General features: G+C 55.8%; 54 protein-coding genes and 1 pseudogene (2 of these 55 running past the window's edge). 39 read left to right on the plus strand and 16 right to left on the minus strand.

What is annotated here, in order from left to right; all coding sequences use genetic code 11:
- The 3 genes from GRAN_RS21315 to GRAN_RS21325 form a co-directional block, all read left to right on the plus strand.
- A protein-coding gene (locus GRAN_RS21315) for an SDR family NAD(P)-dependent oxidoreductase (RefSeq protein ID WP_206662816.1) crosses the window boundary here: on the plus strand, nt 1-246 show its end. The gene continues 555 nt to the left of window position 1, outside the view; the window shows 246 of its 801 coding nt (coding positions 556-801); its start codon lies off the left edge, out of view; it ends in the stop codon at nt 244-246.
- Between the two features lie 355 nt (nt 247-601).
- Complete coding sequence (locus GRAN_RS21320) at nt 602-1,786, plus strand: TolC family protein (protein WP_161571088.1); 1,185 nt, start codon at nt 602-604, stop codon at nt 1,784-1,786.
- Complete coding sequence (locus tag GRAN_RS21325; RefSeq protein ID WP_128915020.1) at nt 1,786-2,976, plus strand: HlyD family secretion protein; 1,191 nt, start codon at nt 1,786-1,788, stop codon at nt 2,974-2,976. The genes GRAN_RS21320 and GRAN_RS21325 overlap by 1 nt, the downstream gene beginning before the upstream one ends.
- A 9-nt stretch (nt 2,977-2,985) precedes the next feature.
- On the opposite strand, the gene GRAN_RS21330 is transcribed toward GRAN_RS21325, so the two are convergent.
- Nucleotides 2,986-3,654, minus strand: coding sequence for a winged helix-turn-helix transcriptional regulator (locus tag GRAN_RS21330; RefSeq protein ID WP_128915021.1), 669 nt, complete (start codon nt 3,652-3,654; stop codon nt 2,986-2,988).
- 514 nt (nt 3,655-4,168) lie between these two features.
- On the opposite strand from GRAN_RS21330, the gene GRAN_RS27125 reads away from it, so the two are divergent.
- The 4 genes from GRAN_RS27125 to GRAN_RS27130 all read left to right on the plus strand — a co-directional run bounded on the left by GRAN_RS27125 (nt 4,169) and on the right by GRAN_RS27130 (nt 8,099).
- A complete protein-coding gene (locus GRAN_RS27125; RefSeq protein WP_421800870.1) occupies nt 4,169-4,399 on the plus strand; it encodes a winged helix-turn-helix transcriptional regulator in 231 nt (76 codons plus the stop codon).
- Nucleotides 4,400-4,588: 189 nt separating this feature from the next.
- Nucleotides 4,589-5,968 (plus strand): NAD-dependent succinate-semialdehyde dehydrogenase, encoded by a 1,380-nt coding sequence (locus GRAN_RS21340; protein WP_241655055.1) that lies wholly within the window; start codon nt 4,589-4,591, stop codon nt 5,966-5,968.
- Between the two features lie 63 nt (nt 5,969-6,031).
- Nucleotides 6,032-7,663, plus strand: a complete 1,632-nt coding sequence (locus GRAN_RS21345) for an FAD-dependent oxidoreductase (protein ID WP_128915022.1) — start codon at nt 6,032-6,034, stop codon at nt 7,661-7,663.
- 88 nt (nt 7,664-7,751) lie between these two features.
- Nucleotides 7,752-8,099: a helix-turn-helix transcriptional regulator gene (locus GRAN_RS27130; RefSeq protein ID WP_128915023.1), complete on the plus strand. Its 348-nt coding sequence runs from the start codon at nt 7,752-7,754 to the stop codon at nt 8,097-8,099.
- Nucleotides 8,100-8,147: 48 nt separating this feature from the next.
- Here GRAN_RS27130 and GRAN_RS21355 read toward each other — a convergent pair whose 3' ends face one another.
- The 3 genes from GRAN_RS21355 to GRAN_RS21365 form a co-directional block, all read right to left on the minus strand.
- Complete coding sequence (locus GRAN_RS21355) at nt 8,148-9,014, minus strand: NAD(P)H-dependent oxidoreductase (protein WP_128915024.1); 867 nt, start codon at nt 9,012-9,014, stop codon at nt 8,148-8,150.
- Nucleotides 9,015-9,119: 105 nt separating this feature from the next.
- The gene (locus GRAN_RS21360; protein WP_161571091.1) at nt 9,120-9,809 is read right to left on the minus strand and encodes a type 1 glutamine amidotransferase domain-containing protein; all 690 of its coding nucleotides are present in this window, start codon (nt 9,807-9,809) and stop codon (nt 9,120-9,122) included.
- A gap of 341 nt (nt 9,810-10,150) precedes the next feature.
- Complete coding sequence (locus tag GRAN_RS21365) at nt 10,151-10,897, minus strand: SDR family NAD(P)-dependent oxidoreductase (protein WP_128915026.1); 747 nt, start codon at nt 10,895-10,897, stop codon at nt 10,151-10,153.
- 214 nt (nt 10,898-11,111) lie between these two features.
- On the opposite strand from GRAN_RS21365, the gene GRAN_RS21370 reads away from it, so the two are divergent.
- The 4 genes from GRAN_RS21370 to GRAN_RS21385 all read left to right on the plus strand — a co-directional run bounded on the left by GRAN_RS21370 (nt 11,112) and on the right by GRAN_RS21385 (nt 15,934).
- Nucleotides 11,112-11,798, plus strand: coding sequence for a type 1 glutamine amidotransferase domain-containing protein (locus tag GRAN_RS21370; RefSeq protein ID WP_161571092.1), 687 nt, complete (start codon nt 11,112-11,114; stop codon nt 11,796-11,798).
- Nucleotides 11,799-11,949: 151 nt separating this feature from the next.
- Nucleotides 11,950-14,520, plus strand: a complete 2,571-nt coding sequence (locus GRAN_RS21375; protein ID WP_241655056.1) for an FdhF/YdeP family oxidoreductase — start codon at nt 11,950-11,952, stop codon at nt 14,518-14,520.
- Entirely contained in the window at nt 14,517-15,509 is a 993-nt protein-coding gene (locus GRAN_RS21380) for an NADPH:quinone reductase (RefSeq protein ID WP_128915028.1), read from the plus strand. Before GRAN_RS21375 ends, GRAN_RS21380 begins: the two co-directional genes overlap by 4 nt.
- A gap of 56 nt (nt 15,510-15,565) precedes the next feature.
- Nucleotides 15,566-15,934 (plus strand): hypothetical protein, encoded by a 369-nt coding sequence (locus GRAN_RS21385; protein ID WP_128915029.1) that lies wholly within the window; start codon nt 15,566-15,568, stop codon nt 15,932-15,934.
- A 593-nt stretch (nt 15,935-16,527) separates the two neighbouring features.
- Here GRAN_RS21385 and GRAN_RS27135 read toward each other — a convergent pair.
- Nucleotides 16,528-16,728, minus strand: coding sequence for a helix-turn-helix domain-containing protein (locus GRAN_RS27135; RefSeq protein WP_421800871.1), 201 nt, complete (start codon nt 16,726-16,728; stop codon nt 16,528-16,530).
- Here GRAN_RS27135 and GRAN_RS26445 point away from each other — a divergent pair.
- The 4 genes from GRAN_RS26445 to GRAN_RS21405 all read left to right on the plus strand — a co-directional run bounded on the left by GRAN_RS26445 (nt 16,669) and on the right by GRAN_RS21405 (nt 19,232).
- A complete protein-coding gene (locus GRAN_RS26445; protein ID WP_241655057.1) occupies nt 16,669-16,935 on the plus strand; it encodes a hypothetical protein in 267 nt (88 codons plus the stop codon). The two genes, GRAN_RS27135 and GRAN_RS26445, sit on opposite strands and share 60 nt — an antisense overlap.
- A gap of 235 nt (nt 16,936-17,170) precedes the next feature.
- On the plus strand, nt 17,171-17,911 hold the full coding sequence (locus GRAN_RS21395; RefSeq protein WP_128915031.1) for a DUF6088 family protein: 741 nt from the start codon (nt 17,171-17,173) through the stop codon (nt 17,909-17,911).
- Nucleotides 17,908-18,870 carry a nucleotidyl transferase AbiEii/AbiGii toxin family protein gene (locus GRAN_RS21400; RefSeq protein ID WP_128915032.1) on the plus strand — a complete coding sequence of 321 codons (963 nt, stop codon included), beginning with the start codon at nt 17,908-17,910 and terminating at the stop codon, nt 18,868-18,870. Before GRAN_RS21395 ends, GRAN_RS21400 begins: the two co-directional genes overlap by 4 nt.
- Nucleotides 18,871-18,896: 26 nt before the next feature.
- A complete protein-coding gene (locus GRAN_RS21405) occupies nt 18,897-19,232 on the plus strand; it encodes a hypothetical protein (RefSeq protein ID WP_128915033.1) in 336 nt (111 codons plus the stop codon).
- Nucleotides 19,233-19,253: 21 nt separating this feature from the next.
- On the opposite strand, the gene GRAN_RS21410 is transcribed toward GRAN_RS21405, so the two are convergent.
- The 6 genes from GRAN_RS21410 to GRAN_RS21435 form a co-directional block, all read right to left on the minus strand.
- Nucleotides 19,254-20,207: a toll/interleukin-1 receptor domain-containing protein gene (locus GRAN_RS21410; RefSeq protein ID WP_128915034.1), complete on the minus strand. Its 954-nt coding sequence runs from the start codon at nt 20,205-20,207 to the stop codon at nt 19,254-19,256.
- A gap of 87 nt (nt 20,208-20,294) precedes the next feature.
- A complete protein-coding gene (locus GRAN_RS21415; protein WP_128915035.1) occupies nt 20,295-21,266 on the minus strand; it encodes a tyrosine-type recombinase/integrase in 972 nt (323 codons plus the stop codon).
- Nucleotides 21,263-22,504 carry a tyrosine-type recombinase/integrase gene (locus GRAN_RS21420; protein ID WP_128915036.1) on the minus strand — a complete coding sequence of 414 codons (1,242 nt, stop codon included), beginning with the start codon at nt 22,502-22,504 and terminating at the stop codon, nt 21,263-21,265. Before GRAN_RS21420 ends, GRAN_RS21415 begins: the two co-directional genes overlap by 4 nt.
- Nucleotides 22,497-23,441 (minus strand): tyrosine-type recombinase/integrase, encoded by a 945-nt coding sequence (locus tag GRAN_RS21425; RefSeq protein WP_161571093.1) that lies wholly within the window; start codon nt 23,439-23,441, stop codon nt 22,497-22,499. The genes GRAN_RS21420 and GRAN_RS21425 overlap by 8 nt, the downstream gene beginning before the upstream one ends.
- Before the next feature lie 80 nt (nt 23,442-23,521).
- Nucleotides 23,522-24,769, minus strand: coding sequence for a site-specific integrase (locus GRAN_RS21430; RefSeq protein WP_128915038.1), 1,248 nt, complete (start codon nt 24,767-24,769; stop codon nt 23,522-23,524).
- A gap of 280 nt (nt 24,770-25,049) precedes the next feature.
- Nucleotides 25,050-25,793, minus strand: coding sequence for a hypothetical protein (locus GRAN_RS21435; protein WP_128915039.1), 744 nt, complete (start codon nt 25,791-25,793; stop codon nt 25,050-25,052).
- A 136-nt stretch (nt 25,794-25,929) separates the two neighbouring features.
- Between GRAN_RS21435 and GRAN_RS21440 the strand changes: the two genes are divergently transcribed.
- The 4 genes from GRAN_RS21440 (at nt 25,930) to GRAN_RS21455 (ending at nt 31,149) form a co-directional block, all read left to right on the plus strand.
- The gene (locus GRAN_RS21440; RefSeq protein ID WP_128915040.1) at nt 25,930-26,466 is read left to right on the plus strand and encodes a hypothetical protein; all 537 of its coding nucleotides are present in this window, start codon (nt 25,930-25,932) and stop codon (nt 26,464-26,466) included.
- Complete coding sequence (locus tag GRAN_RS21445) at nt 26,441-29,242, plus strand: hypothetical protein (RefSeq protein ID WP_128915041.1); 2,802 nt, start codon at nt 26,441-26,443, stop codon at nt 29,240-29,242. The genes GRAN_RS21440 and GRAN_RS21445 overlap by 26 nt, the downstream gene beginning before the upstream one ends.
- A gap of 64 nt (nt 29,243-29,306) precedes the next feature.
- Nucleotides 29,307-30,500, plus strand: a complete 1,194-nt coding sequence (locus GRAN_RS21450) for a YecA family protein (protein WP_161571094.1) — start codon at nt 29,307-29,309, stop codon at nt 30,498-30,500.
- Nucleotides 30,501-30,681: 181 nt separating this feature from the next.
- Nucleotides 30,682-31,149, plus strand: coding sequence for a hypothetical protein (locus GRAN_RS21455; RefSeq protein ID WP_150133275.1), 468 nt, complete (start codon nt 30,682-30,684; stop codon nt 31,147-31,149).
- A gap of 176 nt (nt 31,150-31,325) precedes the next feature.
- On the opposite strand, the gene GRAN_RS21460 is transcribed toward GRAN_RS21455, so the two are convergent.
- Both GRAN_RS21460 and GRAN_RS21465 read right to left on the minus strand, forming a co-directional pair.
- Nucleotides 31,326-32,297 carry a hypothetical protein gene (locus GRAN_RS21460; RefSeq protein ID WP_128915044.1) on the minus strand — a complete coding sequence of 324 codons (972 nt, stop codon included), beginning with the start codon at nt 32,295-32,297 and terminating at the stop codon, nt 31,326-31,328.
- Between the two features lie 276 nt (nt 32,298-32,573).
- A complete protein-coding gene (locus tag GRAN_RS21465; protein WP_206662817.1) occupies nt 32,574-32,840 on the minus strand; it encodes a helix-turn-helix domain-containing protein in 267 nt (88 codons plus the stop codon).
- Nucleotides 32,841-32,922: 82 nt separating this feature from the next.
- Between GRAN_RS21465 and GRAN_RS21470 the strand changes: the two genes are divergently transcribed.
- The 19 genes from GRAN_RS21470 to GRAN_RS21560 all read left to right on the plus strand — a co-directional run bounded on the left by GRAN_RS21470 (nt 32,923) and on the right by GRAN_RS21560 (nt 54,002).
- Nucleotides 32,923-33,144 carry a hypothetical protein gene (locus tag GRAN_RS21470; RefSeq protein WP_128915045.1) on the plus strand — a complete coding sequence of 74 codons (222 nt, stop codon included), beginning with the start codon at nt 32,923-32,925 and terminating at the stop codon, nt 33,142-33,144.
- A 142-nt stretch (nt 33,145-33,286) separates the two neighbouring features.
- Nucleotides 33,287-33,613 carry a TrbC/VirB2 family protein gene (locus GRAN_RS21475; RefSeq protein WP_128915046.1) on the plus strand — a complete coding sequence of 109 codons (327 nt, stop codon included), beginning with the start codon at nt 33,287-33,289 and terminating at the stop codon, nt 33,611-33,613.
- A 51-nt stretch (nt 33,614-33,664) separates the two neighbouring features.
- Entirely contained in the window at nt 33,665-33,961 is a 297-nt protein-coding gene (locus tag GRAN_RS21480) for a VirB3 family type IV secretion system protein (protein WP_089407898.1), read from the plus strand.
- Complete coding sequence (locus GRAN_RS21485) at nt 33,961-36,480, plus strand: VirB4 family type IV secretion system protein (protein WP_128915047.1); 2,520 nt, start codon at nt 33,961-33,963, stop codon at nt 36,478-36,480. Before GRAN_RS21480 ends, GRAN_RS21485 begins: the two co-directional genes overlap by 1 nt.
- Nucleotides 36,477-37,253, plus strand: a complete 777-nt coding sequence (locus tag GRAN_RS21490; protein WP_128915048.1) for a TrbG/VirB9 family P-type conjugative transfer protein — start codon at nt 36,477-36,479, stop codon at nt 37,251-37,253. Before GRAN_RS21485 ends, GRAN_RS21490 begins: the two co-directional genes overlap by 4 nt.
- Nucleotides 37,254-37,257: 4 nt before the next feature.
- Complete coding sequence (locus tag GRAN_RS21495; protein WP_128915049.1) at nt 37,258-38,538, plus strand: TraB/TrbI/VirB10 family type IV secretion system protein; 1,281 nt, start codon at nt 37,258-37,260, stop codon at nt 38,536-38,538.
- A gap of 8 nt (nt 38,539-38,546) precedes the next feature.
- On the plus strand, nt 38,547-38,840 hold the full coding sequence (locus GRAN_RS21500) for a hypothetical protein (RefSeq protein ID WP_128915050.1): 294 nt from the start codon (nt 38,547-38,549) through the stop codon (nt 38,838-38,840).
- Between the two features lie 26 nt (nt 38,841-38,866).
- A complete protein-coding gene (locus GRAN_RS21505) occupies nt 38,867-39,670 on the plus strand; it encodes a hypothetical protein (RefSeq protein WP_128915051.1) in 804 nt (267 codons plus the stop codon).
- Nucleotides 39,671-39,700: 30 nt separating this feature from the next.
- On the plus strand, nt 39,701-40,552 hold the full coding sequence (locus GRAN_RS21510) for a type IV secretion system protein (protein ID WP_128915052.1): 852 nt from the start codon (nt 39,701-39,703) through the stop codon (nt 40,550-40,552).
- An 11-nt stretch (nt 40,553-40,563) separates the two neighbouring features.
- On the plus strand, nt 40,564-41,253 hold the full coding sequence (locus tag GRAN_RS21515) for a VirB8/TrbF family protein (protein WP_128915053.1): 690 nt from the start codon (nt 40,564-40,566) through the stop codon (nt 41,251-41,253).
- A gap of 456 nt (nt 41,254-41,709) precedes the next feature.
- On the plus strand, nt 41,710-42,102 hold the full coding sequence (locus GRAN_RS21520) for a single-stranded DNA-binding protein (protein ID WP_128915054.1): 393 nt from the start codon (nt 41,710-41,712) through the stop codon (nt 42,100-42,102).
- A gap of 66 nt (nt 42,103-42,168) precedes the next feature.
- Complete coding sequence (locus GRAN_RS21525; protein WP_128915055.1) at nt 42,169-43,209, plus strand: TadA family conjugal transfer-associated ATPase; 1,041 nt, start codon at nt 42,169-42,171, stop codon at nt 43,207-43,209.
- A gap of 12 nt (nt 43,210-43,221) precedes the next feature.
- On the plus strand, nt 43,222-43,542 hold the full coding sequence (locus tag GRAN_RS21530) for a hypothetical protein (RefSeq protein ID WP_128915056.1): 321 nt from the start codon (nt 43,222-43,224) through the stop codon (nt 43,540-43,542).
- 197 nt (nt 43,543-43,739) lie between these two features.
- Entirely contained in the window at nt 43,740-44,117 is a 378-nt protein-coding gene (locus GRAN_RS21535) for a hypothetical protein (protein ID WP_128915057.1), read from the plus strand.
- On the plus strand, nt 44,114-46,189 hold the full coding sequence (locus GRAN_RS21540; RefSeq protein ID WP_241655058.1) for a type IV secretion system DNA-binding domain-containing protein: 2,076 nt from the start codon (nt 44,114-44,116) through the stop codon (nt 46,187-46,189). Before GRAN_RS21535 ends, GRAN_RS21540 begins: the two co-directional genes overlap by 4 nt.
- Nucleotides 46,190-46,197: 8 nt before the next feature.
- Nucleotides 46,198-49,314, plus strand: a complete 3,117-nt coding sequence (gene mobF, locus GRAN_RS21545; RefSeq protein ID WP_128915058.1) for a MobF family relaxase — start codon at nt 46,198-46,200, stop codon at nt 49,312-49,314.
- Between the two features lie 431 nt (nt 49,315-49,745).
- Nucleotides 49,746-51,014, plus strand: coding sequence for an AAA family ATPase (locus tag GRAN_RS21550; RefSeq protein WP_128915059.1), 1,269 nt, complete (start codon nt 49,746-49,748; stop codon nt 51,012-51,014).
- Complete coding sequence (locus tag GRAN_RS21555; RefSeq protein ID WP_128915060.1) at nt 51,007-53,577, plus strand: S8 family peptidase; 2,571 nt, start codon at nt 51,007-51,009, stop codon at nt 53,575-53,577. The genes GRAN_RS21550 and GRAN_RS21555 overlap by 8 nt, the downstream gene beginning before the upstream one ends.
- A 32-nt stretch (nt 53,578-53,609) precedes the next feature.
- Entirely contained in the window at nt 53,610-54,002 is a 393-nt protein-coding gene (locus GRAN_RS21560; RefSeq protein ID WP_128915061.1) for an eL43 family ribosomal protein, read from the plus strand.
- A 40-nt stretch (nt 54,003-54,042) separates the two neighbouring features.
- Here GRAN_RS21560 and GRAN_RS26850 read toward each other — a convergent pair.
- Together GRAN_RS26850 and GRAN_RS21570 are read right to left on the minus strand one after the other, a co-directional pair.
- Nucleotides 54,043-54,335, minus strand: a pseudogene (locus GRAN_RS26850) (Y-family DNA polymerase).
- Entirely contained in the window at nt 54,308-55,216 is a 909-nt protein-coding gene (locus GRAN_RS21570) for an FRG domain-containing protein (protein ID WP_128915062.1), read from the minus strand. The pseudogene GRAN_RS26850 and the gene GRAN_RS21570 overlap by 28 nt, the downstream one beginning before the upstream one ends.
- Nucleotides 55,217-55,629: 413 nt before the next feature.
- Between GRAN_RS21570 and GRAN_RS21575 the strand changes: the two genes are divergently transcribed.
- Entirely contained in the window at nt 55,630-55,920 is a 291-nt protein-coding gene (locus tag GRAN_RS21575) for a hypothetical protein (protein ID WP_128915063.1), read from the plus strand.
- A 67-nt stretch (nt 55,921-55,987) separates the two neighbouring features.
- Here GRAN_RS21575 and GRAN_RS21580 read toward each other — a convergent pair whose 3' ends face one another.
- A protein-coding gene (locus GRAN_RS21580) for a hypothetical protein (protein WP_128915064.1) crosses the window boundary here: on the minus strand, nt 55,988-57,671 show its 3' portion. It continues 2,069 nt past the right edge of the window; 1,684 of the gene's 3,753 nt are visible here — the last part of the coding sequence; its start codon lies beyond the right edge, outside the window; its stop codon occupies nt 55,988-55,990.

Raw genomic sequence — 57,671 nt, forward strand, 5'->3', positions numbered from 1 at the left:
ACCGATATTTGGGATATTTCAGGAGTTCCTCTATCCAACCTCGATCCCGACACGGTCATGACCGCTGGCGATTGCGTAGACGCGTCGATGGCGGGACTGGCTCTAGGGGAGTCGGTTACGTTGACTTCCGTCGAGGATATTCAGCTATTTTCCGACTACGAGACCGCAAGGCTTAAATTGCTTTCCGCGTCACAGACCAGCCGTCCTGCCTCCCGCTATAACCTCTCCAAGCAAGGGACCGCATAAACAAGTCAAAATGGCCGAGCCTCCTATCCGATCAGTAAATTGGCGACGCGACCCTTGGATACAGCCCTCACAGATGAAGCAAAATATCAAAACGCGGAGCATTTGCCTCTGTTGCGCGCTCTCGCTCGCGGCTGTGGTAGGGCGGGCACAGAGTCAAGGAACGGCCGGGGGGGCGAACTCGATCAATACCCCTCGACCCTTTGACCCAGGATCCAATACTACAAATCCGAGTGCGTTAGCGGTGCAAGCGCAGAACCCCTATCTAGGAAGTGTTCCCACCGGTCCAGTCGTTCCTGGGATTCTCCCGTTGGGGCTTCATGATTCAGTTTTGCGCGCCCTTAGAGCGAATCTTGGTTTGATCGACACAGAGAAGGATCACGCTCAAGCCCGGGCGGCGCGCATGCGAGCTCTCTCTTCGCTATTACCTCAACTGACTGCTGACTCTGCCCAGACGTATCAGAATCTTGTTGAGAACTCCATTGGACTGAACGTCACAACTCCCGCCTACAACTTCCAAACGGCTCATGTAAACATTAGTCAGCGCCTACTGGATGTGCCTGCATCGCACGAGGTTGCCGCGGCCAGGAAGAATGTAGAAGCGAGTTCGGCAGAATTCGCGGATGCTCGCAACATCGTTGTCCTCGCCGCGACCAGCTCTTACCTGCTGGTGGCGGCGGGACAAGTACGATTGGACACCGCAAGGGCACAGCTTGCAACCGCAGTGGCGACTGAACATCTTGTGCGTGATCGGGTGACCCACCAAGTCTCACCCCAGATCGAAGGCATACGAGCGGAGGTTGTTCGACGCTCTGCGGAACAGCGGTTGGCCATCGCTGTCGCTAATTATGAAAAAGACAAGCTAGCGCTTACACGAATCATTGGTCTTCCGCTCGCTCAAGAATTCCGCTTGACAGATGGGCTCACCTACACCCCTGCGCCGGATCAGTCGCTTGATGATTTGACGGCAGTCGTAGAGAACCAGCGTCAAGATATCAGAGCCGCTATTGCGAGAGTGGGCGAGGCGGTTCAGAACGTTAAAGCACAGTCTGCGGAACGGTTACCCACTGTCGATATCAGAGCGAGTGCTGGCGAGACTGGGTTCAACTACTCCCGCAGCATTGCGGATTACCAGGTCGGAGCCCGCATCTCGGTGCCTCTGTTTACAGGCAGGAGAATCGAGTCGGATGTCCTTACCGCTAAGGCGGCTCTAGAGCGGCGAGAAGCCGAACTCGCGGATATTCAAGCACGCGCAATCTACGATGTACGCACCGCGATGTTGGATCTAAAGGCGTCTGAGACGAGTGTCGAAGTTGCTGTCGATAACGTGACACTTGCTCAAGAAGGCCTGAGACAAGCCAGGGACCGTTTTGAAAATGGCGTCACAAACAGCGTCGAACTCGTTCAGGCACAACAGGACGTTGCTGAAGCGGAAGATAACCGCATCGCGAGTATTTATTCGCACTCCTTGGCAAAACTGATGCTCATCCGGGCGACTGGGACCGCCGAAGCTAACTATCTCACGTACCTTGGAGTTCGGTAATGGCCGCTCAGGACTCACCCAACCAAACGTCGCTTCCTCGCCGTCTCATCGTCGGCAGCCTTGTCGCAATCGCAATTCTGGCCCTCGCCGTGTGGTTCATCGCGCCCGGTAGTGTCAGCACCAATGATGCGCAGATCGATGGCCATATCCATCCGTTGAACGCCCGTGTGTCGGGAACAATCGTATGGGTGAATCCGATCGTGGATGATACTCATTTCGTCAAAGCAGGTACAGTTCTGGCGAGACTTGACTCAAATGACTACGAACCCACGGTCGACCGACTTCAAGGCGATGTCCAGTCGACAGAAGCCCAGTTGAGTTCGGCCAAGCTGAACGTTGACATCTCAGAAGCGACCTCGGTCAGCCGGCTCTCTGTTGCAAAGGCGGCTGTCGACGAAGCGCAGGCCGAAAAAGACACCGCCGAGGCGCAATCTCTAGCTGCTGCAGCTGCAGTAACGCAAAGCAATGCTGTGTTCAAAAGGGCAGAGGACGACCGCAAACGATACCTCGCGTTGTTTGAGAGCCACGAGATCTCCCAATCCGAATACGATCAGAGGGCGACCGAGGCGGCGACGGCCGAAGCCCAGTTAAGGGCTGCGGAGGCTAATCTGTCGGCCGCCCGCCAGCATATCGCTTCGGCAGCCCAACGCATTACGGAGAGAAAAAGTGATGTTTTGGCGGCGCAGACTGCGCCGCAACAGATTGCATCCGCTCGGGCAAACGTGTTGCGCGTCAACGGAGATCTCAGAAAGACGAAGGCGTCGTTGAAGGATGCGGTGCTCAATTTGAGCTATACCGAGATTGTCGCGCCCGTCGACGGAGTGATCGGACGTAAACAAATAGAGGTCGGCCAGAGGATCTCGGCCGGCAGTCTTATTCTCACCCTCACACCCCCCGATGAGATCTGGGCGATCGCAAATTTCAAAGAGACGCAGCTTCAACGTATGAAAATAGGGCAGACTGCAACAATCCACATCGACTCATCTGGTGAAGACTTGTCCGGAACCGTAGAAAGTCTTGGGGGAGCGACTGGGGCCAAATACGCCTTGCTCCCGCCGGAAAATGCCACGGGCAACTACGTAAAAGTTGTGCAGCGAGTGCCGGTGCGGGTCCGAATATCGAGTGGGAGGCAGCGAACCTCGTTAGTTCCCGGAATGTCCATTGAAGTTCGCGTGGATACCCGTCTTTGAACGACCAAGTCAGGCGCTTCGCTTGGCCTTTGAGGACTTTTTGGTGGCGGCCTTTCGAGCAGCGATCGTGGACGTCGCGACCTTACGGCTGGCCGATTTCTTGCTTACGGTCTTGGAGGTTGGCACCTTTTTCGCGGATTTAGCCGTAGCCGCGGATTTGGCGAGGCGTGCCGGCGAAAGCTTCTTCGCAGCGTAAAACGCAGCAGCGTTGGCTTCCCGCTCGGCCCTCCATGCTTCACTCATCACCGACGTCGTGTTCGCGAAGCTGAAGGATTCGCCGGTCGGGTTATGCCATGTTCCGTCAATCGCCTTCCCGGTCCTCTTATCCGTTATCGCGACGGCTGCCGCCCCCTTGCCGTCGGACCCCCCCCAACGCAGATCCCAATTGCGAAGAGAGAGGATGACGGCGTCCAGATCTCTTCCTTTATCCGTCGCGAAGTATTCATGTCGAAGCGGCCGAGCGCTGTAGACCCTTCGCTCAATGATCTTGTCTTCTTCAAGGCGCTTGAGGCGGTTGGCGAGAAGGTGAGATGACATTCCCGTCTGCGCCTGGATCTCTTCGAACCGACGCACCTTAAGGCTAATTTCCCGCATGATAAGCAACGTCCAACGGTCTCCAACTACGGAGAGAGAACGCGCTATGTTGCAAAAACTCTCGGAAGTGCTTCCCCAGCTCATTGATAGCCCTCTGTTGGGAAGCTTGCGCGGACGAGCATCTTCCTTTTAAGCAGTTCCCTCCTTTTAGTATACTTCCGCCCCCTCTTTCGGGGGGGCGAAGGCTTTTCGAAGGCAAGGATTGGCACCGGATAGTGCAGGCTGCACGGAGGCGACTTGGCTAACAGAAGGAAGGGGTTCAGGTATTCATTGCGTATGAAAGATTGCCGTAATGCGGCAGGATCATTTAAATTGCGCTCCGGCATACGGCAAGCGCATCCTCTATAGTGTGACTGTGCCTTCCAAAAAAAGAGACACTAAGAAAGCCAAGTTAGGAGAGTCTTCGGCAACCTCGAAGGACCACTTGGAAGCGAGGCGTTTTGCAAATAGCCTCCGACAGATCATCGACAGGCACGCTCTGCTGATCATGCGGGAACTGAGCATGAATGTAAGGCGATTCCAGGATATCGATGCCCAAACTAAAATCGGGTCTCCTCTACTCAGTTCACGATTGAGGCGACTTTAACGCGATGGCATTATCGAGCGTCGCTTGTACAGTGAGCACCCCCTGCGCTACGAATATTTTGCAACAGCAAAGGGAAGGGACCTCGACGCTGTCCTTTTTGCAGCCGGGAACTGGAACATCAAGTGGGGTGATCTGGTGGACCCATCTTTCACTATCTATCAGAAGACATCGGGGAAAAGACTCAGCGCATATCCGCGCAACAACAACGCCCTTCCGAAGAGCTCTGAAGAGTCTGACAGATAAAAAGACGCTTTGCGGCACTTTTGGGCAGATTAGCGCCCCCCCGAAAGAAGGTTGACGCCGGTTACGCGAAAACTTCATAATTTGAAGTAACAGTAGCCGAGCGTTGCGGCGAGATGCACAACAGCAGCCATCATCTCGGATTTTGGCGTTCTCCCTTGGATCGTCTGGTTAAATTCACCTAGACCGCCCTTGAAAGATGTTCATATGACGTATCAATCGATCAACCCCAGCACCGAAGAGATCCTCGCCACCTTTGATAGCCACACAGACCATGAACTCGAGGCAATCATAACCACAGCCCACGAGACTTATCATGTCTGGCGGTCAAAGCCGATTGCGGAACGGGCCTCATTGATCTCTCGGGCCGCCGAGATCCTGCGACAAGATAGGGAGCTATTTGCCTCGTTTGCCACACAAGAGATGGGCAAGCTTCATGGCGAAGCTCTTGTTGAGGTTGACCTCTGCGCGGATATTTTGGATTACTACGCGACGAATGCTGTGTCCTTTCTCTCTCCTAAGAAGATTGAAGTTGCCAATGTAGAGGCGATCGTGGAGACGGAGCCGCTGGGTGTTCTGTTTTGCGTTGAGCCCTGGAACTTTCCCTACTACCAGCTAGCCCGCGTCGCAGGTCCGAATTTGATGGCGGGAAACACCCTGATCGTCAAACATTCGCCGAACGTTCCCCAATGCGCGCTCGCCTTCGAAAAACTATTCATTGACGCAGGCGCTCCTCTTGGTACTTATTCGAATGTTTTCCTGTCGAACGAACAGGCCGCCTCGGCGATCTCAGATGCACGCGTGCGAGGGGTGGCTCTCACGGGCAGTGAGCGGGCGGGTTCCGCAGTCGCTGCCGAAGCCGGGAAGGCGCTCAAGAAAAGCACAATGGAGCTGGGCGGAAGCGATGCCTTCATCGTCCTTGAGGACGCAGATCTCAATCAGGCGATTGAATGGGCGATCAAAGGCCGATTTCATAATGCTGGGCAGTCGTGCATCGCAGCCAAGAGATTCGTCTTGGTTGATGACATTGCGGCAGAGTTTCTCTATCGCTTCACTTCGGCGGCCATGAAGCTGAGAGTTGGCGATGCATCAGATGCATCCAGTTCCATGGCCCCTCTCTGCTCAAAGGCTGCATTGGACCAAGTGGAACATCAAATCAAGGATGCCGTGGCCGCGGGAGCCGTCATTGCACTCGGAGGAAAACGAGTAGATCGCCCTGGATTTTTCCTTGAACCGACGATCCTGACCAACGTTGGCCCTGATAATCCGGCCTACACTCAAGAGTTTTTCGCACCTGTAGCGCTCGTCTTCCAGGTCGCAGATGAAGCCGAGGCTATTCGCCTGGCCAACGACTCTCCGTACGGATTGGGCGGTTCCGTTTTTACACGCGATGTCGAGCGCGCTAAGCGTGTCGCCCGGGCCCTGGATACGGGGATGGTTTACATCAACCAGATCCCAATGTCGGCTCCCGAGTTACCGTTTGGCGGCGTAAAGAATTCTGGTTTTGGCCGCGAACTCTCTGATTTAGGTATCGGCGAATTCGTCAACAGGAAGTTGATTCGAGTTCATTAGCAATTTCGGTCTCGCGTAAGGGGCCTGTGATTTTGAACGATCAACCGAATTGGAGGTGTTTACATGATTAGCGCAGGAGATCTTGTTAAGGTTCCTTTGTTTGACTGTCTCAGCGAATCTCAACGCGAGAGGCTTGCAGCGAATGTGGCGGAACTTAATGTCGAGGCTGGTGAGTGGATCATTCGAGAGGGCGAGACTCCGTCCTTCCTGGTTCTGCTTGAAGGTGCGGTCGACGTTGAAAAGGAGTACGGCGGAGCAAGCAAGGTTAGAGGTAGTTACAAGCCCGGGGATTTTTATGGGGAAACTCCTATACTTCTGGATGCACCTACTATCGCTTCGCTCCGTGCTACCGAACCCTCTCGCTTGGTGCGGCTCGACCGTAATCAATTCAAGGAGCTGATCGATTCGTCGCCGAAGTGCACAAATCTAGTTGTGCAGACCATGACGAAGCGGTTGGCGTCCATCCGCGAATACATGCGCGAGAACAATCCTCTGCGGGTTCTTGTAGTCGGTTCTCAGTACAACGACGATTGCCGGGAGATCAGGGCGTTTCTCGCGTTGAACCGAATCCCATATGAGTGGGTTGATGGAGAGAAAGATCCCGACAGAATTCCGGTTGACAGGCCTGCCAGAGCAGGCGGCGCGTTTGTGGTTGTTGACAACTCTGTCTTTGTCCATGATCCCCTCACGGTGAGAAAAGTTGCCGATGCACTAGGCATTGCCACGAAGCCCCACAGGACTGAATACGACGTCGTTGTCATCGGTGGGGGGCCAGCGGGACTAGCGGCCGCTGTATATGGTGCGTCGGAGGGGCTGAACGTTCTATTGGTAGAGAAGAACGCAACGGGTGGTCAAGCAGGTACTTCGTCGAGGATCGAAAACTATTTGGGCTTTCCGAACGGCATCTCGGGTGACGAACTTGCCTCTCGGGCTCTCAAACAGGCGACTCGCTTTGGAGCGGATATCGTGATGACGCGCCGGGTTGAGACCTTCTCCCCGTGCGCTTCGGGATATACCGTTTCGTTGGAGGGTGATCTCAAAATCGATACAAAAGCAATAGTCATTGCCACCGGAGTACAGTGGCGACGCCTCCAGGCGAAGGGCCTAGAGGAGTTCACTGGCAAGGGTGTCCTGTACGGTGCCGCGCGAACCGAGGCTCCAACAGTGGTTGGCAAGCATGTGTTCATTGTGGGAGGTGGCAACTCCGCTGGGCAGGCAGCCATGTTCTTTTCGAGTTACGCGAAAGCGGTAACTCTGCTGATTCGCGGTGCTGGGTTGGAATCCTCGATGTCACAGTACCTGATCGACCAGCTGGCGAGAAGAGCCAACATCAGCGTTGAGGCCAATACTCAGGTGGCAGCGGTCGGTGGAGGCGAATGTCTCTTGACGATTCAGACTACCCAGGCGGGTGTCACTCAAGAGCGCGAAGCCGGGGCTCTGTTCGTAATGATCGGCGCCAATGCCGACGCAAAGTGGCTCCCAAGGGAATTACAACGGGACTCAAAAGGTTTCATTTGTACCGGCCGGGATCTTCGGTCATTTCCTTCAGATCGTGCGCCCTATTCTCTCGAGACAAGTCTCCCCGGCGTGTTTTGCGTCGGAGACGTCCGAGCGGATTCGATCAAACGAGTGTCAAGTGCAGTAGGGGAGGGAAGCATGGCTATTGCATTCATTCATCAGTTCCTGGCCTGTTAGATGTTCATTGGGATTTGAGGGAAAACAAATTAGCAAAAGAGGGACGTCTTCAGTGCGATGCTTTGCCGTTAGCTCGGACAGATCGTAGTTGCACTGGCTCTCTTCGTCTTATGGGTGTCTGCCGCGTGCCATCTCGCTCTCTCGTAGAAGGCATGAAGCCTTCAAAACTACATTCGGGGTTTCCGCCCATCATTGGGTCTTAGATAAACGTATCGAGCACGCGAAGGTCCTGATGAGTCACTCGATGCTCCCTTTGCCGGACGTGGCTTACCAAACGGGATTCTCGAGCCAGTCGACTCTCACACGGGCGTTCCAACGACGCGTCGGGGAGAGCCCAGGTCAGTGGCGGAGGAACGCCGGGCCACTATCTGGCCCGACCATGTCGCTCTCATCAGTCCCTATGCAGCACGGTAGTCGTCATACAAGAACGGTTTAGCCCAATACCCGGCGGCCTCCTGTCGATCTCTACGCCAACTCTCTCAACCTAGGGTTTCTCTATGTCACGTGATGTGGGCGGTATGTGGCGAGGTGTGTAGTCCCCGGATACACCTAACCACGTGTTCGATATGAAAGCGGGATGGTGTTGATGAAGTGCGTGCCCACGCATCTCCGGGTTGATATGTGATTTCAGAACCTGAACATCGTCGTAGTCTCCGCCATTTTGCATAATGAACGGGATTGGATCCGCGTCCGCCATGTTGAGCACTCGCTCCAGGTAGTGCTCTGTCAGCGCCTCTACTGTTGACGGATCGACCCTGCCAACTTCATAGAAGATTGTGGGCGGAACAACATCAAATCCAGGGTAGTACAGGACACCATGATGAATCGGCCACAACAGATCATCGATGCTCCCATTAACTCCGCGGGGACCATAGTGAGCCATCCGACCGCCCACCATCATCGCGACCATGGCACGTTTGCCTTTCATGATTCCTTCACCAAACCGGTCTCCCCAATGGCCGCCGCCATGCTTGCCCCGGCCATAGGCGAAGCCGAAAGCATACACCCGGTCGAACCACCCTTTGAGGATTGCCGGCATACCATACCACCAAAGAGGAAACTGTAGGATCACGGCATCGGCCCACAGTAGTTTCCTTTGCTCCTCCGTAATATCAGAAGACTGTTTCCCTTCTGCGTAAGCCTCTCGAGACGCCTTCGAGTAATAGAGAGTCTCGTTTGGATCGTTCTCAGGAAAGTCGTCTCTGTCTGCCACAGCTTTCCAGCCCATGGCATATAAATCGGAAACAATCACTTCATGACCAGCAGCCTCAAGCGACTCAACCGCACGGTCCTTCAGGTAGCCGGAGAATGATTTTGGTTCGGGGTGGGCATAGACGATCAGGTAATTCATCGCGGCTCCTTGCATTGCGCGTCGAGTGGTTGGGGTGCGACTTCAAGGGCGGTGGGGCATCGTGCATGAGAGCACACGATGCCGTTTCAGCATTGAGCTGCGGGCTCACTTCGCGATGTGTACGGGATTGTGTCCTGTCAAGAGGTGATGAAAGGCTAAAGTGTATTCCGAAGCAGATTGCTGATTCTGTCCCGTAATCATTCTGCCGTCTACCTGGACCCGAACACCCCATGGCTCCACATGGCTGAACGTGGCGCCAACCTTCTCTAACACCGGTTGAGGATAGTTCGGAATGAAGTCTTTGCCGTAGAGCTTTTCCGCCTCCAAATCCTCCGCCAGCGAGAATCCCGTGACCTGGCGCCCGTTGATTCGGTTTGGGGTGTTGCCAAGAGCAATCACTCCGTGACAGATGGCGCCCACAAGCTGGCCCTTTGCGAAGAAGTGTTCGAGTACGCGGCCTACTTGTTCACTCGGGAAGAGATCTACTGCAGCACCGATCCCACCAACTACGTGAACAGCGTCATACGCGTCCAAATCGAGAGACGAAAGAGTCAGTGTGTTCTCCACTTTGGCTACCAAGGTCTTGTCGGAGAGGAATCCCTTGCTCATGAGATCATTCGGCTCCCACGACTTCGCAAAGTATGGATCGCTCTCCGCCGCCTTCGTGGTGGCTCCTCCTTTCAGGCTAGCAATGTCTATATCGATGCCGCGTTCGCTAAGAAGAAAGTAGGGATGGGTGAGTTCAGAGAGCCAGTAGCCAAGTCTTGCGTTGGTAATGATGAAGAGGACTTTCATGATTTCTCCTGTGTCTGTTGATTGATTGTTTGGCATGGACAAAAGGCTTCGCTTGCTAGGACGACGCCGTCCAGGGCTCGAGAACAACCTTGCCCGTCGTCTTGCGGCGTTCAGGAAGACCATGGGCCTCGACCACTTTGACAGCCTTCCGTTCAATACGTGGTCGACGATCTCCTCCAGGCCCTGCCGGATCATCTCAGGTCGCTGAAAATACCCTCCGATATAGAAGCCGACGATCGACTGGTTGGCACCACAACGTTTTGGTCGTTATGTTTTGTCCCATGCCTATCTGTCTCTGCGTCACATCTGACTTTTAATCGGAAGCAGTCGGAGGCCGCCCGCTACTCTCCGCCCGCTACCAGAATCAGTTCACCGCTGATCCAGCGGGCGTCCTCTGAGGCGAGGAACACGACTGGAAGGGCCACATCGTCGGGCTCTCCCATGCGGCCCAGCGGAGTCAGCGCGACGTAGTGCTTCTGCATCGGACTGTCCGCGAGGCCGCCGGCAATGAAGCCCTCGGTCGTGATCACTCCCGGATTCAAGGAATTGACCCGGATCTTACGGGGTCCGAGTTCCTTTGAGAGGACCTTCGTGATCGCATCAACGGCAGCCTTACTTGCGGAAGAAATGATGGAGTTGGCGGGGGCCACCGAGTTGACGCGAGAGCCGATGTTGATGATGCTTCCTCCTTCCTTTGGAAAGTAGGGGAGGGCAGCCTTCGTCGTGAGAATTAGGCCCAGGACATTGAGGTTGTGTTCGTGATGGTACTTTTCGGCGGTGAACTGCTCGATGGGGCCGAACGCGTACACTCCGGCGTTGTTGACCAAAATATCGACCCTGCCGTAGACCTCTTTTGTCTTTTCGAACAGTTTGGCGATCTCCGGTTCATTCGAAACGTCAGCGCCCACTGCTATTGCTTGACCGCCAGCGGCCAAAATGGAAGACACAACCTCGTCGGCGCCTTCCTTGCTCGTGTGATAGTTCACCACGACCGAAGCTCCTTCGGCTGCTAAGCATCTGGCGGAAGCTGCACCAATTCCTTTTGACGCTCCTGTAACAACGGCGATCTTGCCTTCCAGCTTCCTCATTGTTGTAGTGCCTTCCATTGTTGAAGTATGTAGTCTAGCGATCTGATGCGCGTGGCCGGGCAACGATTTCGGAAAACGTTCCACCAGGGGAAATAAGAAAAGTGCGCTTCTTGACAATGCAGGCGCATGTCTTCAATATATGAAGCTGCATTATCTCTTGTGCTTAGGCGCTAGGGATCAATGCGTGATGGCATTCGAGGCGACTGGAGAAGACATGAGGATTTTGGCCATTTCAACGAGTGTGGCGCAGGGGCTGTGGCTTGCCGAACTCACTCATCCTTACTGGCATTTCATCGAGCGGCACATGGAAGTGGATATCGCCAGCCCGAAGGGTGGAAAGTTGAGCATCCTGAACCTTAGCGATCCATACGATCCCAACTCCCAGGAAGCCGAGGATATCGTCAGCAAGGGTTTCTTGTCGGATAAGGCACTCGTCTACAAGATGGAGACGACGATACCTTTGGCCGAATTGGATTTGACCCGTTATGACGGTGTTCACATCGCAGGCGGTGGAGGAGCAGCCGTCGATCTCTTTCCGAGTTCTGAGATGACGGTGGTCCTCGAGCATTTCTTCTCAAGGGGAAAGGTAGTCGGAGCGATATGCCATGGGGCGATTTCGCTTGCGAACACGCCGGATCGGATCCGAGGCCGTCACGTTACAGGCTTTTCTTTGGAGGAAGATCAGGAGTTGGAGAAATCCTTCGGGAAAGACTTCCTTCCGAACTATCCCCAGCCGACGTTGGAGAAGGCGGGTGCCATCTTCTCCTGTGCGGCCCCGAAGGGTCTTCGGGTCGTTATCGACGGGAGATTGATTACGGGACAGAGTCAATTCTCTGCCTCCGAATATGCTTTGCAATTCATCGGCCTACTCACGGGTACAAGTCCGGTGGTTGTCGTATAGGCGACTAAGCAAGACTCTATGGATTACTTCGAGCAGGACGGATCTGTCCTGCTCATTTCGAACAAATTGAACCGGCCGCACGTAAGCGCGGATTACCCGACAGGCGAACTGATTCGAGCAATCGTTCAATTCGTAAGGGACGGGAGGGTACGTGTCCAAGGAATTAGAAACAAGCGTCATCCAAGGCGATGAACAAAGCCGGGATGGGCACTACCGACCCAAAGAGAGTTTGCGGCAGCAGAGCGCGAGTGGTAAAGCGAGGAGTGAGATTGCGGATGCATCCTTTGACGCTCTGGCAGTTGGCGCGCAAAACCCAATCGAGCTCGAAGGGACCAAAATAGGCAAAGCCTATCAAGAGGCGGCCGGGATTCCAGCCGTTTTGAACACGGCGAAGTATGGAATTGGAGAGATGGGGGCGTTCGCAGCAGCCCGGACACTGCTCAAAATCAATCAAGCTTCAGGATTTGATTGCCAGAGCTGCGCTTGGCCTAGCCCTGACGTGAAGAGAAAGATCTTTGAGTTCTGTGAAAACGGAGTGAAGGCCTTATCGGACGAACTCACTACCAAGAGGGTCGATCGGTATTTCTTCCGCGAACACTCCATCGAGCAACTGGCAGCGCGTTCCGACTATTGGTTGAACAAGCAAGGCCGGCTTACCGAACCCATGTTCCGCAGAGCTGGTGCAACCCACTACGAGGCGATCTCTTGGGATGACGCATTCCAGGTTCTTTCGAAGGAGCTCAACTCCCTGGAATCCCCAAACCAGGCCGCTTTTTACACCTCCGGCAAGACGACAAACGAGCCAGCCTTCTTGCTTCAGCTCTTCGCAAGGCAATTCGGTACTAACAACCTTCCGGATTGTTCCAATATGTGCCACGAGTCTTCGGGCGTTTCAATGGTGGAAAGTCTCGGCATTGGAAAGGGAACTGTCACCCTGGAGGACTTCGAGCACTGTGATCTCATCTTGGTTCTCGGTAACAACCCGGGGACAAATCATCCCAGGATGTTGACCTCGCTTGAAGAGGCGAAGCGCAAGGGGGCCAAGATTATTGCTGTCAACCCCCTGCCGGAGACGGGTTTGATGCGCGTGGTCAACCCTAACCCACAGGACTATCCGAATCTGCTGAAATTCCCGTTCAAGATCCTGGGTGACGGCGCTGCTCTGGCTGATCTGCATCTTCCGGTGCGGATTAATGGGGACGTTGCGGCAATAAAGGCCATCCTGAAGTTTCTCTTCGAGGAGGAGCGCGCGGGGCGCCAATCCGGCATCGACCACAAGTTCGTGGAGAAATATACAGAGCACTACGAAGCTGTACGGGAAGACGCAGAACTGGCGTCTTGGGACATGTTGCTCGAGTCCAGCGGCCTGACGATGGAAGAAGTCCGAGAGGCTGGTCGCCTCTGTGCTGAATCGAAAGGGACGATCTGTTGTTGGGCTACAGGCCTAACCCAGCAGCCCAATGGGGTCGACAACGTCGCTATGGTGGTAAACCTTCTCCTTGTCGGAGGGCATCTGGGAAGGCCAGGAGCCGGGACATGTTGCGTGCGTGGGCACTCCAATGTGCAGGGTGATCGAACCATGGGTGTTTGGGAAAGGCCTACCCAGGCGTTCTTGGATGCTCTCGCAAAAGAGTTCTCCTTCACTCCTCCCTCGAAGTGGGGGCTCGACACAGTCGAGACGCTTCACGCGATGCACGACGGAGATGTGAGGGTTTTTTTTGCAGTCAGTGGGAACTTTCTATCCAATACGCCGGATACGGCCTATGCTGCTCATGCGATCACGCGATGCCGGTTGACAGCCCACGTCTCGACGAAGCTCAACCGTTCGCACCTCATCACCGGTGAGCAGGCCCTCATCCTGCCTTGTTTAGGGCGAGCCGAGAGGGACATTCAGATCTCAGGGATACAGTTTGTCACCACCGAAGACTCCATGGGAATTGTCAACGCCTCAACGGGGAAAGAAATACCAGCGTCCGTCCATCTGTTGAGCGATGTCGCGATCGTTGCCCGTTTGGCCGATGCCACTCTGGGGACGGACGGACCCGTTCGTTGGCTTGCATTTGAACAGGACTACTCCCTGATCCGTGATTCGATTTCACGAGTGATCCCCGGGTTCGAGAACTTCAACGAACGCATTGTCAAGGAACGTCATTTATATCTGCCCAACGCTGCTCGCGAACTCATCTTCAAGACGGAGTCCGCAAAAGCGCAGTTCACTGTGTGTCCCGTTCCGGACGACTCGCTAGATCCCGACCAATTGATCCTTATGACGATGCGGAGCCACGACCAATACAATTCGACGATTTATGGCCTCAATGACCGGTATCGCGGCGTCTATGGCGGAAGGCGTGTGATCTTTCTCAACCCCTCCGATATGGAACGTCGCCATCTGCAGGCAGGTGACCTCGTGGATATTCACTCCCACTTTGAAGGTGAGTTGCGGAAAGCAGAGGCGTTTGCGGTCGTTCCGTACACGATTCCTCCCAAGTGCGCTGCCGCTTATTATCCCGAGACAAACGTTCTGGTTCCCATTCGAAGCGTGGCGGCTAAGAGCAATCAGCCTGCATATAAGAGGATTGTGATTTCACTTCACCCATCCCGACATACAGAACGGGTTGATCTGTCCGCTTCTGGGATCCACGCCAACTTGACACGTCCTGTTCCTGCATGGAGCACCGCTCAGCGACGGACTCGGAATGAGTACTTGAAGGAGCTTACTTGAAAGCAGCTTGGTATACGAGAAACGGAAGCGCAAGGGAAGTCTTGCAACTGGGAGAGTTGAAGAAACCTGTTGCCGCGCCGGGACAAGTGCTTGTTCGTGTCCACGCCATCGGCATCAATCCGTCCGATTCAAAGGCGCGGGCCGGGACGGCCCTACCCGCAGGTGTGGAGCGCATCGTCCCTCATCAAGATGGTGCTGGAGTGATCGAGGCTGTGGGAGATAGCGTGTCTACGTCCAGGGTGGGCGAGAGGGTATGGATTTTCGAGGCTTTGCACTCGGGCGGAACGGGCTGCGCTGCGGAGTATGTGGCCGTTCCGAGCGCTAATGCCGTTCCTCTTCCTGACGGCATCCCGTTCGAGGTTGGAGCGTGTCTGGGCGTACCCGCCCTCACAGCCCACCGCTGCGTCTACGCGGATGGTCCGGTGTCCGGCCTCAAACTTTTGGTCACTGGGGGCGCCGGCTCAGTTGGCGCACACGCCATTCAGTTCGCTAAATCCGGAGGTGCCTCTGTGTTCACCACCATAAGCAACGATAAACAAGCTGCAATTGCTGAAGCTGCCGGCGCCGATCTGATCATTGACCGGACCAAAGAGGATCAGGTGGCTCGTCTCCAGGAGGCTACGGGAGCCTCGAGTGAACGAAGCGTCGACCGTGTGATCGACGTTGCATTTGGAGTGAACCTGGGCACAACGATGAAGGTCTTGAAAGAGAACGGAGTGATTGCGACCTACAGTTCTGACGCGAAGCCGGAACCGACCCTCTCATTCTTCCCCCTGCTCCGACTTGCCGCCACGATCCGATTCATCTTCGTGTACAACATGAGCGCTGAGGCCCACCGTCAGGCTGTAGAGGCGACGAACATAGGACTCCAAGAGGGTTGGCTCCAGACCACAATTGCAGCCCGTTTCCCTCTTGACCAGATCGTTGAAGCTCATGAGCTATCAGAGTCGGGAAAGAGCACTGGAAAAGTCGTGATCCTCCTGGACTGATCCTTGTGCTAAGAGGACCAGTCTGCCGCAATCTCACCTGTTAGGAGGAAACTTGGATGAATGAAGTCAAAGTCGCAACGTCGGGCTCAAGCACTGAGCAAGAGCATGAACCCATCTTTATCCAATATGTCTCGGGCATATCAGGTCGCGTTTACGATCACGAAATGGTCGATCATTTGGCCGACATGTTGCTCATCTTTTATTGTGGCGGAGGGACTGCTCTTGGCGCCATTACCGGAGCATCTCTAGGGCTTAGATTCTTCTTGGATTCGGGAAGCCTCGGCCAAGGGCTGGTAGCTATCCTTTGCTGCGGCTTTGCCGGCAGCATCGTAGGCTGCCTGCTGGTCATGGTCGTGCTCAACTTCCGAGGACTGATGAAATGGGATGGCATGATCCTACGTCGATCCGTCCGACTAAAAAGATAGAGGCATCATTTGTCTCGAAGTATTTTCGCAGCAGGTGGCTGGCGGATTCCGGCTGAGAGTTGGGTAAGCTCCGGGGCTAGAGGAGTGCCTCGTCCTTAAGCTCGATTTGCCAGGTTTGAACATAGCGCTCACAGAGGCGAGATGCTATCGAATTCCTTGAGATCTAGCTTCAACAGTCCAGTGGTCTCGTAGCGCATATAGACATCAGCCTATCGTGCGTTCCATGCGTTGACCTGTCCCCGGCAATCTCTGCCATTTGAATCTGAAGTTCTCTCGTAAATTATTTGAGAGGACGGCGGCGATGAAGAAGAGCCATTTCCGTGAAGAGCAGATTATCGGGATCCTGAAGCAGGGTGAGGCGGGGATAAGGACATCAATGCCCAAATGGATTCTAAGTTGTTGAGATTTATGGAGGCGCGGGTCGGGATCGAACACATTTACCGCTTTGAAAACATGTAACTTGCACATTCTAAAAAGGGACAAAAGTGCCAAAATGCCTAGAGCGGCCAGCAGTTAGCACAAATTAGCACAAAATCTACGACCGCTCAGTGACAATGAAGTCACTTCCGCGATCACGTTCCTCGTTCTGACGCTCAGCTTCCGAAGAAAAATTGAATCGGCTTCTTGTACAGCTTCGCCAATTGGATCAGCTCCATGAGGTCCACGCGGCGGTCGCCGGTTTCGCACTTCGACAAGAACGAGTGCGACATGCCCATCTGCGCGGAAACTTCGCGTTGGCTAAGACCAACTTCTTCTCTTGCGTTAATCAAGCGGCGAAGCACATCACCATGCATTATCTGGTACGGAGCGGTCCGGGCCTTTCGCGACTTTCGGGTTTCGGCTTCGGCACGCTGCTTCACAACTTAAGGTTGTGGAAGCTGCGCGAGTATATTCAGAACGACTTCGGGTCTCTTGTCAATCTTGATGTAGTAAGCACCCTCTTGTCAGGGTCGTTGCTGGGAATTGAACCCATGAATACTGGTTTTGCAGATGCGCCATAACCTTTATTTTCAGTTATTTATGTGAACTACACCACCCTCAAAAAACCTGAAAAGTACGCAAGGGAATCTTCTCAGTGGTGTTAAAGTGGTGTTGTTTTCGATGCGCCTTTGACGCGTGCATCCACACTTATATCGGCTACTTGAAGCGGATGCCTGGTATCTCTGTTCTCTTTGATGTCAAGTTTTGTCGCAAAAAAACTTGACATAGGCGGGATGCCGCGCCATCGTAAAAGAGATGGAAGAGAGCACCAAAACCCGCAAAACAGCCAGCTCCATCCGCCAACAGATTGAACGGGGTGGGGAACGGCTTTGGCGTCACGATGATTTCCGGGACCAGCCCTTTCCGGCTGTCGCCCAGACTTTGTCTCGCCTGACCCGCAGCGGCACACTGCAACGGTTGAGCAAGGGCATCTACTACCGTTCGCGCTCCACGGCTTTCGGGCCCAGCCATCCCAATCCCACCGCCATTCAGAAATTAGCGGAACGGAACAGCACCATCTATCCGTCAGGAGTCGCTGCAGCAAACTTGCTCGGCTTCACGACTCAGACTCCCAAACGAAGCGAAGTGGCGACCAGCTCTCTCAGTCTTCCAAGAAAGCTAATTGGAGCGGAAACTCGTGTCCACGCCCGGCGACCGGAAGCATGGAAGAACCTGTCCGAACGAGAAGCCGCCTTGCTCGACTTTCTGCGCAACGGAGGCAGGACGAGCGAACTCTCTCCGGAGAAAACCATTCAGAAGACCTTAGCTCTGCTCAAAACTGATCGCCAGCTCGAACGGCTGCTCAAGGTCGCTGATTCTGAGCCGCCACGGGTTCGCGCCTTACTTGGAGCTTTGGCCGAAGAACTTGGACAACACCCAGGCGCGCAAACGCGCCTGCGCGGCTCCTTGAATCCTCTTTCAAGGTTCGACTTTGGATACTTTGCGTCGCTGAAGCACGCGCGCAAATGGCAGGCGAAGGAGTCGCCCCAATCGTGAAATTGTTCGAGCATCCCGATTTCGCGCAGGCGATCCTTCGTGCCGCAGAGCATTTCGCGGCTCAGGGATTACGCCCCGCGATCATCGAGAAGGACTACTACGTCACCGAAGTGTTGCGCATCATCGCCGCTGCTGCGGGCGACCAAATCATCTTCAAGGGCGGTACCAGTCTCTCCAAAGGCTGGAACCTGATCCAGCGGTTTTCGGAAGACATCGACATCTTCCTGGACCCACTGACGTTCGAGCCGGCGTTGACAAAACGAGGCATCGACCGGGAATTGAAGAGACTACGCGACGCTGTCGCCGCACATCCCGCATTGGAATTCCTGCCCGAAGAGAGCCAGACCATCGGCGGTTTCGGGCGCAATGATCGCTTCTCCTACGAGCAGCTTTACGGCGGTCGCGGCGAAGTTGCCAACCGTGTGCTACTTGAGGCCGGTGCCGCCAGCGGCCGCCAACCGACCGCCCATGTCGAGCTGCGCTCCTACCTCAGCCGGTTCCTCACGGAAACAGGCGTTACACTCGCAGCTGAAGACGAAGGTTCGTTTCCGATGCGCTTGCTCCACTTTCGGCGAACCTTCGTAGAGAAGATGTTTGCCATTCACAGCAAAGTAGAGATGCTCAAGCGCGACGGACGCCCGCTCGGCACCTACGCCCGGCACTATTACGATCTCTTTCAGCTTTCCCAACAGCCTGAGGTGATGGATATGCTCCAGTCCACCGAATACGAGGAGATCAAAGAGGATTACGACCTCATCAGCCGGACTCATTTTCCGGGCAGCTACTTTTTCCCTGACCGCATGAGCTTTGCCAACAGCGACGCTCTCTTTCCCAAACAGCAGCTCCTCTCCAATATCGCCCGCGAATATCAGGGCCAGTGCGAGGTCCTTTGCTTCGGCGAGTACCCGTCATGGGACACTGTGCAAAATCGGTTCGTCGAGCTACAGGAACTTCTGTAAGGTGAACACAGAGAGGAAATTCTTCCATGATCGAGATCAAAGGCTTCGACGACCTGAGCAAGAAGTTGGAAGACCTGGCTGAGAAGGCCGAATCAATTCACGGCACGCAAGAAGTCCCGCTGAGCGAATTGCTCACGCCTGGGTTTTTGGCAAAGCACACCCGGTTCCTTTCGGAAGATGAAATGTTCGAAGCGAGCGGCTTCAAAGTAGAGACGGCTGAAGATTTCGCAAACATCCCGGATGAGGAATGGGACAACTTCATTCAGCAAAACACTCCGTTCGCGTCCTGGAGCGATATGCTCTCGGCGGCAGGAACGGAATGGACCCAGAAGAAGCTTGGATTGGGCGAGGATGAAGCTTAGCCGCGGCCCGAGAAGGAACGATTAAGCAAGCGCACGCTTCATGCTCGGGGAAACGCTGTAGACATGTTTATCCGACAGCGTATTGGAAACTTTCAACCAGTTGCGTGAAGCGAACAAGTCAAGCAGATTGTCCACAACAAATGGAGCTATCTGTGTCGTTTCCGTGACCTCTGAAGCAGATTCCAGACCTTCATTGAGGATCACTAAGGCGACCTTACGAATGATTTCTTCGATCTGAGGCATGTTCGCTCTCGCGAAAACCATAAAGCCGTTCAACGTTGGCTGGATGACTCCTATTCCTCGCGGCAAGCCGCCCATCAATCGTTTGATCTTGATGTATCCCTGCTGTTCCAAAATTTCCAGCGAGTCAAGGAATGACTCCCGGGACATATCCTCCAGCTTCAACGAAAACTGTTCCGGGCTCCAAATCGGGCGGTTTCGTTCAATGGCATCTTCGTAGATCAACCGCAGGACCCGGATGTCGGAGGGATGAAGGCCGGGAATCGGCCGCTCTTTCAGGTAGTCCGGAGATTTTCCTAGGGCCGGTTTGTCACGACGGCCAAAGATGGCTGCCACAATTCGATCCAGTTGGTCTCCGTAATCATTCAAGTTTGGAATGGGCTCCCAAACGAGAGAGCGCAACGCTTCTGGAACCTCTGCTTTGTCCAAGACGATCGGTATGACCTTGGTCTGACGCGTGATTCGATTAACAATGGCCGTATTAAGTTCTTGCCGCACCCATGGTTTGGTGACACTTACCGCGGAGATCACAATCAGGACCGCTTCGGCTTCCTTAAGGCCTTCCTCGAAAAGCTTATCGACCAAACTATCTCCCGGCAGTATCTCCCATTTGTCGAGCCAGACATCGACTCCCTTCATACGTAGAGAAGTCGCAAAGGGGATTACGAATCGCTGTTTATCTTCGCTCGCGTGGCTGAGAAACACCTTCGGTGCTGGCACATTAGCCTCGATCATGAAAGAACACCATCCTCACCGCAGATTAGCCCAAGCCCCGCTTCTCCTGTATTGGTTGCGCCGGCAACTTAAGTCGTCAGATTGAGATTACAGAGAATCCAGAAACTTCATCAGTTGGGCGTCATCGCGCCACCGTTTTTTCCCGCGCATCGGGCTGAGCGTGTTGAGCTGCTTGCGAAACCGTTCCGGCGTCAAGGCACGATACCGCCCTGTCGCTCTTAGATCGCTCATCCCCATGTAGGCAGCGAGAGCGGGAAGCATGCGATTGAGGTCTGCGCCGCGTTTGTACCACGCGGTCAGGCGATGTACGGCAAAGGTATGGCGCAGGTCGTGCAGGCGCGGCTGATAACGGGACCCATCAGTACGCACCACCTCAGCCACCCTGCGAAGCCGCTCAAACGTCTTCTGCACCGTGTGATCGTTCAGCTTCTCCCCGTTGACCGTCAGAAAGAATTGCGGGTCGATCATCGTGCCCTTACGGCGCATATTCTTGTGATAGCGACGCAGTATCTCCAGCAGATCAGGGGCAATCGGAATCTCGCGTGTTCGCTCGAAACGACCGTTGCGAATGGTGATGCGACGCTTCCGAAAATCAATGTCGCTTCGTTCCAACCTCAGCGCCTCTCCCAACAGCACGCCGGTTCCGTACAGAAACAGCAGAAGCGTGCGGAACGTCCGCGCGGTAAAAATGGACATGAATCCGCGTTGCGTCTTGCTAGTGGACACCAGAAGCCGATGCAGTTCGGCGCGCGAGTAGATGTAGCGGACAAAGGTCTGTGGCAGAGGCCGGCAGCGCGGAGGGAGCGGCAAACCACCGATCTCCTGGTGCGCGACCCAGTACAGGAAAAATTGGTGGAGTACGCCATATTTGTACCCCCACATCCGGGAGACCAGTCCATCGCCGAGGAACGACTCCGCATGATGCACCCGGATGAGGTGAAGCGGGAGGTTTCCCACTTCCTTACCAAAGCAACGGAGAATCTGTGCCCCCTTGACCCACTCCACGCCTTGCATCCGTTTCGCCTTGATATAGAGGCGAATGCCTTCGCGTAGTCTCATCGCAACCCCGTGAGGCCGAACGCGGCAACCTGACGTAAGCCATATCCGTCATGTTTGGCATAGATGCCAATGGAGTTCGTATCATGGTGCCCGAGATACTCTGCGATATCGCTGAGAGAAGCGCCCTTTTTCAGCAAACGCGTCGCGCAAGCGTGGCGCAGGGAATGCGGGCCGATGTGCTCCAAATCGAGGCCAAGGATGCGCAATCGTTTCCCAACGGTCTGCCAGACAACCGTTGAGGAGAGTGGACCATAGGGACGCATCAGCGACAGGAAGAGATGGCTAGAGCTGTTTCGCACTCTACCGAAGCGAAGATACGCAAGAATCGCCTCGCCGACTTCATACTGGAGCGGATACTGTTGCATACCTCCGCGCTTCGCTCGTCGAACAATGAACACTTCGTTGCGCCAGTCGAAGTCATTCAACCGCAAGTCGCGGATTTCACTGCTGCGCAGGCCATAGATCGTCAGGAGCAATAGGATGGCTTTCGCACGCAGTTGTTCAGGCTTCGGCCCGTCGGCCAGTTTCAAGAGTTGGCTCACGTGTCGCCACGCGGGGCCCTTGGGGTGCGGGTGATACTTCGGGACACGCGGGCTGCGAATGCCGAGTGGCAGGTTGGGCGGGCACCAGCCTTGTGTCTCGGCATACTGGAAAAAGCTGCGCATCGCCTGGCACTGGGAAGCCATCACCTCAGGCTTCAACCCGGAGTTTCGTCTGCTGTCCAGGTACGTCTCGATTTCGCGTAAGGAAACGGTACGCAATTCGCCGCCCTGTGCCGCCAGCCATGTCAGGAAGTGCTGGGCGCGGTTACAGTACCCATTGATCGTGGCTGGTGCCAAACCTCGGGTGACACGCATGGCTTCGGTGAACGCCGCGATCTCGTTCTGATAAGGAAGAACGCGAGGAGCCAGCTTTCCATGGAAGCGCAGCCACGGGCGCGCGACGACCAGGAAGGATTCAGCGCGTCGCGACTGCGAGGCGATATCATCGCCCTCCCTTTGTTGCGTAGCAGACCACGCAGCTGCGGCTTGGCGCAGCTCTGCCATGCCGATCACACGCAATTCGTTCAGTGCAAGAAACTGCACAATCGGCACCAGCAGACTCGCCACGCGGTACAACGAACTATAGCCGTACTCTTGGCGGTGCAAATATCGTAAGTAGTCTTCCCGTTCCGTCAAGAGCGGTACCTGCTGATGAAGCGCGATCTGTTCCGAACGAGTAAAGATGCGTTCAATCATGCACCCTCGTTTCGGCTGCCCCAACGCGCAGCGGCCTATCGTTTACCCTGTCGAGTTGTTCCAGAAATCGCATCAGTTCCGTGTCATCCCGCCAGTGGCGCTTCCTCCGCCCTGGACTAAGCAGTTTGAGTTGAGCGCGAAATCGTTCCGGTGTCAGCGCTAAATAGCGCGTCGTGGAACCTAAACCAATCTGGCCCATGTACGCTGCAAGGGCCGGCAGCATCCGGTTGAGGTCCGCTCCATGACGCAGCCATACAGTAATGCGATGGACTGCGAAAGTAGTCCGCAGATCATGAATGCGCGGCTGGTAGTACGCACCATCGTGGCGGCGGATTCCGGAAAGCAATCGAATGCGTTTGAAGGTGCCATAGAGAGTATTCGGATTGAGGGCTTCGCCCCTTTTATTCACGAAGAAGTGCTCACTCGACGTTTTCTTACGCTGACGCATACGCTGATATCTGGTCAAAGCACGAACGATGTCATCGCCAATCGGCAACGTACGCGGACGATTGCCCGCTGGCCCACGCACGATGATCGTTCCTCGCCGCAGATCGACATCATCAAGCAGCAATCTCTGGGCCTCGCCGACGAGCACACCTGTTCCATAGAGCAGGATCAGCAGCGTACGCAATGTCTCCCCGTCGATGCGGCACCAGAGAGCTTGTTGGCTGGCACGCACCGTGCGCAACAGAGTGCATATTTCTACCCGGGTATAGATATAGGGAACGAAGGCACGGGAACGATCTTTGCGCTTGCTGGGCATGGGAGCACGTTGAATCTCGCCTCGCTTCACCCAGAAGTCGAAGAACCGGTGGAGCGCGTGATACTTCGCTTCCCAGGAGACCGGCGACGAAGAGATCTGGTGAAGCCATGCCGCGATGTGATGCGGCGCAATCCTCTGGAGTGCAAGGTCTCCCACTCGCTCGCCGAGCGTCACGAGATCTTTGTGGCTCGGATCGAGAGCCCCGGCGCCAGCGCGTCTTTGCTGGACGTAAATCTGAACTGCCTCCGAGAGCGTCAGCATATCCCCGTCAAACGAAACGCGGCTACCGCCCGCAGGGCCTTTTGATCGTGCTTGGCATAAATGCCGACCGACTGGAGGTTGCGATGCCCCAGAAACTCCGCAATCTCATGTAGGGAGTGCCCCTTTTTTAAAAGATAAGTCGCGCACGCATGACGCAGCGCATGTGGCCCGCGATGCTTTGTTTCCAGCCCCATCTTCTCCATTCGCTTCGCCACCACGAGCCACATTCCAGCAGCACCGATGGCGCGATAGGGAAGGTGGAGGGTTACGAAGACTTGGCGGCAGGAGCATCGGGGTCGCCCATAGCGCAGATAAGCGAGGATGGCTTCGCCGACTTCATATTGGATCGGGTATTGCTGGACGCCGCCGCCCTTCGCCCGGCGGACGGTGAAGGTCTCGCTTCGCCAGTCGAAGTCTTCCAAACGTAATCGTGCGACCTCGCTGCTTCGCAAGGCATAGATGGCATACAGCAGAAGCATCGCCTTGGCACGCAACGCTTCCACGGTCTTGCCGTTGACGGAACGGATCAGCCTGCGCACCTCCGCCCACTTCGGCCCTTTGGGCATCGTCGTCTGCGCCGGAACACGGGGGCTGCGGATGCGGTCGGCGGTGCCCGTTGCGCACCAGCCCTGGCTCTCGGCATATGCAAAGAAGGACCGAAGTGCTTGGCACTGCGTGGCCAGGGTCGCCGCCGTCCATCCCTCTGTACGCTTCAGGCGAACGAATGCGTTCGCCTCTTCGCCGGTCAGTTGGGAGAGATGATTGCCGCGCTCTGCCGCCCACCGCAGGAAGTTGTAGGTTCTGTCGGAGTAACTCTTGACGGTTGCCGCAGCGAGTCCACGCTGTCCAGCCAGTGCTTTGGTGAACTGCGCCAGGGGCGCGTCGAACCAGTCTGCCGGAGCCATCGGGAGCACAAGCATGCCATGGAAGCTCAGCCACTGTTTTGCGAAGCGAACGAAATAGCTGGCCGTCGCTCCGGGAAGGGTGCCTCGCCGTTCCGGCCCGGTGTATTCTTTCCAGCGTTCGCCCGCCGCTTCAATCTCTATTAGCTCCACCATACGCAGGCTAGTCAGCTCCATGGTGCGCACAATATGAAGCAGGTAGGCCGCAGCCGAGCGAACACGATCCGCGCCGAGACCCTTCTGCAATAGGTGATTGAGATACTGCTCGCGCTCAACCAGAAGAGGCGCTGTGTAGTGACGCAGATGCACGCTGGGAGAAGCGGTAATACGTTCGATCAATCGTCTGCCCTCATCTTGCCGGTGCAAGATCAGATTACCTGCGGGGGGAAGAAGGGAAGCAAACTACTACAACGCCGGAAGCCCAGCTTGGATCGTCGTCTCGCCTTCATCGTGCGGTGCTGATGGAAGTTGGTGGAAGCGGGGGGGGAGTCGAACCTTTTACCACAGCCCAAAATCTGTAACTTACACATTCGACAAGCTGCTACAAATGCCAAAACGGCCACTTGGACCGATCCATCGTACAGTTTTCATCCCGCGGTTTGTGGCGTATTCATCACCGCTAGGCCGCATCATGGGGATCCTCAGTCTCCGGAATCTCCCGATTGTACGATTCGACTGACACCTGCAACTGCGGAACTCCCTTCAGTTCCTTCGGCAGCTCTCCACCAAATAGATAGGGGACAGTGACGGGGAAACGGAAGTCGCGAGGGAACTTCTCCTTGAAATCACCCGGCGCGAACTCCAGCCAGACATTCGCCCCGAACTCAAAATACTCTTGCAGCCGGGTGTTCATCTCGACGTCTTCCCGGGGCTGGTGCTCGCTGATCGTCGGGAGGAAGTGATGAAGGAAGCGTTCATCGCCGTCCCATTTGCTGCCGATGATGGCGGGATTCTGGTGACCCATGTTGCGGTAGTCCCTGATCTCCTTGCGAAGGGCAAGCTGCTCGATCTGGTCGAGATGCTTTTCGTAGGTCCAGAAGTATTTTTCTCCGGCATGCTCCTTCTGCCCGCGGGTGATCGCCGTCCGCAACGCCTCGAAGACATGCTCCAGGTGCCAAAAGAACGCGGCCAGATGGCTCCGACAGATGACAATGTCCGTCTGCACATGATCTCGCACGTCCTGGTCCTGCTCACGCAGTAGCTTGACTGCCGTGCGGAGAGCGTCCGATTGCGAATACACGCGTACGTAGGCCATGTGGTATGCCGCGAAGCTGATCTGAAACCAGATCTCAGACAGTGCGTCCACAAAATCTTGTTCCGGGAGATCCGGCATTTTGAGCTTGTTGCCCAGACGCTGTTTCACGTGCATGACCTCAATAGGAGGATTCTAGACCCATCGTTCTTGCTTACTGGACCTCGTCGAGCTGTCGCGGGACGTCGCTCGAGACGATTCTCCTTAATCTCTGGGAGAATGGGTAATCCAAATACCGAGGCGCACGATGACGAAGACATCCAAACCGGGACTCGGCAACTTTTCTCCAAGAGATTTCTTGCGTGCCCGTCGTCCTGAGGCCTTTTCGGATTCTTGGTCAGAGCAAGAAAGTCATCTTGACCGATCGCTCCTTGAATACCACTTGGACACCATCACCAATCGCAGTCAGGAAGTCAGTTTTGAAGAGTTCGCTCGCGCCCTTGCAGAGAAGGAGGTTTGCCCCAATCTGGTTCCGCAGACCGGGCCAACGGGTGGGGGAGACAGCAAGGCGGATACAGAAACTTATCCAGTTGCCGATTCTTTGTCACTCCACTGGTTCGTTGGCGTTGGGCGGGAGTCCGCGGCAGAACGCTGGGCATTCGCGGCGAGTGCCAAAAAGGCATGGGGCCAGAAGGTCCGCGCAGATGTGGCGTCCATCGCGGGAACCGGACGGGGTTACACCAAGATTTTCTTCATTAGCAGCCGATACATTCGAAGCAAAGACCGAGCCGCGGCCGAGGATGAACTGTCGGAGAAGTATGGAATCGAAGGTACGCATATTTGATCGGACATGGATTCTTGACAAGGTCTTCCAAAACAAGCGCGAAGACTTAGCGATTGAAAAGCTTGAATTGGCGATCACTAGGCTCCCCACAACCAAGAACGGGCCTCTCGACCTTCAGCGGGAGCGTGATCTTCAAGAGATCGAAGCTCGCATTGAGCAGGCGGTGACGACCGAGCATTACAGCTTACATCTCGCCGACGATGCTTTGACCGCTCCGATATTGTCACGTGCTTTGGAACGACCACGCATTGAGACCGACGGACGATTTGAGCGTGCCGATCGTATCGTGCAAAAATGCGGCATCCCCCATCAATTCGTTCGGAATGCCTACGATCGAGCTCAGACTACCTTCTGGTGGTACGAGGACTTTCCGGAGTTCCTTAAGCGATACGACGCTATGGAAGAGCGCGTCCGAGATAGCTGGAACACGTACGATTATGAACTTCTGACAAATCTTTGGATTTTGCTTTACGGCTTGTATCGGAGAGATGACGCCCTAATTCCAAAGAGTTTCTTTGAGGAGAAGTCTTCACGCCTCTTAGCCGAATTGGACCGTCTTACCTCTCAGGAGGACCGACCGAGTTCCGTTGCGCAAGCCAAAACGATGAAGATCCTGATCAGCATTTTTCGAGCCGATCCCACGTCGAAAGACTTGCCAGCACTATTAGAAGAACTGAGCGCTGTCGTTTCCGAAGCGGAAGCACTCGCCGGATATCCGCTTATAAAGTTGATCGATTTACTCGTCGAGTTGGAAGACGTGCTCGATGACGTTCCCGGATATCGACGGCTATTCCAACAAATCGTCGATATCGCAGGCATGCGGAAAAACGATATCGTTGCCGCACAGATGCTTGTGAAGAGCGGACAGAAACAGTTGCTACGCGATCGACCCAATCAGGCGATCATGCATCTCGGCAAAGCATTAGGAAAGCTCTACAAAAACGAAAGCCGCCGTGAACTCGTTCGGGCGCTGTATCTGTGTGGAAGAGCCTACGAACGACTTGGTCTCTTTTGGGCAGCTCGAGGTTCCCTGCTGATCGCTGCGTCCCTTTCGACCGACGATCTGTTCGCAAAAGGAGATTTGAACCTCACTCAGCTCGCATGTTTCAACCGCATCAAGTGGATTGAGCTACAACTCGGACGCGTCCCTCACTTGCTCATGTGGCATCAAATTGATCAGACGCTAGCGCGGGCACTAGCCGAGCGCGATATTGATACCACGTCGATCGAACAGAGCGAAATGCAATTCGATTTCTCTCTCGCTATTCTGCTACTCAAGACTGACTTTTGGGAACTGAAGTGGCTAAAGGGCCTGCCGGATACTCTCGAAGCACATAACCTTCAGGTAGCGTCCGAAACGTTGCTTTTCGCTCTCGGGGATGCAGAAGACCGCTGGCGGGCTCCCGGCGGGGAGTCGCTAGAGCCCGTCCTGCTTGACGCTAGGAAGTCCGGGATCTTCGATGATCTCCCAGAACGCCCACTGTTTTATGAGCGGCGCACCGTCGAGATGAAGACAAACGTCCTCGGTTGTGTGGTCACCGTAAAAAGCGATAACCGCCATCCAAGCGTGGAACTCGGAGAGTCATTGCTGGCAGCATTGGAAGCAATATTTGCGACCTCTTCTTGGACCGAGGTCATTGCCAGAGAGCCCAGTTGCACCATTCACATCCGGCATAACGACTTTGCCTCCTTTCCGTTCGGGTTCGAGGTAAGCGCACGGGACGGCCATCCACACTTTGCAATCAATTGTGCCGACTTCTCCCCGAACCGTCTATCCCCGGAGCAAATGGTTTCGATTAAGGAGAAGATGCTCGCAACTTTGTCGAATGTTCTCGCTCGCATCCTTTGGATCAATGGCTCTATCGAGACCTACATGCAGCAGCTATTCGGTGATGAATTAGCTCTTCAGCGAGCGCTAGATTTCACCGGGAGCTTCATTGCGCTTGGCAATCTCATCGGAAGCAAACCGAAGGAACGGATAGGGCAATGGGTAGACCCCGACGCCAATCTGTACGAATTGCGGCGCCAGGCCTCCTGGGACTCTGAACTCCCAGAGTTGCATGCAGCCGATGAAAACGGCACCGCCGCCCGTTCCGAGTTTGCGGAACGATCAAAAGGGCAACCCAAGCACTCCCAGATGGAGATGGTTTCGCCCATAAGAACGGACCTTTGGGAAAAAGCCGGTTGGAGTGCGACAGCCTTCGCTGTTTCGCCTGACCCTCGGGTTCCGCCGATCATGGCGCCCGTATTTCGTGATCGAGTGAGTGCGCAGGCGATCTTCGCTGGCTGGAGGCGGGAAATCGGGAAGGAAGACAGGGACGATGCCGTTCGAGTTTCTCTTGTTAAAGGCATTAGCAAAACAAAGCCCTTTTCCTATTGCGTCATCATAGGAGCCAACGCGGAGGCTAAGCCACTTCGGCAAGGAACGAAATACTTCCTCCTCATGTCTCGCTTGAATCGTATGGACGCCACGTCCTCCTTCAACCTATCCAGATTCGAGAAGAGCGTGGATCAATGCGGAAAGTATTACTTGGCTCCCGCCGTCTATACGGGGAGAGGCGATGAATACGAGCTACTTGATGAGAATCATCTTCTCAAGATCCACGTCCATTTCAGAGATGCATGGTCAATTGGTCCAGGTGACGCTGACGGCGTTGGAGTTCAAGACGACGACGACCCCATCGTTCCGCCGGAGGCACAGAACGATCCCCCTTATAAGAAGCTTTTGGAATGGAAGAAAAAAGGCTTTGGTCCCACTACCTGGCCCCCACTTTAGCGTAGAGAAACTGACTTCAAATAGACAGAAGCCAGGGCTGGCATCGGTGTAGTTGGAAGGAGCGATGATGAGCGAAGCAAACGACGGTAGCGCTCCTTGTTCTTGCGGGAGTGGTGTCGAATATAGGCGATGTCACGGAACAATCGTCGATCCGGTTCGGTCGCCCGGCAATCTTCCGTTGAATGCCACTGAGTTCAAAGCTGGTCTCGCAGGGTTTCCGGGTCAACTTCAACAGCTTCACGTGGTGAATCAGTTTCCCAACGACGATCCGCGCAGTTCCGTTCCTTCCGGTGGGGCGCCTGGAATGTACGAAGTCGTTTTCGTTTTGAAGAGACCTGGCTTTCCGCTCGTCGGAGAACGCCAAGTGTCATTTTCGAGCGGCTTGTCAGGAGATTCCCACCTCGCTATCTGCCCACCGGCCTACACACCGCCGGGAAGTGAGGACGTCGATCGGATCGTCCTACAGTCGATTGGCGATGATGGACCTTTTGAATTCATCGGTACTGCTAATGAAAGCGGCTTTCTGGGAAAGCTCACATCGCGACCGATCCGGGCTCGCGACCGGTTTCACGCCGAAGAGATCGCATTTCGAGCTTTGGCTCCCTCGCTTAGCGAGTTCAGTCTGCAGTTAGACATCCCGTTAGAGATCGCACAAATTGAAACGAAAGATCTCTCCACCGAAAGCTGCCATGTGACGATTACGGTTCCGTTCTTCGATGTGCCGATGATTGTCGCGCCGCTCTCACGTACCGAACCAGATTTTCGCGGAATCGCATCGTTGTACCGTGAGGCCCTGAACTCCAATAGCCCGGTCTATCAGTTTCTCTGCCTCTTCAAGATTATCGAGGCGTTGAGAGCAAGACGGAAAAAGCTTCAACGAGCTGCAAAGGCTGCAAATCTCAATCACTCTGCTTCTCTGTCAGAGGTTTTTCCGACGGCATATCACGACATTCGGACTTGGCTGGACAAACTATTCTACGTGCGACCGGAATGGAGCCTCCCAGCACTCGATAGTGCTGTTCCGCTGGAGGTTCGTGGCAGATTGTTCGATGAAGTGATTGGAGAACTGTTGAATCCGATTAGGGTGAACATTGCTCACGCGCTGTTCGAGGACACCGGACGGGAGCTCGCGATTTCGTATGATGAGCTACCGGATACGCGGAAGATTGCAAGGCTTGTGCCGATGATTAAATGCATCGCGCGCCGAATGATGAAGACTGATTTTGGTGACGCGTTCCTTGCTCACATTCCCGATTGAACGATGCAAACCCGTTTGGAATTCACAGTGTGGATCGGACAGTGCCGGCGTGCTCGTATGAGGTGTAGTGCATTTGAACAAACAAAACAGTGGTCCCTTGAACGTGCAAGAGACTGTGCAACGATTCTGCCAGGATGTTCGAACTCGGGATCACAGCCGCCTTGAACCCACCCTGCGAGCCATGAATCGGCTTCGGTGCTGGGCTGCGGCCGTTGAGCAGTTCGCGGTGGGGCCAAGTCCCGAAGTAGATAAAGGGAACGCCCTGCTGTTCTTCTGGTTTACCTACGGTTTATGGAGCATTCCAAGAGGGCTGAAAGGTGACCTGCCGTGCCTCGTCGATGCATTCCGGCATCTCTTGCCGCCTTACACAGGAGACGGTCTGACCCTCTATCGCGGGGAGCTGGCATCGCGGCACCGACGCCGGATCTACGGTATCTCCTGGACGCCCAACCTCGAAACGGCGCGGCGCTTTGCTGCGAGGCGTTCTTCTTTGCATGAAGGGCCCGGAGTGGTCTTGAGGATCGAAGCGAGTGCAAGCATGATCGCCGTTGCAGTGCGAGACCATTCGAATCACACGCTTACTTTGGATGAAGACGAATATCTTGTAGACCCTCGGCAACTTGTGGAGAAGGTCGGCGTCGTGTTCTAGTTTCGCTCCGCTGACATAACCAGAGGAAATGGCGCACGAGGCTTTTAGCCCCGAACGTGACCGGTTCTGCGGAATTCGCATTTTCCACACCAAGCCTTGGCGACCTTACAGCGTTAGAGTTTCGATAAAGACGGAACTCCTGTTTTCTTCCAGTGACTATCGGTCGGAACGCACTGTCAGTTGTTTTTTTGGAAAGGTGTCCTGTCGCGCCATCTGTTCCAGTTGATTTCAGGATCAGTGAATCCAAGGACCTTGAGCAGAGCATCGGCGAACAACGATTCCAGATCCGGTAGCTCGGTCAGCTTGATCGCGCGTTCGATCCCACCGTCTTCCGTGTGGTAGGTTGCGGAAAGTTCGCCCCGATGGAAAAGAGCGTTGCGACATTGCGCGATCTGCCTCCCCTCATCTTCGGTGAGAGAGAATCCCAACGATTCGAAGAACGTCTTCAGGATAAAGCTCAAGGACTTGTCTTTCTCCGGCTTGAGAGCCTTCCGCGCCAGCAATTCAAGCCCCGTAAATAAGAGGGAATAAGTTACGTCAATCGGCGCCTCCCCCATCTTCACCATTTCGGTGCTCCGAAAGAACGCTGAGCGAAACCCTGTCGCATCCTGGAACGATGCATCTGAGAGCTTCGCCATCGCAAGATCAAGAAATTGCGTCCGCATATCGGGTGAGAAGCTGTCGAACTGGAGACAAGCTCCTGATGTCGGTCTCGCTCTCCGTCGCGACAGGGAATCGCTGAGTGCCAATTTCATCGGTAGAGCGCTCTTGATTTCGTGCTCCTCGTCGGACAGCAGAATGGCCTTGGCGTCTTCGCCGGGTAGGAGTTCAATGCAGTGGGACAAGGCGACGCGCTGTCGTTCGCAAAATGTCAGAGAGGCTTCTAAATCAAAGAAGGTGTTCGTCCAAGCGGGGAGAGACTTCAGTGAATCGATAGGCACATGAAGGAGGCCGGTCAAGCGAAAGGTCTGTGTATCGCGGCCCCGTTCTACGGCGAGCGAATGGTTTACGAAGAGAGGCTCGAATCGCAGCCCCGCAGCGTGAAACGGCATCGTGAAAGTATATCCATAGACTCCAACAATGAAGCTCATAACACCTTCCGCGGCCTTAGTGGTACGCACCTGCTCGTAGGTGGGGAAGCTGGCCACTCCTAATGGTCAGTGTATGCGCCTGATCCCTCTGGAGAGCGATACTTGGGGCTGATCCGGTGGGAGCAAATCCCCGATGCCATCGGTCGGGACGGTCGTTGAAGAATTTCAGCCTTGGAACCAGGCTTTCTCCGGCTATCTAACAGGTTTGGAATCCCGAGGGATGGATTCATTTTTGATAGCTGAATGTTCCCCAGACCGGGTACTTGAAAGACGAAATCCTCCTGCTGGAACCTGTTGGTCGCGACCAGAGGGAGTCCATCCGAGCTTCTACAGCTAGCTTCCAAAGAAGAACTGTATCGGCTTTTTGTACAGCTTTGCCAGTTGGATAAGCTCCATAAGGTCCACTCGCCGGTCGCCGGTTTCACACTTCGATAAGAACGAGTGCGACATGCCGAGGTGCTCGGAAACTTCGCGCTGGCCGAGACCGATTTCTTCTCTTGCGTTTATCAAGCGGCGAAGCACATCATCGTACATTCCTTGGTACGGAGCGGTCCGGGCCTTTCGCGACTTTCGGGTTTCGGCTTCGGCACGCTGCTTCACAACTTAAGTTTGTGGAAGCGTTGACGAATCCCCTAATAAGGGGCATCTTGGAAAGGTCGTGGGCGGTTTGATAGGAGTCGGAATGGGAAGCGAAGGACCAACCGAGTGTTCAACCCTCAGCGGCAAGACAATTAAGACGCTCAACATCTTCCGTGCCACAAGCAATGGCACCGAGATTCAGATCGATTTCACAGACGGGACAAGCTTCAACTGTCTGGTCTCGAACCGGACCGAAATTGAGGCAAATCTCTCCGTGTGCGGAGCCGGAGAGCCGCAAGTGCTGGAACAGTACCTCTCGAAATAGCTCTCAGAAATCTCCTCGACTCACCAACCATCATTACCCGCAGGAATAGTGCTCTCCCAAGAAGTGATTGGACGCTGAGCCTTTTCCGCTTCTACGTTTGCGCCATACCCCCGACGAACTTGAGTCGGATGGAGGTGCAAACATGAAGACGCTTCATCGTGCAGCCCGAGTCGAGAGGCCGAACCATCGGCCTTCCTTCTCGGGCTTTTTACTGCTCACCCTTCTCCTGTTTCCACTGGCAGCCCACGCTCAAAGCGGGAGTTCGCCTTTTGACACAGGGCTCACATCCATTCAGACCCTTTTCACCGGAACGATTGCAAAGGTGAGCAGTCTGATTGCGATTGTGTTGGGCGGGTATGCGTTCGCCCACGGAGAACCCGGTGCGAAGAAGACTCTCGCCGGAGTTGCGGCTGGCACTGGAATCGCGGTGATGGCCACAAACATCCTGACTTGGCTTTGGGGTTCCTAGCCCCTTGGTCTCATCGTTCCGCTCACGCTTCATTCACCCGCGAGGGGCTTTATGACAGAACTCACACCAAGACGCCGAAATCGGGTCTACAAGGCTCTGCATAAGCCCCTCACGTATCTCGGGGTCGAGCGCACCGTCTTCTACTTTGTTTGCGTTGGAGCGGTCGGAGCATTCAACCTGTTCAACTCGCTCCTCACCGGAGCCGCAGTCTTCATCGGCGGCTACATCTTCGGTCGCTGGATCACAACGACCGACCCGGCATTTCTCAAGATCATGGGCAAGTCCGAACGCTTCAAGTTGCGTTACGACGCCGCCAAGCAACAAGTCCCGAACGTGGAGATACGCTGATGCTACGACTCGCCAAAATCATCAAGCCGTGGACTGATGCCGGTTCGCTCAACGCGAACATTAACCTCTACGGCTTCTGGGATGAAACCACCTTCCTTACCAAGAGCGGCGACCTGGGCATGATCCTCAAGGTCTGCGGAGTGGACTTCGAGGGCCTTGACCAGGCTGGACAGGAGTTCGCGGTCAAGCGGCTTGAGGCGGCCCTCAAGTCGTTCGGGCCGGGATTCCACGTCTACCAATATCTCTTCAAGACCAACCGGCCGGAGATGCCCTTCGCCCGCTATGGCGACCCGCTGATCGACGCGGCCATCGACCAGCGCCGTGAGTTCTTCGAGTCGAAGCTGGATCATCTCTACGAGATCGAGATTTACTACGCGGTGGTGCTCGAAGGTACAAGGTCCAAGACCGGCATCATGGCCGCGTTGGGACGCCTCCCAAGCGATCCTGAAGGCGCAGTCCGAGAACTCAAAGCGCAGTTCACCAGCAACGTCATGAAGGTGTTGCTCCGCTCTCAAATACAGCGCGATCATCTTCGGCTCAAACACCGTGTCGAGGCCTTTGAGCAGCAGCTCCGAGATCAGGTCGAGATCGAGACGCTGTCTTCCGACGATCAGTTCCATTTCCTTCGCCGTCTGCTCAATTTCGATGCGTGGCGTATCGCCGGCAGACCCCAGACCTCCCAGTACCTCGACTTCCAGGTGGTGAACTCCGATATCGAAGCGGAGCGCGACCACCTCCGCATCGGCGATCACTTCGTCCGCCTGCTCACCATGCGCGAGTCCATCACGGAGACGCGCCCGCTGGTGCTCGACAAGCTGCTCAAGATCGAAGCGAACTTCTACGCCGTTACAGAATGGACTCCGCTTGCAACGGATGCGGCCAAAAAGGAGGTTGTGAAACGGCGGCGTCACGCCAATATGTCTAAGGCCGGACTCATCTCTTCCATGAAGGACGAGAGCAAGGTCAATCAACGTGACGTACTGATCGACGAAGGAAAACAGGCCGACATCGAAGTTCTCGGGGACTGCCTTCGCGCACTCAGTGACGGACAGACCCTTGGCGACCTATCGCTAACCATCGTTCTCTATGGCCAAGACAAAGCTGTCATCGAGCGCGAGATTGCGGACTTCGCTACCGTCTTTGCAAACGCGGACGGCTCGCTCTTCCCGGAGACCTATAACCAGCTCAATGCGCTATTCGCCGTGGTGCCCGGCAACTACGCGCAGAACCTCCGCAAGATGTACATGCTGCTGAGCAACTATGCCGACCTCTCGTTTTTCTTCACCATCCTGCAAGGCGAGAAGCACAACCCGCATCTGGGAACGGAGTACCTGGCCGTCATGGAGACGGACAACGCCACGCCTTACTACCTCAACCTGCATAACGGTGAGGTGGCGCATACCTTAATCCTCGGTATGACGGGTTCAGGCAAAAGTTTCCTATGCAATTTCCTGCTCACCAATGCCCAGAAATACGAGCCGCTTACCTACACCTTTGACATCGGAGGCTCGTTCCAATCGCTCACCGAAATCTTCGGTGGCAGCTACTTGAACGTGGGCCAGGAGTCTCGCGACTTCCGTATCAATCCGTTCTCTCTGGAACCAACCAAGGAGAACCTGCAATTTCTGTTCTCTTTCTTCCGCGTCCTGATCGAAGGCACCGGCCAGCGTTATCACCTCGACTTCAAGGAGGAACGGAAGCTGTGGGCGGCCATCGAGAATATGTACGTCATCGAGCCTGCGCAGCGCACGCTCTCGACTTTCGCCGAGATCATCGGCGAGTTGAAGGAACGGCTCCACCGGTGGACGGCTGACGGGCAGTACGGCTTCCTCTTCGACAACGCGGAAGACACGCTGACGTTCTCCAGTTTCCAGACCTTCAACTTCGGCGGCTGGGGTGACGCGCCGGATGTTCTGGAGCCGCTCCTCTTTTACGTCCTGCATCGGGCATCGCTCGAAATCGCCAATCCGAAACGGCTCTCGACCTTCAAGCTCTTTCTTCTGGACGAGGCTTGGCTCTTCATCAAGAACGAGACGATACGGAACTATGTCGTCACGGCTCAGAAGACATGGCGGAAGCACAACGCGGCCATGATCCTCGCCACGCAGTCCATCAAGGAGCTTGAGGAGTCTGGAATGCTCCAGATCGTCTCGGAGAGCTGCCCGACCAAGATCTTCCTTGCCAACCCGGAGATGAACCGGGAGGTGTACCGCGAAGCGTTCCACCTCAACGATACCGAGCTTGAGATCATCTCCGACCTCACTCGCGGACAGATGCTCGTTCGCAAGGCCCAGACCTCCAAGAAAGTTCGACTAAACGTCGATTCGGTCTCCTACTGGATCGCGACGAACAATGCCAAGGACAACCAACTCAAGCGCGATTACTTCGCCCGGTACGGCGTCGCCGAGGGAGTCCGCCGTCTGGCTGAAGACCATCCCTTTCCGCCCAAGCAACACGTCACGGAGAAGAAGCCCGCGGCGTCCACCGCAACCCCCAACCGCAAAGGAGCTGTCGCATGAAGATCCCCCTTTTCGCTCTCGTTCTTGCATCGGCCTTGTCTTCGACAGCGGCCTTTGCCCAGACTTCACCCGCTGCACCCGCCGAGCAAGCCCGAACGGTGCAGTACCACTCGCAGGACATTGTGCCCATCCGCGCCAAGGTCAAATACACGACCTTGATCGTGGTGCCGACGACCGAAAAAATCATGGAGGCCGCGACCGGCGACAAGGACTTCTGGATCGTCGATGTGGTGGGTAGCTTCTGCTTCGTTCACCCGGCCAAGCCAGGTATCAGTACCAATCTCAATCTGATTACGGATAAGGGCAACATCTACAGCTTCACCTTGCAGGACATCTCCACCCAGGGCGGCGATGCCGACCTGAAGGTCATCGTCCAGCCCGCAGATCAGTCTTCGATCACAGCCTCGGCGGGACCGTCGCAATACGTTCCCGCAGCACAGCTAGACCAGGCCAAACAACAGCTCGCTACTTTGCAAACGCACGTAACCCAGGCAGTAGACGAGTACAAGAGCGCGTATCCGCTCCAGCTCAAATTCGACTACACGTTCAAGAACGAAGACCCCTTCGCCGTCCAGTCGATCTACCACGACGACAAGTTCACCTACATCAAGACGACGGCCAGCGAGAAGTTCAGCGTGTACGAGATGAAGGACGGCAAGCCCGACCTCATCAACTACGACCTGCGAGACGGCACCTACATCATCCCGAAGATCGTGGACAAGGGATACATCGAGATCGGCAAGAAGCACATGGACTTCTCACGAAAGGGGTAACGTCATGACGGATCAGACGCCACAGCTCTCACAGAATGCGCCCGAACCAAAGGGTGTTATCCGGAAGAACATCAAGATGTTCGTCTATCTCGGTGCCATTCTTCTCCTCATCGTGGCGAGCCTCTTCAGCTCCAAGAGGAAGACGGCGAACGGCACCCCGGCCAAGGGAACGCCTCCCCAACCGTTCGTGCAGGACAACACCGCCAACAACATCGCCGATCTGCAGAACCAACTTGCGGTTGAAAAGCAGAAGCAGCAGCAGGACGCTCAGCTTGCGGCGGCGATGGCGGCGAGTCAGACACCGGCACAACAACAGGTGGCGGCGATGTATGGCCCGAACGGCCAACCCAATATGCCACCCATGCAGGGCCAGTCGCAGAACGCCCAACCTCAGCTCACTCCCGAGCAGCAGCAACAACAGCAGCTCGCCAACAAGGAGCGGGAACTGAGCTTCGATTCTCGCTTCGCCTCGAATCTTGCGTACAGCCGCAGCAAGGAGGAGGAGCAACGACAGGCCCAGCCGCAGACCTCGCCTCAGATGATGCCCGTCTCCGCTGCGAACCCTTATGCCGCCGCGCTCGCGGGCGGCGAAGGCTCGAGTTTCGTCCCGAGCCGTGCGGCTGGAGAGCAACCCGCTCCAGAGGCTCCCAAGAAAGCTCCTGAAGTGAATCTGAATTCAGCGGTTGGGCAGCCTTACGTCATTTTCGAGGGGGCGGTGCTCGATACGGTGTTGATGAATCGGCTTGATGGTGATGCCGTCGGCCCGGTCAAGGTACTCGTCTCCAATCCCTTCTATTCGCACGACCACCAGCACGTCCTCATCCCTGACGGGACGGTCGTGCTGGGCGAGGCCAAGAAGATCGGCACGGCGGGCTTCGGCCAGCAGCGGCGGATGGCGGTCGTGTTCCACCGGCTCATCATGCCTGACGGCTACTCCGTGGACCTCGACCAGTTTCACGGTCTCGATCAGATCGGCGAGGAGGGACTGAAGGACAAGGTAAACAACCACTACCTGCAAATCTTCGGCACATCCATCGCGCTTGGCGTGATTGCCGGCGCTGGGCAGATCGAATCGGGCGGTGGAACAATCACCACCTCCGGTTCCCAGGCATTCACCAACGGTGCGGCGGGTAGCGTCTCGCAGACCTCAACGACCATCCTTGATCGGTTTATGCAGATTCCGCCGACCATCACCATCCGAGAGGGGCATCGGGTCAAGATCTACTTCACCCAAGACATGCTCCTTCCGGCCTATACCAACCACAACATACCCCAGACGTTTTAGGAGAATCCATGCGAAAAGCTCGTTACGCCTCACTCGCGCTCGCTTTGCTCACGCTCGCAGGCTGTGCCGACAAGAAGTGCCTACGCGGAGATTCGGCTACGACCTGCAAAGCCCTCACCGAATGCTTTGACCGTGGGAATACAGCCAAGGCTTGCCGCCAGATCGAAAAGGATCAGGCGGAGTACGAACGGAACTTCCAGAAGAACATTGCCCCTGCATACACCGGGGCCGGTTCGGCCCTAAGCTACGACCCCAACAAGGCGACTCAGAAACCACCGGCCAAACCACAACCGAAGGAGTAATCACCCCAGAGATAAGGAGACCGGCCATGAAACGACTTGTCTTGCTTGCAGCACTCGCAGCAACCTCCCTCGCTCCGACCGCGCACGCGCAGTTCGGCTCGGGGATCGTCTTCGACCCGACCCAATCGGGCCATGCCGTTCAGCAGCTCGTGCAGGAAACGGGTATCAGCGCGAATACCTTGCAAGAGATGCAGACCGCGATCAAGGCCTACAACTTTACCCGCCAGATGATGACGGCACCGCAGACGCTCTACCAGCCGTTTATCTCGCCGTACACATGGGAAGCGGCGATCAATACCTCCGCCAACACCTACAACAACACCTCGTCATGGACGAACGCCGCCAACACCGGCAGCGGGGCGTCGTTGGCGACACAAGCCTATGTCCCCCGTACCGGGTCACAACTCCCCGGATACGGAAGCCTGACCGCTCAATCGCAGCAGCAGATCGCCGCCCAGGGTGCAACAAGCGACCTGAACGACTCTGTGAATGCAAGTACGCTGCAAACCCTCGGTACGATCCGGTCGAACGCTCAACAGCGTGCGACCGACATCTCCACACTGGAGGCGGCCAGCCACTCAGCTGACCCCACGCAGCAAACCGAACTGGCAACCCTCCAGCGGATCAACCAGGCACTCTTGCTCATGCTTCGCACACAGCAGGAGACCAACTCCATCAACACCACGCAATCGTTGCAGCAGATGATGGCTGCCAAACAACAGCAGGACGCTCTCAAGGCGAGCTTCCAGAACGCCACCAGCTACCAAAACAACTTCCAGACATCCGTCGCTCCGGCTTACTCCGGCGCATCGTCCGCAATGCGTTACTAACCTCATCATCCACTACGCGGGGGTTGCAGTATGGGACTACTGAACTTCATCACTCAAGGGTGCGACTCGCTCTCGGCGACAGCCGCACCCTCCGTTACCGCAATGGGCCTGCGTATGTGCATCGCCCTCGCCACGATCATGCTTGTCTGGTTCGGAGTGCAGGAGGCCCTTGCATCCTCGCAGGGCGGACCGGGGTTCAGCATGTCGCGCTTCTTGAGCTTCTTCATGCTCATCACCTTCGCCTACGTCATGGTGAAGTATTACGACTCATCAATTCCAGGACTGGGATCTTCGATCAGGGGCTTCATCAACGGCGGTGCTCAGAACCTCGTGCAACTCATCGGGACGGATAGTACCGACCAGATGATGAACACTCTCTCGCTGGCGCAACAGAACGCTGGTCCCGGCATGGTGGCGAGCTTCGAGCAACCGTATCTTGTGCTCATCTTCGCCATCACGCAGGTATTGCTTGGACTCCTATCGGCACTCATTGCCGCCATCGTCGGCTACGGCGCTATCGCGAGCACGGTCGTCGGACTCCTCGGCCCGGTGTTCATCCCGTTTCTCGTCTTCGATAAACTCGACTTCCTTTTCTGGGGTTGGCTCAAAGCATTCATTAGTTTCAGCTTCTATAAGGTGGTCGCTGCGGCCTGCCTGAGTGTTCTCAGTCACATCCTTACCGCGTACTACACCAACTTCATCAATGCCACCGACCCGACCACGATGGTCAAGAACTTCCCACTGCTCATGTTACTCATCCTCGTCAACGTCTTCGTCCTGCTCAAGATTCCGGCTCTTACGGCTTCCATCTTCTCCGGTTCGAGCAGCGGACACGACGGCGGCATGGGCATGATTACAACCGCGATTATGGCACTCGGATAAGGAGCATCACCATGACGGAACCCATGAAATCCGAAGTCACTCCAGAGATCAGCCGTGCGGCAGAGCGTTACCTGGAGCAGTATGGCGATCCTCTGGTGACCAACACCTATCTCAAGCTCGCCATGCTTTGCCTTGCTGCGCTCTGCGTCATGCTCGGCTTGCTCGTCTTCAAGAGCCAAAAGGCACTCGCATCAGCCAAGCCGTTCATCATCCGCATCAGCGATGTCGGGCACGCCGAAGCGATCGACTATAGGAATTTCGACTATCGACCACAGGAGGCGGAGAACAAGTATTACCTCACCCGCTGGGCGAACCTGTATTTCGGACGCAATCGCTATACCCTTGAACGCGATCAGACCCAGGCACTCTATTTCCTGAACGGTGACGTTCAGCGCGCCGTCATCGAGCAGGAGCAGAAGAGCAACCTCATCTCCACCTACGTCAAGGACTCGACTCTGCCGTATGTGGACATCGAGGTAAAGAACGTCATCCTTGATGACTTACGCCAGTCGCCCTACTCAGCTCGGATCGAGTTCGACAAGGTGTTCACCAACTCCGGCGACCAGAGCGTCTTGAAGCGGGAGAAGTGGACAGCCACCGTCACCTATGTCTTCAACCCGCAGGTATCGAATGAGAAGACCATGGTTGATCCTCTCGGCTTGACCATCATCCGTTTCCGCGTTGACCAGGCGTTTAGCTAGAGAACAGACTCACCCATCCCACGAGGCTTCCCGATGTCCAAACTTGCTGCCAATCCGGCTGCATCACCCGACCTGTGCCTATGCAAGGTATTCAGGGCGAACCGAGTTCAGAAGCCATGCCACGACGGTGGCGAAAGGTCATCTTTCCTGAGAGTTCTTGGTCGCTCGAATGACGCTGCCGTTGGGACAAACTTCCGCAGCCGAAATACAGATGAGAACTCAGTTCCAGCATGTGTCTGCCGTTTTGTATCCCGCCTTTTGCACGGTCACTGCTTCGGGGCCTATCCGGCGCCCTGCGGCAGCTCGCTCTTCTGCTTCGGCTACGCCGCCCTGCGGGTTACGGTTTCCCTTCGGGACCCTCCGTAAATGCAGAGCTTCGGCACTTGGGAGCCGGGCCCACTTCGCTTAATAGTGACCCGAGCAAGTTCGGGAAATTCAACAAACGGAGACACGACCATGTACCAGAACAAAGTAACCCTCATCGGCTTCCTCGGCAACGACGCAGAAGTTCGCGCAAACAACGACCGCAGCTTCACAACCCTCTCGCTGGCAACCAAGTCCTCCTACAAGAAGGATGGCAAATACATCTCGCACACCGAATGGCACCGTTGCATCGTCTTCGGCAAGCTCTCGGAGTTCGCCAAGACCCTCACCAAGGGCGCACATATCCAGGTGGAAGGTGAGTTGCGGAGCCGGGAGTACGACAGCAAGAAGACGGACACCAAGCAGCGCATCTGGGAGATCAAGGTGAAGTCCATCCTCAAGCTCGATCGTGCCGAGCAGGCTGCCGCCGAAGAAGCAGAGTACGAAGAGCACGAGGAACTCGCAACCGTGGACGCGGCCGCATAGGCCGCTTTCCCTAACCCAAGCGGGCAGCCCGGTATCTCTGGGGCTGCCTACTTCTCTGAGGATGCTATGAGCTTCGAGTTGATACTTCCGTTCCTTCGCCCCATCGAGTCCCTGCTCTTGGACGACAGCGTGAGCGAGATCATGGGCAATCCCGATGGTTTGTGGTGGTATGAGCGTCGTGGAAAGCTCTACGCCGCATCCGAGGTCAAGTTCGAGACGCGACAGCTCCTCACCAGCCTTGACGTGATTGCCAACAAACTCGGTCGCAAACTCGGAGCGGAAAAGCCGCTCCTCAATGCTCAACTCCCGGACGGAAGCCGTCTTGCCGCCGTCATTCCTCCGGTCGTCCGTCCTTATCCGTCTGTCACGATTCGGAAGTTCGCCAGAACCCGCTACACGCTTCCGCTGCTCATCCAGGAGGGTGCCTTGGATGAGTCGCTGGGGGAATTTCTGAGCGGTCTGATCGCCTCCGGCAAGACCGTTCTCATCAGCGGTGGAACTGGTAGTGGCAAGACCACATTGCTTAATGCTTTAACCGATTTCATCCCGGAATCCGAACGAATCGTCGTCATTGAGGACACTTCCGAGCTTCGTATCGCTAAGCCGAACCTGCTACCCGCAGAGTGCCAGACGGACGGACATACCGGCCAGGTGAGTTTCAACGACCTATTGAAGGCCGCGCTTCGCTGGCGTCCCGACCGGATCATTCTCGGAGAAGTGAGGGGAGATGAAGCCCGGACTCTACTCGACTCATTCAACACCGGCCATGCCGGTTCGATGGCAACGATTCACGCCAGCTCCGCAGTCAAGGCACTGCGTCGCTTCGGTGAGCTTGCAATGCGTTCGCATCAGCAAGCCAACCGCGACGACATCGCCGCCGAGATCGCGGACTCTGTGCAATACGTCGTGCAGGTACAGCGGTACGCCAATGGCCGCAAGGTTAGCGAGGTTGTCGAAGTGCTTGGCTACGACCGGACGGCCAAGGTATTCGAGTCCGCCACGAAGTTCAGTCGTGCCGACATCGCCGATTGTGCCCAGCTTGCATTACCGGCTGAGTGGGCGCAGTTCGATAGACCTGTAAGTTCCGCCGCACCCATTCATCACTAAAGGAGAAACAGCATGGCATTACTTGAGATCCAAACCGTCAACAAAGTCACCGCTACTATCGCTCTCGACGAGTCGATTGCTCATCGGACAGACCAGTACGCACTCTTCATCAACGCACCTTCGGACGAGGTCGTCTCGAAGGCCCTGGAGTATGTGTTCTCCAAAGACAAGGACTTCCTTACCTTTGCTCAGACAGCGGATGGAAAGAAGCCCGAACATCCACTCCGTCTTCGCAGACCAATGGAAGCGGCAGAGAGAGCCAAGCGCGGACGGCGCTCGACTCCACCTACAACTCCTGCCTCAACCCCTGTGGCAACTCCGAAAGACAAGTAGTGGTTGTCCTCAAACTTCTCGGCGGGGTGGAAACGGTGCTACGCACCGGAAGCATATTGACACTCCACCCCTCCGAGGGTCGTGTAGGGTGCCGCACAGCAACCTACACGCGAACGTTCAGGATCAACGATTTCCCGGAACTAAGTTGCCCTGCGATAACCCAGAGCAACTTGGAGCAACGCGAGAGGAGACATCCAATGGCGATTCTCGAAGACAACGAAATAGCAACGAAAGCGGAGGAGCGAACTCGCTTTCGCCTGAAGAGCGCCGGAACCAAACTCAATCAGCAAGAACTTCGTGATCTCAGCGCATTGGCAAAGCGCCGGGGAGTAAGACCTGGCGAGCTTATCCGCAAGCTCATCCTTGACGAGCTTGCCCGTGATGCCGGTACGGTCGCGGCCAGCACGGAGCTAACGGAAATCATGGGCATCCGCCTCATGCTCACCAATCTCTTTCGCCCGCTCGCCACGGGACAAAAGCTCACACCCGAAGCCTTCGACAACATGGTTGCCGAGGTCAAGAAACGCAAACGCAGCGTCGCGGAAGACGCGATGCAAGACCTGGAGCGTGCATGATGAACACCACACAATGGGGCCGCAAAGAGACCATCATCTTCCCACCGCATTCGCCCGTGTACAGCTACGGAGCGATCTTCTTCGCACTGATACTGACGAGCATCTTCGTCTACCTCCGCTTCAGATACGGACAGACTCCATTGCAGCAGTTCTACACGCCGATCTACGCAAAGAGTGCGGCAGGAGGAGCCCTCAACCGGAAGGGCAAGTATCAGCTCCTCTACGTCGGAGATGGAGCGAAGTTGGCCCGCCTCGCAACCGAGTCTGACGTGCAGGAAGGGGTGACCGCCGCTCCGAACGGCAAGCATATTCCGCTCGCTGTATCGGCCCAAGCTACCACCCAGGGACTTCGCGTTCTCTATCGCGGCCCGGAGCAGACGTTCTTCGATGCGCCGCTCCATGCCTACCTCCGCACTGCGGTCTTTGGCGGCGATCAGCTCCGCAGCATCTACGCTCCGCCGCTCCTTTTCGGCTTGCTGTCCCTGCTCGCGCAGCTCCCGTTCGCCATCCGCAAAGACATCCGCCGCCGCAAGGAATTGAAGTACGGACGGCGGCTCAAAGGCCCCGTCCTGCTCACGCCTAAAGAGTTCAATAAGACAGTGAACGGCGATGGAATCGGCTTCGTGACGACCGAAGCCAAAGAGATGATGCGTATCCCGTTGCACGCCGAGGCGCAGCACATCGAACTCATGGGCGATACGGGGGCCGGCAAAACGACTTTGATTATGCAGGTGCTCCGGCAGATACAGAGCCGGGGTCATTCTGCCATCGTGTACGACCCGGCTTGCGAGTTCATTCAGAGGTTCTACGACCAGAAACGGGGCGACCTGGTGCTCAATCCTTTGGACGAACGGTGCCCCTATTGGGGACCGTCCGAGGAGCTGCGCCGCAAGGCCGAGGCGAAGGCTATCGCGGCCTCTCTCTACCAGCCGACCAGTGACAAGAAGGGTGAGTTTTTCACCGAGACGCCCCAGAAAATCTTCGCTCATCTGCTGACCTACGGACCGAACCCGCAGCAGCTTGTGGAGTGGCTCTCCAATCCCGCCGAGATCGACCGGCGAGTGCGCGGGACAGAGATGGAGGCCATGATCGCCAAGGGCGCTCAGCAGCAGAGGAACGGCGTTCTGGCCTCACTCGGTTTGGTTGCAGACAGTCTTCGGATGCTCCCGACCAAAGAGCAAGCTAAAAACAAGACGTGGAGCGCGACCGAATGGGCGGTGGAGCGGAAGGGTTGGATCTTCATCACGTCGAGTGCCACCGAACGCGAAGCGTTGAGGCCTTTGCACAGCCTTTGGATCGACCTGCTCGTCATGCGTCTGTTGACCGCACCGCAGGAGAACCAAACTCCCGTTTGGTTCGTTCTGGACGAACTCGCCAGCCTCCAGCGTCTCCCGCAACTCCATACGGCCATCACCGAGAACCGGAAATCAAAGAACCCGCTCGTTCTTGGATTCCAGGGCAAGGCTCAGTTGGAAGTCATCTACGGACATCTTGCCGAGGTCATGCTCTCGCAACCCGCAACCAAGATATTCCTGAAAACGACGGAGCCGAAAGCAGCCGAATGGGTGTCGAACGCCATCGGCAAGATAGAGATCGAGCGCATGAAGGAGACGCACTTCGATGGCTCCCGTTCTGGCAAGAACTTCACCATAGACCGTCAGGTTGAACCCTTGGTCATGGACTCAGAAATCTCCGGCTTGGAGAACCGCCATGCCTTCCTGAAATTGGGCAACAACGTCGCCCGCTTCCACTTCGAGTACATGGACGTGGCACAGACCACACCCGGATTTGTGCCGCGCAAGGTAGAGGATGACGAGCTCCCCTTCGATCCGAAGACGCTCGTACCGAAGGCGTCGGCACCCGCCACGCCGAGAATCGACTTGGAGGCCGCGACACCTGCCCCAGCCCCGGCTCCAACCCCCTCGACCGCCGCGACGGAGGAAGAAGACGACGCGGAGGATGACGAGCCAACCGCAGAAGAGATTGCCTCCAGCGGAGCCAATGCCGACAGCCCGGACGACGACCAAGAAGAGGATGTGCCGATAGCCGTCGATGAAACGATTCGCGTCTGAGACTGCCAATGCTGACTATCTCCAAACCGCTCAGTTCCAGCCAGGCGCAGACGTATCACGCCAAGGAGTTCACGTCTGCCGAGCAGAACTATTGGAAGCAGGGCGATACCATCCTTGGAGAGTGGCAAGGACGGATGGCCGAGCAGTACGGCCTTGCCGGGGGGATCGACGCGCAGCACTTTGCCCGTCTCAGTGAGGGGCAGAATCCCCTCACCGGCGAGCAGTTGGTTCGGCACCGTAACGGCCATGAGTATACGACCGCCGACGGAACCACAGTGAAACCCGTCGAGCATCGGGCCGGTTGGGATGCTACGTTCTCAGCGCCAAAATCTGTGTCGCTGACCGCCCTTGTTGGTGGAGATGACCGGGTGCGCGAGGCGCACCGGGAAGCCGTCACAACCGCTCTCACCGAATTGGAGCGGTACACCCAGGCTCGAATCGGCGGTAACCACGCCGCCGAGACGACCGGGAAATTTGTTGCCGCCAAGTTCGAGCATGACACCGCCCGTCCGGTCGACGGCTATGCCGCGCCGCAGCTCCATACCCACGCCGTCATCTTTAATATGACCGAACGCGCTGACGGCTCCATTCGCGCCGTCCAGCCCCAAAGTTACTTCGACAGCCAGCAGTTTGCGACTGCCGTCTACCAGTCCGAGTTGATGTACCGGCTCACCCAGTTGGGCTACGAGATTGCGCCGGGGCGAAGTGGCGCACCCGAGATCAAGGGCTACACGCAGGAGTACCTTGACGCTTCCAGCCCCCGGAGCCAGCAGATTCGGGAGTACCTCGAAAAGAGCGGCTTTGCGGGGCCAGAGGCGGCGCAGATCGCCGCCCACACCACCCGCGACAAAAAAGAAATTCATACTCCGTCCGAGGTGCTGGCGGCCCACAGGCAGGTCGCCGCAGAGTTCGGCAATCAGGCAGATCGAGTCGTCCAGGAGGCAAGAGATCGAGCAAACAGCATAGAACGGAAACCGCTTCCAGCGGCGGTACGGGTTCAGGAAGCCGTTACTTTCGCAAAGAGCCGCAACTTCGAGCGCGAGGCCGTGACCGATGAACGAGACATCATGCGCGATGCGCTCCGGCGTGGCATGGGCGACCTGACGCACAGCCAGGTGCGCGGCCACTTCGAGCAGCGAGTGACCTCCGGTGAGTTCCAGATCACACCCGGCCAGAAGCATGAAACGGGCCGCCAGTTCACCACCCGTGAGGCGATTGCCGAGGAGCTTTCGACCATCAAGCAGATGCAACAGGGACGACAGGCCGCCGAACCGATCATGCGTCAGGATGACGCCGCCGCCCACGCCCGCTCCGGCCAATTCCTGAATCCAGCGCAGCAAAGAGCCATCGAGGAGGTGCTTACCTCGCAGGACCGAATACATGGGCTACAGGGCTTAGCCGGTTCAGGCAAGACCTCGGCTCTATCCAGTATTCGTGAGGGCGCGGAGCAAAACGGCTACGCCGTAGAAGGCTTTGCGCCGACCAGCCGCGCCGCCGGCCAACTCCGTGATGCAGGGATTCCCGCCGACACTCTGCAAGGTTTCCTTGCCCGTGGAGGCGTCGAACGCAGCTCGGGAGACCCGAACGCGCGGCACCTCTACATGCTTGACGAGTCCAGTCTCGCCAGTACCCGCCAGATGCAATCCTTCCTCGAAAAGATCGGCCCGCAAGATCGGATACTGCTGATCGGCGATACGCGGCAGCACCAGGGCGTAGACGCCGGAAAGCCCTTCGAGCAGATGCAGGAAGCTGGGATGCGTACCTCCCAGCTTGACCAGATCGTTCGTCAGAAAGACCCGGAACTCCTCCGCGCCGTTGAGCATCTTTCGCGCAACGAGACGGCGACAGGAGTTCAACTTCTCCAGCAGCAGGGGCGCATCAGTGAGATCCCCGACCGTCAGCAACGGATCGAGGCTATCGCGACAGACTACGTTGCGCGGCCTGAGAATACGCTCATCGTCTCGCCCGACAATGCCAGCCGCCGCGACATCAACGATGCCGTCCGCGCGGAGTTGCAGAACAGCGGTGCTTTGTCGAAAGAGAACCACCCGATGACCGTTCTCACGCAGCGGTCGGAACTGACGAGCGTCGATAGAGAGTGGGCAGCGAACTACCAGCAAGGCGACATTCTGTTCTATTCGCGCGGGAGCAAAGAGCACGGGATTGAGCCACGCACTTATGCGAAGGTGGCTTCCATTGACGCCGCAGCCAATCGAATCACCGTCGCCAAGGATGACGGAAAGCAAGTCACCTACGACCCAAAACGATTGAGTGGGATTACGGCCTACCGCGAGATCAGCCGCGACTTCGCCCAGGGTGACCGTATCCAATTCACGTCCACGAATAGGGAGTTGGGCGTTTCCAATCGTGACCTTGGAACGATTACTCGGATCGATGGCAAGCAGATTGACTTGAAAATAGACGGCGATAAAGAGCGCACCGTCAGCTTCGATTCCGCCAAGATGCGGCACTTCGACCACGGCTACACCGTAACCTCGCACAGCTCACAGGGACTTACCACAGATCGCGTATTGGTGAACATGGACACCACCGTTCACCCGGAACTCATCAACACCCGCTTTGCGTATGTCTCCGTCTCCCGCGCGTCACAGGATGCACGGATTTACACCAACGACGCGGGGAACCTTGGTGAACGTCTCAGTACCGACGTGACCAAGACCTCGGCAATAGACCTTCAAAAAGCGCCGACCGCCAACCAGCAGACCAAGGAGCCTTCTATGCCCAACACCAGAGAGCACCCGCAGGATGACCTACGCCGTGAACCCCCAACCGAGACGATGGTTCCGCTGCCCGAAATCATTCGCCATGAAGCCGAGGTCGACACACGGCACTATGCCCCCATCGAGGCGGCTCTACCCAAGGAAACGGAAGGGTACGAGTGGAAACGCGAGACAGGTGACATCGAGAGCTACAAGCACGATCAAACAGGAGGGTGGCTGCACATAGACCCTCAAGGCAATTTCTACGACCGGCAGGCCCAGCCGATTAGTCGACAAAATGCCCTCGAACACGCAGCACACGAGCCGTCTCATTCAGTTGCGGATAATGCAATCGTTTCACCCAATAGGGCCGACAAAAACGACGATCAGGGCATCAGTCTGTAGTTCGAGCCTCGCATCTTTGTTACCGATTTCCATACAAGTCAGAGCCATTAGCAAAGGCAAAACGGAAGTAGTTTGAGTGGGCAGGAAGTTTCCTCCCTGTCTCCGCCTTCGGTCCCCCGCCACCCACCTAAGCAGGGAGGTTCACTGTTCCCCTCAACGCCCCACCGCCAAGAACAATACGCTAAGAGCTCTGCCCCACGCGCGGCGCAAGGGGTGTCCCGCATAATTCTACGAAATTCACTCGATTCTCTCGCCCTACGGGTGCGAGATACCCCCCTTCCCAATGCGCCTTGCCACCCCCGCACTTCGCCAGAATGGCGTTCGGCATAAAAAGCAGTCAAATGTGGTAAATGGGCGCTTATAATGCATATTGCGGCCTTATAAATCATACAAGACTTGCGTAAACGCATAAATCTTGCTATAAACGCATCATGGAACACTTCGATGTCATTCTCGTCTTAGCACGGATAGCTTTGGACGCCGAAGGCTCACGGTCGGTACAGCAGATCGAACGACTGCGGGATTTACTGAAGGCCTCCGACGCCGATCAGTCTGCGAAATTGAATCGTCTTTTGAATCGGGCGGGGCGGAAGCATACGATGGCCCCCCTAGCTATGAACGAGATGCGCTTGACGGCGGATGCAGTTCGCCGGCAGCTATCTGGCGAGGTCCTTCTACCCTCGACCCCCTATCCGACCGACAGAGAAACTGGAACACCGCTGGCGAGAGTGATTTTCCCAACTGCAGCTTCTGAGGCAGCTCCAATTCTGAACGAATCGCTTGCCATGGCGATTGGCGACCTCTTGGCTGAATGGAAACGAACAGAAGATCTTGCAAAGGTTGGAGCAAAACCCCATATGCGTTGCCTTTTGTATGGGCAACCAGGTGTAGGAAAGACTAAACTCGCCCGTTATCTAGCAGCACAAATGGGTCTGCCTTGTGTGGAAGCAAGATTGGACGGTCTCATGTCTTCGTTCCTAGGAACAACAGCAAGGAACATCGGGGCACTGTTCGACTTTGCCAATCGTTATCGCTGCGTCCTCTTCCTGGATGAATTTGATGCGTTGGCAAAGGCGAGAGATGATGCTCAGGAGATTGGAGAGATCAAACGTGTCGTAAACGCCCTGTTGCAGTCACTCGATGCCCGAAATGGAGTCGGCGTCACACTAGCAGCGACAAACCATGAGCACTTACTTGATGCCGCCGTTTGGAGGAGATTCGACTCTCGCATCGCGATACCCGTGCCCGATCAAGATGCTCGTGCCATTCTGCTAACGAATTTCCTCAAACCGCTTCCTGTTGCCGCCGCTGATCTTCAGCTCTTAGTGTGGGCAACTGAGTCAATGAGCGGTGCAGATATCGAGATGCTAGTTGAGGCAGGGAAGCGATTCCTTGTTCTACGAGTTGAACAAACGGCGGAAGCCTCCACTAACGAGACCCGCCCGTTTCAGCGGGTAGACGGAGGTTTGATCTTGGAGGCTTTGCGGCGTCAAGCGGTCCTGAATGTCAGGATCTTCCACGCCGATCGCGCCGATCTCCTAATGGGCCCCAAAGATCGCTTAGCTAAGGCACTCGACGAGGCCGGATTTAATCAGACAGATATCGGTCGGTTATTCGGTTTGTCACAAAGCGCGGTATCGAGACGGAAGAAACGTGGCGAGGCCTCCGAGCCCCGGACAGAGGAGATGGTTCATGGCTAAGACACCCCGTGATGTTCGCCCTATCCAAGTATTCTTAGACACGCAGCGCTTCATCGAAATGGAAGAGCCTCAGCCGTTCGGAGGTGGATCGAAAGACTTCTTCGCTGGAAACGATAAGGGGTTTGCGACGCACAAGACTCGTATCCAGGCGCGAGCGACCAGTGTTGCGGATGGCATAAGGCGTTCCGGAGAGCCAGCCGGCTTCGTAAGGGTTCAGCAGAGAGAGGTTGCGTTGGCCAAGAGCCATCGGCCTCTCGGGAGTCTGTTCACTGAAGCAAACAACTTCTCTCTCGTTGGTGTTGACGGTGTTGGCGAGATGCTTTTTCAAGCGACTCCCAGCGCGCTTGATCGGCTGGCGTCGATCATCGCAACCAAGGCCGAAGAAACGCCTCTTCTAAAGCCTAACAAGAGTAAGGATGACGCATTGGAACCGCGAGCGTCACGCTACCGCAGTGAGGTAGGCGGCATTGACGATATTCAACTTTACGGTGCCAGTGACAAGATTAAATTTTCCGCGGCAGAAGCCGTGGCCTGGTTCAATCAACCGAACATTATCGGCGGTTACATCGTCGAGCTGTTTCGCCCAAATCGTAAGGTGGGAGGCCAAAGCACCGACGCTCTCATAAAACGTTTCCGAGAGAGTCTCGAAAAACTCACCGGGGGACTGCTAATCCGGCCATTCCTTCCGTCCGCGCGAACGGTTCAATACGGCATGCCCACGCTAGCTCTGTCCGTCCAACTTTTGAGTGAAGATCAAAGACAAATCGAGTTGCCGTTTTTAGCGGATGGCCGCGCTTCTGAGATGTCTGAGTCTTCGTTGACAGATAGTATTCGAAAGAGCCACGCAGATATGTCGCTTTCGCGACACACTGAATTGCTGAATGTTCTAGCGAGTCAATCGCTCGTCCGTTCTATCCAATTGCCACCGACGCTTGAGACTGCGCCGACGACAAGCAAGCCGCCGACGCGGGCAGCATCGTTTTCTCCTCCCACGGCTAGCTCACCTTATCCGGTAGTCGGAGTGATTGATGGAGGCGTTTCTTCGGCAAAAAGCATGGGAGCCTGGATAGTGGGTGATGCTGGACTCGTCCCCGTTCTCGATCGCGACGAGTCCCACGGCACCTTTATTGCGGGATTGATCTGTGCTGGCGCTTCATTAAACCCAGGGTTGATCGATTCCGTCGAGCCTCTAGGTTGCAAGGTATACGACCTTGACCTTTTTCCCCGCCGCGAGCTGCGAACAAGCTATTACCCCGACCTCGAAGATCTCTTCGACACTCTGGATGAGAAGATTCAGGTTGCCAAGAGGGACTTCAATGTAAGGATCTTCAATCTGAGCTTTGCAATTGGAAATCGGACCTCACGACTTGCTTACTCAATAACTGCTGACCGCCTTGATCGAATCGCACGAGCTCACGACGTTATTTTTGTCGTAGCGTCTGGCAATTTGAGCAGCACTGTCTCTCGTCCTCCGTGGCCCGAGAAAACGCAGGACGCGGTGGCAATGCTCGCATCGGTAAGTAGCTTCGATCAGCAGATTTCAGCGCCTTCAGACCAGTTGCTAGGCGTAACCGTAGGAGCCGTTAATCCGTCGGGAGTTCCTGGTCACATTGCCTTCATGCCAACTACTTATACGCGTCGCGGACCTGGCGTCGGAGGATCTCCAAAGCCCGATCTAGTTCAATGCGGTGGTGCTGGGTACACTAGCAACCTTAGTAGTGGCCTTCAATCGGTCACGCCAACTGGAGAAACCACTGATGGCTGTGGAACTAGCTATGCCAGCCCGCTGACCGCCGCCACATTGGCGACGCTAGATCACCTTCTCGCAAGCCAAGCACCCCGGGAAACCCTGCTGGCGTTACCCATACACCGAGCACAGCGGCCTTTCGCGTTAGAGAAGCCCGCCCTTCGACCTTTCGCGCGCGACTTTGTTGGGTTCGGCTTGGCTCCTACGGCCGAGGCGATCTTGAGTGATGCGCCTCACTCCGTAACGCTCGTCTTTAGCGCGAAGCTTCTTCGTAAACAGCGGCTTGAGTTTGCGTTCACTTGGCCCAAGTCATTGGTTGCTCCGGACGGAACTTGCAGGGGGCGTGCCGACGTGACACTGGCATACACCCCCCCCATTGATCCGGACCATCGTGAAGAGGCTGTCCGGGTCCAGTTGGAGGCTCATCTCCATCAAGAAAAAATGAATGTAGCAACAGGGGAGACAGCCTGGGAGTCTCGACTAGAGCACGACGGTGCGGATGTGGCGCAGGGGACAGGAAAAACGGAGAGCTTCCTCATTAAGACGGGATTGAAGTGGTCTCCCGTGAAGCGCTATCACGTCGCGATGAAGAAGGGTCGCGGGAACACTTCGAACTGGAGAATTTCCCTCGAAAGCTTGGAGCGTGCCCTGGTCATCTTTCCGCCGGAAGGGGTCAACTTCAGTTTGATTCTGACGCTCTCGGACATCGCTCAAACTGCCCAAATTCGTGAAGAGCTACGCGCCAGCCTTCAGAGCCGCGGTCTTCAACTCGCAGATATTATGGTTGCCCACCGAGTTGTTGCTCGTAGTGCATAAGCTAATGAACTCGTAAGCGGACATGGAGGCAAATGAATACCGAGACATCGCGTAAGAAGGATTTGGAACTCACACTCATCGCATCGCCAGAGGATCTGTCGCATGACGACGAAGATTACCAAAAAGACCTTCGCGCATTCGATGACGATCTCAGAGCGCACGGACTCAGTCCGTCATCTCGCGTTTTGCTTATTGAATCGGCCGGAAATGACATTGCTCCGCACTTGGGTGTCTTTGCAGTAAATCTCAAAGAAGCCTTGCCAGTCATTGGTTCTGTGCTCACCGGTTGGTTCGCTGGACGGTTCGGACGAAAGATTCGTGTCAAGGTAGGCGACATCGAGGTAGAGGCAAATACCGTCGCCGAGGCTGAGAAGCTTATCGCTGCTGCGGAGAAGCTCAGAGAAAAGAATGCGGCGCGTCCTTAACTCATTCCGAACATCAGACCGCTGCAAACACTTAATGCGTTCAGGGCCGAGGCTGTATTAGATCCGTGTGGCGTTTAAGAATGCTTCGTATGAATTTTAAGGCTTTTTTGTATCGAACAAAATCAGCCGCGATGAAGATTGTTTCGGGGCAGCGCCTTTCCGCTGTAATCGCGGGCATCGCAGACCGTACCCATAGCGCCGCGCTTCGTGAGAAGCTGCGTAAGCGACTGAGCGGTTGCCGTGCCACGCGACAACGACTAGTTTACCTCGCAAGTCCGGATTGTCTTTAAGGCCGGAAACGCTTCTTATGGCGGAGGCAAGGTCCTTGCCCATATATCTTGGCCGTCAGACCAGTGCGAACGAGACCAACAGATTTGCTGTAAGAGCGTCGATTTCGCTGCTCCGTAGAAGTCTGGAAACAGGGTTGCCGCGTTGATCCCATGACGCTCGCACAAGTCGATCACTTTCGTCGCTTCACTGATGGGCAGAGTAACCTTGCCAAGGCAAGCATTCCCGGACGAGTCAATGTACTCGCAAAGATTTTCTGGGGAGCTGAATGGTGCCCCCCGGCGATACTCTTGCCGCAACAACGTAAATAGTCCGCGCTGCGCAGCTACGTTCGCATTGTTTGCGCCAGGCACCCGGATAAATTCGAGCTGTTCCAATCGCGGAAGCGTCACCTCCGTATCCAATACCCAAACAGCAAGTCGGTCGGCGTGAGTATCGCTCATGATTGCGTCAGCAGCGGCGAAATACGCAGCTACATAGGACCTGTGACTCCAATCCAGCAAACGCGTCGGCAAGCCGTGATGCTGTGCGACCGCCATGATCTCGTAATACTCCGGAGACGGCCAGAGTTTACGGTGAAAAATGAACGTATCCATCACTCGCTGGGGATCAAGGAAGTTGGCGCGAAATTCGGCGGAATCTCCAGGTATCCTAAGTCCAGTTTGATCGCAGTAGTGTGCGAACGTATTCAGCGTGGCAATCTCAACAAATATTCTAGTGTCGGACACTTCGGGTTGCCCCCTGAAGATCACCGCTGAGTGGATGGGATGGCACTTTCCTCGCAAAATGGAAGGAGTCAACTTCCATTGAGAGTCAGCCTGCCCACGGAAGACTGGGCGGTTACGTGGGTTCAGGAGATAACGCTGTGGAGAGAGATGCTCCCAGAACTCTTCGACAGTCGAGGCGTGAAACTCCTTGATGGGCATTTGCTATGTTCTCCCCATAAAGGATCGACTTCTCTGATAGTTCCTGAACCAACGCGCAAGAACTCGATTTGCCGCCGCTATCAACTCGGGGTCGGGCGTTATGACACCTCGGGCATATCTCTGTCCCGTAACTAGCGCCCCTGTGACGGCATAGCTGACCTGTGTGCCTTGAAAATCATTCAGAAGTGAGGTGTCGGGCGGTTCCTCGTAATGTAGTTCAATCGCGGACTCTTCAGGACCAGGCACAGAATTAGGCTTGGCTTCGAGACGGTAGACGACTGCTTGACATGGTGGTAACGCGTACATGGCATCCTCCCAGACCTAATGATATGGGAGTGGTGTTCATATTCAATGCAAGTTAGCGGACCATCCAGTTATCCGTGCCAATGACCGAACATCGGAGGAACATAGTCGTGAACACTTTTCGCATTGCTTACATCGTCTGCTCGTCAGCAGCGGCAATCTGCGCTCTCGCCGCAGCCGTCTACTGGTATCTATCGAGCCGCCCAACACCAACATTGTGCGAAGTACCCGGGGCCTCCATCAGTGATGTTCCCGAACTCTATACGCTGAACGTCCAAGTCGATGTCTATGCCGTTCGAGATGCGTTGATCGAAACATCGACGCTCAACAAGAAGGCTGCCATCTGGAGTGCCGTAGCTGCGCTGTTCGGTGCCGCAGCGGCCATTCTCGGAATCATGTAGCCAAACTTCGTCCCTGGAAAAGAAGGAGTTGTGAAGTATAAAGACTCAACCGTCAGACAAACGAGCTTTAGTCCTCATGGTCAGCCGTGTTGGTTGAGTAAGGGACGTAGGTGGAAGTACAAAGAACACTGAGCCCGAAATCGTCCTGATCTGCGCGCAGGTCTTCGATCGAGAACACGGGCTCTCCGACATCCTGCAGTTTCGGACTCATCGCGTGCTCATCGACAACCACCGCAGAATGCACTGACCAGGTTTTCGATGGGTCGAGATTTGCCCACTCGATTACTCTGTCAAGGTGTTCTTTGAGCCAGACGACACGCCGTTGATGCTTGGCGATCAGGGACCGGCTATGTTCGGTCGATTCCGTCAGGGCGCGTAGCTCCGCTGCCAACTCAAAGGGCGTACGCGCAAAGGCCAAATTCTTGCACTCTAGGGTATAGATACTCGTCCGGCTCACGTCAATGACCAACACGTCGATATCGCCCGGAGGCAGAATCGCAGTTGTTCCTCTGCCGATCTTCTTCAGCCTGCGTCGTACCCACAGTTTTGGCTTTACTTCCAGACGATCTGCCACTTCGTCGTTGAATTCTTCCCCTTCCCGATTAGCATAGCGGCTTACCAACACCTTCATCGCGTTGCTGCTCGCCTGCATCCGCCCACCGAAACAAGTCTGCAACAAGTAGTGATGAGCCTCCTTGACATGCCGATGGCCCCACACAATCCAGGTTCCGTCCTGCTCCTGCACCAAGAACGGTCTACGTAGATAGGACAGGCGTCGCCCGTAACGCCACGGATAAACGTCTTCGCCTCGATAGCCATTTCCTGGCTTGAGGAAGTTTGCTCGCGGACGATAGAGGAACATCTCTATAGCGTCTTCGACCATCTGCTGATTCCAGTCTTCGCGGGCCGCGAAGTTCGCGACAACGTCTTCGTATCTCATCCGCACGATGGGAGGGTGGTACAGCCCAAGCTCGATGGCGAAGGACAGCAACTCCACCAACTTCGACAGCGGGAAGCCGAATTCCGCTTCGGTCGCCGTCTCCACTTCGGTCCGCCATTCGTTATCGACCGGCGCGGCGTCTTGCCACTGCCTACGAAAGCGCGCCGCCGACTCAGAGGCTTGTGTCGCCGCAAAGCGCAAACGGTAGTCACGCATCGCGGCGCGGTATTGGTCTGGGCGAAACCCAAGTCGCCCCGCGCCCAGCATGTCCACATCTACTCTCGCTATCTGGAAATGCACGATGTCGCTGAGCATTCCATACGTTGTGATGATTGCTGCCCGAGCCAACAGCGCGTCGTACATGCTCAGGCTCATGGGGCGCAGGCCTTTCGGTGGAGTAGCGGTAACGTATTCGATCAGGAAGCGGCCCGCCACTGCGGCTTCGGAATGCTGCGAAAGCCCTTCAGAGAAGTCCTTGAGAAATTCTGGTGATTGACCAAAGCAAGCGATACGCGTCGCTGCAAGGAGCTTCGCCTTGAAAGCGCCACTCACATTTGATTCATGACGAAGCACCAGTTCTTCCAGCAAACCATCCGGAGAGAGCGAGGCCACCATAGAGATGAATTCCTGGTAGCAGAAGTCCACAATCTCATTGATGACCGCCGACACTCTGTCGGGATCAATAGCGCCTGTCACGAAGTGCTGGTCACGGCGAAAGTGATCGCCAATGGGATCGAGAAGTAGGTTCTTATCGACTTCCTGTACCGTTCGACCATGCGGGAGCCCACGTCCATCGAGTTGCGGCATGTTT

It is taken from the genome of Granulicella sibirica (genome assembly GCF_004115155.1).
GTDB classification, from domain to species: domain Bacteria; phylum Acidobacteriota; class Terriglobia; order Terriglobales; family Acidobacteriaceae; genus Edaphobacter; species Edaphobacter sibiricus.

Coding starts and splice junctions, on each gene's coding strand:
- GRAN_RS21325 (WP_128915020.1), top strand. CDS start 1,786: ATGGCCGCTCAGGACTCACCCAACCAAACGTCGCTTCCTCGCCGTCTC.
- GRAN_RS21330 (WP_128915021.1), bottom strand. CDS start 3,654: ATGAGCTGGGGAAGCACTTCCGAGAGTTTTTGCAACATAGCGCGTTCT.
- GRAN_RS21345 (WP_128915022.1), top strand. CDS start 6,032: ATGATTAGCGCAGGAGATCTTGTTAAGGTTCCTTTGTTTGACTGTCTC.
- GRAN_RS21355 (WP_128915024.1), bottom strand. CDS start 9,014: ATGAATTACCTGATCGTCTATGCCCACCCCGAACCAAAATCATTCTCC.
- GRAN_RS21360 (WP_161571091.1), bottom strand. CDS start 9,809: ATGAAAGTCCTCTTCATCATTACCAACGCAAGACTTGGCTACTGGCTC.
- GRAN_RS21365 (WP_128915026.1), bottom strand. CDS start 10,897: ATGAGGAAGCTGGAAGGCAAGATCGCCGTTGTTACAGGAGCGTCAAAA.
- GRAN_RS21370 (WP_161571092.1), top strand. CDS start 11,112: ATGAGGATTTTGGCCATTTCAACGAGTGTGGCGCAGGGGCTGTGGCTT.
- GRAN_RS21385 (WP_128915029.1), top strand. CDS start 15,566: ATGAATGAAGTCAAAGTCGCAACGTCGGGCTCAAGCACTGAGCAAGAG.
- GRAN_RS27135 (WP_421800871.1), bottom strand. CDS start 16,728: ATGCATGGTGATGTGCTTCGCCGCTTGATTAACGCAAGAGAAGAAGTT.
- GRAN_RS21395 (WP_128915031.1), top strand. CDS start 17,171: ATGGAAGAGAGCACCAAAACCCGCAAAACAGCCAGCTCCATCCGCCAA.
- GRAN_RS21405 (WP_128915033.1), top strand. CDS start 18,897: ATGATCGAGATCAAAGGCTTCGACGACCTGAGCAAGAAGTTGGAAGAC.
- GRAN_RS21410 (WP_128915034.1), bottom strand. CDS start 20,207: ATGATCGAGGCTAATGTGCCAGCACCGAAGGTGTTTCTCAGCCACGCG.
- GRAN_RS21415 (WP_128915035.1), bottom strand. CDS start 21,266: ATGAGACTACGCGAAGGCATTCGCCTCTATATCAAGGCGAAACGGATG.
- GRAN_RS21420 (WP_128915036.1), bottom strand. CDS start 22,504: ATGATTGAACGCATCTTTACTCGTTCGGAACAGATCGCGCTTCATCAG.
- GRAN_RS21440 (WP_128915040.1), top strand. CDS start 25,930: ATGACGAAGACATCCAAACCGGGACTCGGCAACTTTTCTCCAAGAGAT.
- GRAN_RS21445 (WP_128915041.1), top strand. CDS start 26,441: ATGGAATCGAAGGTACGCATATTTGATCGGACATGGATTCTTGACAAG.
- GRAN_RS21450 (WP_161571094.1), top strand. CDS start 29,307: ATGATGAGCGAAGCAAACGACGGTAGCGCTCCTTGTTCTTGCGGGAGT.
- GRAN_RS21455 (WP_150133275.1), top strand. CDS start 30,682: ATGAATCGGCTTCGGTGCTGGGCTGCGGCCGTTGAGCAGTTCGCGGTG.
- GRAN_RS21470 (WP_128915045.1), top strand. CDS start 32,923: ATGGGAAGCGAAGGACCAACCGAGTGTTCAACCCTCAGCGGCAAGACA.
- GRAN_RS21475 (WP_128915046.1), top strand. CDS start 33,287: ATGAAGACGCTTCATCGTGCAGCCCGAGTCGAGAGGCCGAACCATCGG.
- GRAN_RS21480 (WP_089407898.1), top strand. CDS start 33,665: ATGACAGAACTCACACCAAGACGCCGAAATCGGGTCTACAAGGCTCTG.
- GRAN_RS21485 (WP_128915047.1), top strand. CDS start 33,961: ATGCTACGACTCGCCAAAATCATCAAGCCGTGGACTGATGCCGGTTCG.
- GRAN_RS21490 (WP_128915048.1), top strand. CDS start 36,477: ATGAAGATCCCCCTTTTCGCTCTCGTTCTTGCATCGGCCTTGTCTTCG.
- GRAN_RS21495 (WP_128915049.1), top strand. CDS start 37,258: ATGACGGATCAGACGCCACAGCTCTCACAGAATGCGCCCGAACCAAAG.
- GRAN_RS21500 (WP_128915050.1), top strand. CDS start 38,547: ATGCGAAAAGCTCGTTACGCCTCACTCGCGCTCGCTTTGCTCACGCTC.
- GRAN_RS21505 (WP_128915051.1), top strand. CDS start 38,867: ATGAAACGACTTGTCTTGCTTGCAGCACTCGCAGCAACCTCCCTCGCT.
- GRAN_RS21510 (WP_128915052.1), top strand. CDS start 39,701: ATGGGACTACTGAACTTCATCACTCAAGGGTGCGACTCGCTCTCGGCG.
- GRAN_RS21515 (WP_128915053.1), top strand. CDS start 40,564: ATGACGGAACCCATGAAATCCGAAGTCACTCCAGAGATCAGCCGTGCG.
- GRAN_RS21520 (WP_128915054.1), top strand. CDS start 41,710: ATGTACCAGAACAAAGTAACCCTCATCGGCTTCCTCGGCAACGACGCA.
- GRAN_RS21525 (WP_128915055.1), top strand. CDS start 42,169: ATGAGCTTCGAGTTGATACTTCCGTTCCTTCGCCCCATCGAGTCCCTG.
- GRAN_RS21530 (WP_128915056.1), top strand. CDS start 43,222: ATGGCATTACTTGAGATCCAAACCGTCAACAAAGTCACCGCTACTATC.
- GRAN_RS21535 (WP_128915057.1), top strand. CDS start 43,740: ATGGCGATTCTCGAAGACAACGAAATAGCAACGAAAGCGGAGGAGCGA.
- GRAN_RS21540 (WP_241655058.1), top strand. CDS start 44,114: ATGATGAACACCACACAATGGGGCCGCAAAGAGACCATCATCTTCCCA.
- mobF (WP_128915058.1), top strand. CDS start 46,198: ATGCTGACTATCTCCAAACCGCTCAGTTCCAGCCAGGCGCAGACGTAT.
- GRAN_RS21550 (WP_128915059.1), top strand. CDS start 49,746: ATGGAACACTTCGATGTCATTCTCGTCTTAGCACGGATAGCTTTGGAC.
- GRAN_RS21555 (WP_128915060.1), top strand. CDS start 51,007: ATGGCTAAGACACCCCGTGATGTTCGCCCTATCCAAGTATTCTTAGAC.
- GRAN_RS21560 (WP_128915061.1), top strand. CDS start 53,610: ATGAATACCGAGACATCGCGTAAGAAGGATTTGGAACTCACACTCATC.
- GRAN_RS21570 (WP_128915062.1), bottom strand. CDS start 55,216: ATGCCCATCAAGGAGTTTCACGCCTCGACTGTCGAAGAGTTCTGGGAG.